General features: G+C 60.8%; 38 protein-coding genes and 1 tRNA gene (1 of these 39 only partly in view). 16 read left to right on the forward strand and 23 right to left on the reverse strand.

The window, feature by feature from the left end:
• On the reverse strand, window positions 1-401 hold the 5' portion of the coding sequence (locus tag J2045_RS20225; RefSeq protein ID WP_307376383.1) for a DMT family transporter. 520 nt of this gene lie to the left of the window's left edge; only the first 401 of its 921 coding nucleotides appear in the window; it begins with the start codon at window positions 399-401; its stop codon lies off the left edge, out of view.
• A gap of 452 nt (window positions 402-853) precedes the next feature.
• Here J2045_RS20225 and J2045_RS20230 point away from each other — a divergent pair, with 452 nt between their 5' ends.
• Together J2045_RS20230 and J2045_RS20235 are read left to right on the forward strand one after the other, a co-directional pair.
• Entirely contained in the window at window positions 854-1,711 is an 858-nt protein-coding gene (locus tag J2045_RS20230; protein ID WP_307376386.1) for a hypothetical protein, read from the forward strand.
• A gap of 279 nt (window positions 1,712-1,990) precedes the next feature.
• A complete protein-coding gene (locus J2045_RS20235; RefSeq protein ID WP_307376389.1) occupies window positions 1,991-3,016 on the forward strand; it encodes a TAXI family TRAP transporter solute-binding subunit in 1,026 nt (341 codons plus the stop codon).
• A 146-nt stretch (window positions 3,017-3,162) separates the two neighbouring features.
• Here J2045_RS20235 and glnA read toward each other — a convergent pair whose 3' ends face one another.
• Both glnA and J2045_RS20245 read right to left on the reverse strand, forming a co-directional pair.
• Window positions 3,163-4,572: a type I glutamate--ammonia ligase gene (glnA, locus tag J2045_RS20240; RefSeq protein WP_166599258.1), complete on the reverse strand. Its 1,410-nt coding sequence runs from the start codon at window positions 4,570-4,572 to the stop codon at window positions 3,163-3,165.
• 63 nt (window positions 4,573-4,635) lie between these two features.
• The gene (locus J2045_RS20245) at window positions 4,636-4,974 is read right to left on the reverse strand and encodes a P-II family nitrogen regulator (protein WP_006727717.1); all 339 of its coding nucleotides are present in this window, start codon (window positions 4,972-4,974) and stop codon (window positions 4,636-4,638) included.
• Window positions 4,975-5,325: 351 nt separating this feature from the next.
• Between J2045_RS20245 and J2045_RS20250 the strand changes: the two genes are divergently transcribed.
• On the forward strand, window positions 5,326-6,837 hold the full coding sequence (locus tag J2045_RS20250) for an NAD(P)H-hydrate dehydratase (RefSeq protein ID WP_307376392.1): 1,512 nt from the start codon (window positions 5,326-5,328) through the stop codon (window positions 6,835-6,837).
• A 14-nt stretch (window positions 6,838-6,851) separates the two neighbouring features.
• On the opposite strand, the gene J2045_RS20255 is transcribed toward J2045_RS20250, so the two are convergent.
• Both J2045_RS20255 and J2045_RS20260 read right to left on the reverse strand, forming a co-directional pair.
• Entirely contained in the window at window positions 6,852-8,513 is a 1,662-nt protein-coding gene (locus J2045_RS20255) for a Na/Pi cotransporter family protein (RefSeq protein ID WP_307376394.1), read from the reverse strand.
• Between the two features lie 152 nt (window positions 8,514-8,665).
• Complete coding sequence (locus tag J2045_RS20260; protein ID WP_307376398.1) at window positions 8,666-9,469, reverse strand: DUF72 domain-containing protein; 804 nt, start codon at window positions 9,467-9,469, stop codon at window positions 8,666-8,668.
• Between the two features lie 66 nt (window positions 9,470-9,535).
• Here J2045_RS20260 and J2045_RS20265 point away from each other — a divergent pair, with 66 nt between their 5' ends.
• Both J2045_RS20265 and J2045_RS20270 read left to right on the forward strand, forming a co-directional pair.
• Window positions 9,536-9,814 (forward strand): type II toxin-antitoxin system Phd/YefM family antitoxin, encoded by a 279-nt coding sequence (locus tag J2045_RS20265; protein WP_307376401.1) that lies wholly within the window; start codon window positions 9,536-9,538, stop codon window positions 9,812-9,814.
• Window positions 9,811-10,197 carry a type II toxin-antitoxin system VapC family toxin gene (locus tag J2045_RS20270; protein ID WP_307376404.1) on the forward strand — a complete coding sequence of 129 codons (387 nt, stop codon included), beginning with the start codon at window positions 9,811-9,813 and terminating at the stop codon, window positions 10,195-10,197. The genes J2045_RS20265 and J2045_RS20270 overlap by 4 nt, the downstream gene beginning before the upstream one ends.
• An 11-nt stretch (window positions 10,198-10,208) precedes the next feature.
• On the opposite strand, the gene uvrA is transcribed toward J2045_RS20270, so the two are convergent.
• Window positions 10,209-13,130 (reverse strand): excinuclease ABC subunit UvrA, encoded by a 2,922-nt coding sequence (uvrA, locus tag J2045_RS20275; protein ID WP_307376406.1) that lies wholly within the window; start codon window positions 13,128-13,130, stop codon window positions 10,209-10,211.
• A 269-nt stretch (window positions 13,131-13,399) separates the two neighbouring features.
• Here uvrA and J2045_RS20280 point away from each other — a divergent pair, with 269 nt between their 5' ends.
• Complete coding sequence (locus J2045_RS20280; RefSeq protein ID WP_166599265.1) at window positions 13,400-13,945, forward strand: single-stranded DNA-binding protein; 546 nt, start codon at window positions 13,400-13,402, stop codon at window positions 13,943-13,945.
• A gap of 128 nt (window positions 13,946-14,073) precedes the next feature.
• On the opposite strand, the gene J2045_RS20285 is transcribed toward J2045_RS20280, so the two are convergent.
• Window positions 14,074-14,703 (reverse strand): MarC family protein, encoded by a 630-nt coding sequence (locus J2045_RS20285; protein ID WP_307376410.1) that lies wholly within the window; start codon window positions 14,701-14,703, stop codon window positions 14,074-14,076.
• Between the two features lie 195 nt (window positions 14,704-14,898).
• On the opposite strand from J2045_RS20285, the gene gyrA reads away from it, so the two are divergent.
• Entirely contained in the window at window positions 14,899-17,691 is a 2,793-nt protein-coding gene (gene gyrA / locus J2045_RS20290) for a DNA gyrase subunit A (protein WP_307376413.1), read from the forward strand.
• A 169-nt stretch (window positions 17,692-17,860) separates the two neighbouring features.
• On the opposite strand, the gene J2045_RS20295 is transcribed toward gyrA, so the two are convergent.
• The 3 genes from J2045_RS20295 to J2045_RS20305 form a co-directional block, all read right to left on the reverse strand.
• Entirely contained in the window at window positions 17,861-17,995 is a 135-nt protein-coding gene (locus J2045_RS20295; protein WP_307376416.1) for a hypothetical protein, read from the reverse strand.
• A 63-nt stretch (window positions 17,996-18,058) separates the two neighbouring features.
• Window positions 18,059-18,211, reverse strand: a complete 153-nt coding sequence (locus J2045_RS20300) for a hypothetical protein (protein ID WP_166599268.1) — start codon at window positions 18,209-18,211, stop codon at window positions 18,059-18,061.
• Between the two features lie 83 nt (window positions 18,212-18,294).
• A complete protein-coding gene (locus tag J2045_RS20305; RefSeq protein WP_307376419.1) occupies window positions 18,295-18,453 on the reverse strand; it encodes a hypothetical protein in 159 nt (52 codons plus the stop codon).
• A 210-nt stretch (window positions 18,454-18,663) separates the two neighbouring features.
• On the opposite strand from J2045_RS20305, the gene coaD reads away from it, so the two are divergent.
• The 5 genes from coaD to tgt all read left to right on the forward strand — a co-directional run bounded on the left by coaD (window position 18,664) and on the right by tgt (window position 22,624).
• Entirely contained in the window at window positions 18,664-19,158 is a 495-nt protein-coding gene (coaD, locus tag J2045_RS20310; RefSeq protein ID WP_307376422.1) for a pantetheine-phosphate adenylyltransferase, read from the forward strand.
• 26 nt (window positions 19,159-19,184) lie between these two features.
• Window positions 19,185-19,754, forward strand: coding sequence for a peptidylprolyl isomerase (locus J2045_RS20315; RefSeq protein WP_307376425.1), 570 nt, complete (start codon window positions 19,185-19,187; stop codon window positions 19,752-19,754).
• 40 nt (window positions 19,755-19,794) lie between these two features.
• Window positions 19,795-20,304 carry a peptidylprolyl isomerase gene (locus J2045_RS20320; protein ID WP_166599272.1) on the forward strand — a complete coding sequence of 170 codons (510 nt, stop codon included), beginning with the start codon at window positions 19,795-19,797 and terminating at the stop codon, window positions 20,302-20,304.
• A gap of 91 nt (window positions 20,305-20,395) precedes the next feature.
• Window positions 20,396-21,490, forward strand: coding sequence for a tRNA preQ1(34) S-adenosylmethionine ribosyltransferase-isomerase QueA (queA, locus tag J2045_RS20325; protein ID WP_307376427.1), 1,095 nt, complete (start codon window positions 20,396-20,398; stop codon window positions 21,488-21,490).
• 3 nt (window positions 21,491-21,493) lie between these two features.
• Window positions 21,494-22,624, forward strand: coding sequence for a tRNA guanosine(34) transglycosylase Tgt (gene tgt / locus J2045_RS20330; RefSeq protein WP_307376430.1), 1,131 nt, complete (start codon window positions 21,494-21,496; stop codon window positions 22,622-22,624).
• A gap of 46 nt (window positions 22,625-22,670) precedes the next feature.
• Here tgt and J2045_RS20335 read toward each other — a convergent pair whose 3' ends face one another.
• The 4 genes from J2045_RS20335 to J2045_RS20350 form a co-directional block, all read right to left on the reverse strand.
• Entirely contained in the window at window positions 22,671-23,099 is a 429-nt protein-coding gene (locus J2045_RS20335) for a DUF4864 domain-containing protein (protein WP_307376433.1), read from the reverse strand.
• A 109-nt stretch (window positions 23,100-23,208) separates the two neighbouring features.
• Complete coding sequence (locus J2045_RS20340) at window positions 23,209-24,483, reverse strand: TRAP transporter large permease (protein WP_307376435.1); 1,275 nt, start codon at window positions 24,481-24,483, stop codon at window positions 23,209-23,211.
• 9 nt (window positions 24,484-24,492) lie between these two features.
• Window positions 24,493-25,050, reverse strand: coding sequence for a TRAP transporter small permease (locus J2045_RS20345; RefSeq protein ID WP_166599276.1), 558 nt, complete (start codon window positions 25,048-25,050; stop codon window positions 24,493-24,495).
• Between the two features lie 77 nt (window positions 25,051-25,127).
• Window positions 25,128-26,108: a sialic acid TRAP transporter substrate-binding protein SiaP gene (locus J2045_RS20350; protein ID WP_370873182.1), complete on the reverse strand. Its 981-nt coding sequence runs from the start codon at window positions 26,106-26,108 to the stop codon at window positions 25,128-25,130.
• A 365-nt stretch (window positions 26,109-26,473) separates the two neighbouring features.
• Here J2045_RS20350 and J2045_RS20355 point away from each other — a divergent pair, with 365 nt between their 5' ends.
• Together J2045_RS20355 and J2045_RS20360 are read left to right on the forward strand one after the other, a co-directional pair.
• The gene (locus J2045_RS20355; RefSeq protein ID WP_307376444.1) at window positions 26,474-28,960 is read left to right on the forward strand and encodes a glycoside hydrolase family 3 C-terminal domain-containing protein; all 2,487 of its coding nucleotides are present in this window, start codon (window positions 26,474-26,476) and stop codon (window positions 28,958-28,960) included.
• 103 nt (window positions 28,961-29,063) lie between these two features.
• Window positions 29,064-29,819, forward strand: coding sequence for a metallophosphoesterase (locus J2045_RS20360; RefSeq protein ID WP_307376446.1), 756 nt, complete (start codon window positions 29,064-29,066; stop codon window positions 29,817-29,819).
• A 49-nt stretch (window positions 29,820-29,868) separates the two neighbouring features.
• Here J2045_RS20360 and J2045_RS20365 read toward each other — a convergent pair whose 3' ends face one another.
• From J2045_RS20365 to metG, 5 genes are all read right to left on the reverse strand, one after another.
• Window positions 29,869-31,260, reverse strand: a complete 1,392-nt coding sequence (locus J2045_RS20365; protein ID WP_307376449.1) for a phosphatidylserine decarboxylase family protein — start codon at window positions 31,258-31,260, stop codon at window positions 29,869-29,871.
• Window positions 31,261-31,587: 327 nt separating this feature from the next.
• Window positions 31,588-32,430 (reverse strand): NYN domain-containing protein, encoded by an 843-nt coding sequence (locus J2045_RS20370; protein WP_307376451.1) that lies wholly within the window; start codon window positions 32,428-32,430, stop codon window positions 31,588-31,590.
• Between the two features lie 172 nt (window positions 32,431-32,602).
• The gene (locus J2045_RS20375) at window positions 32,603-33,421 is read right to left on the reverse strand and encodes an MBL fold metallo-hydrolase (RefSeq protein WP_307376453.1); all 819 of its coding nucleotides are present in this window, start codon (window positions 33,419-33,421) and stop codon (window positions 32,603-32,605) included.
• 10 nt (window positions 33,422-33,431) lie between these two features.
• Window positions 33,432-34,217 carry a TatD family hydrolase gene (locus J2045_RS20380; RefSeq protein WP_307376456.1) on the reverse strand — a complete coding sequence of 262 codons (786 nt, stop codon included), beginning with the start codon at window positions 34,215-34,217 and terminating at the stop codon, window positions 33,432-33,434.
• 3 nt (window positions 34,218-34,220) lie between these two features.
• Window positions 34,221-35,774 (reverse strand): methionine--tRNA ligase, encoded by a 1,554-nt coding sequence (gene metG / locus J2045_RS20385; protein ID WP_307376458.1) that lies wholly within the window; start codon window positions 35,772-35,774, stop codon window positions 34,221-34,223.
• Window positions 35,775-36,062: 288 nt separating this feature from the next.
• Between metG and J2045_RS20390 the strand changes: the two genes are divergently transcribed.
• Window positions 36,063-36,695, forward strand: coding sequence for a LysE family translocator (locus J2045_RS20390; RefSeq protein ID WP_307376461.1), 633 nt, complete (start codon window positions 36,063-36,065; stop codon window positions 36,693-36,695).
• 28 nt (window positions 36,696-36,723) lie between these two features.
• Here the strand turns inward: J2045_RS20390 and J2045_RS20395 are convergent, their stop codons facing one another.
• From J2045_RS20395 to J2045_RS20410, 4 genes are all read right to left on the reverse strand, one after another.
• Window positions 36,724-37,749, reverse strand: a complete 1,026-nt coding sequence (locus J2045_RS20395) for a DNA polymerase III subunit delta' (RefSeq protein WP_307376463.1) — start codon at window positions 37,747-37,749, stop codon at window positions 36,724-36,726.
• Entirely contained in the window at window positions 37,746-38,444 is a 699-nt protein-coding gene (tmk, locus tag J2045_RS20400; RefSeq protein WP_307376474.1) for a dTMP kinase, read from the reverse strand. Before tmk ends, J2045_RS20395 begins: the two co-directional genes overlap by 4 nt.
• A gap of 119 nt (window positions 38,445-38,563) precedes the next feature.
• Entirely contained in the window at window positions 38,564-39,736 is a 1,173-nt protein-coding gene (locus tag J2045_RS20405) for a D-alanyl-D-alanine carboxypeptidase family protein (RefSeq protein ID WP_307376466.1), read from the reverse strand.
• A gap of 67 nt (window positions 39,737-39,803) precedes the next feature.
• Entirely contained in the window at window positions 39,804-40,877 is a 1,074-nt protein-coding gene (locus tag J2045_RS20410) for a septal ring lytic transglycosylase RlpA family protein (protein WP_307376468.1), read from the reverse strand.
• A gap of 306 nt (window positions 40,878-41,183) precedes the next feature.
• Between J2045_RS20410 and J2045_RS20415 the strand changes: the two genes are divergently transcribed.
• A tRNA-Ser gene (locus J2045_RS20415) sits at window positions 41,184-41,273 on the forward strand.
• Window positions 41,274-42,418 lie beyond the last annotated feature (1,145 nt).

A 42,418-nucleotide genomic window follows, 5' to 3' on the forward strand; every position in this document is an offset into this window, starting at 1 on the left:
GCGAGTTCGAGGCGCGTGATGGCCCGCTTCTGGAAAAGCCACTGGAACAGGATGATGAAGAGCGACGATGTGGTGTAGATCAGCGTCGCATTGGATGCGGTCGTCAGCGTCAGCGCCCAATAGACCACACCGCCGCAGATGCCCATCCCGAGGATGCCGAGGGTCAGCCAGAGTGCGGTGTGATTGCGGACGAAATTCAGGCAGGCCTGCCGCTCCTGCCAGATGAACGGCGACATGAGAATGGCAGCACCGACCCAACGCAGAAGCGCGGTGGTGAACGGCCCAACCTCGCCTGTAATGCCCCGGCCAAAAATCAGGTTGGACGAAAAAAACAGTGGCGCCAAGAGAAACAGCAGCCAGTCATAGAGTCGGGGGCCGGATGTCGGGTGAGAAGCTGGCATGGGCATCGCTGATGGCGGAGTGAACGCTAGCACCAGTGCTAGCGTGCCACCGCGCCGCTTGAAAGCACCATTTCCGCCAAACGGGACACCTGGGAACGAAAAAAACGCCGGCGGATCTCTCCGCCAGCGTGTGATGGCCAAGAGACTGGATGATCGGGGCGGCAAAGATGAAAATAAGAACGTTATAATAAATCGAAACACACTTCGGATCTAGCAAGTGTCCAGCTTAGTCCATGTGCCATTCGTCACAGCCTGAGGCAGTGAACATATGTTTTATAGTAGAACTTTAACGATTCATACACCAACACGATCATAAAAATGGCAAAATTCAAATTTGCAATCCAGAACAGTATTTCGTTGATTTGAACTAAATTAGAGTATCCTTTTGGTTTGGCGCCTGCAGGTCGGTGGTGCGCAGAGTACTTCGCTAAGGACACTGCAAACAACAAGGGGTGAAGCAGTTGCGTACTCGTTGGGAAGAAGACCCTGAGACGGCCCAGAGCCATCACCGCAAGTTTAGCATCCTGCCCCTGGCGCTCGGGCTGGCGGTGCCTGTTGCATTCATTGCTGGCGCTGCCATCACCAGTTTCATGAACATGCCTCAAAGCAGCGCGGAAGAGGCCCTTGCGCAGTCTGGCGGCGGGCTTGACGGCCAGTTGTGGACGGTCGATGAGCAGAAGCGCTGTGCCGCCACGGTCGAGACGGCGCGTGCGGATATTGTCAGCTTACGCCAGCAACTCGAAACGTTGCAGTCCCAGGTCATCTCCGTAACACGCGAGAAGGTGGAGGCGGAGCAGAAAATGGCTTCGGCTCTGGCGGAGAAGGCTGCGACCGAGGCCGGTGCTGCGCGCGTGATGACCGTCAGCGCCTCCGCCGCGACTGATGCGCCGGTAGATGCGGTCAGTCCTCTGGTGCCGGTGTTGCAGCCAGATCCCTCTTCGGCGCCGTCGGGCAATGGATCCGGATCAGCGCCGCCCCCAGGAAGTGTTCAGCCAATCTCGGATGTCAGTGTCCCGGATGCGTCTAAGCCAGCCCCTTCGGCGGAGGTGATGGCTGCGGTCACGGATCAAGCGCCGGATCTTTCAGCCAGCACCAGCGGTGCGTTGTCACCGCGCTCGTCGCTCGCGGTCTCCGACGCCATGTCCAGTGCGGCGGGCCTTGATGTGTTGTCTGCGCCTCAGCGACGAGACCTGGAGGCGAGCCTTGTGCGGGGCGAGTGCGTCTCTGACAGCTTGTTCGAAGCCTTCAATAGCCGTGTTCCGGTCGTCCCGTTGCGCGACCTTATTCGCAAGCTTGATAGTGAATGCTGATCCAAAGCAGGTGACTGTCTGGCGGCACATGGCCGCTGAGACGGCTTCTGTCAGTACAGTCTGGATCAGCTGCAATTTTATCTGAACACATGCGTGTTGAACCGGGGCCGGCCGGGTTCCTGTGTTTATCTCTGTCGCGTTTTCCAGGGTGTGTTTGCGTTCAGCATACCCTGCGGTGACGCGAGAATGCACCGTGAGACCAGCAGAACAGCAAACAGTAACTTGATCTATTGAAGCAGCATCTGAAGCCATAATCGTCGTGACTGGGAGGATTGCCCTGTGAAATTATCGAGCCTTTCCGTGCTAACCATGACCATGTGTGCCGGCCTCCTGCCGAGCTCCGTTGAGGCGCAACAAGCAGAACGCAACATCATGGCGAGCAGGCCTGGCGGGACCCATTGGCCCTTCGCGCAGGACATTGCCACCCTGGGCAAGAAATGCGGCCTCGATTTGAACCTGGTGGAATCCGGTGGCTCTCTGGAAAACTTCTTCGGCGTCCGCAACCGCCCCAACACGCAGTTCGGCATCGTGGCCGCCGACGTCTTGAATTACATGAACTCCTACAAGAGCCAAGATGCGGACGTTCGCTCGGCGGTCCAGGGCATGCGCATCATGTTGCCGCTCTACGACGCCGAAGTGCAGGTCGTGGCCCGCTCAGGTATAAATTCTCTATCGGATCTCGCGGGGCTCCGTGTGGGGGTCGGGCCGGAAGACAGTGCGGCAAATCTGACCGGCCAGCTGATATTCGATATTCTCAAGGTCAAACCGAGCGAGCTGGTCAAGGGCTCGAACGACGACATGATCGAGCTCCTGCTGCAGGGCGAGATCGACGCCTTGTTTCGCGTTGCAGGCGCCCCGGTGGAGGCCTTTACCGATGGTCGCCTCGATGAACGCTTTCATATCGTGCCGATTACCGAGAGCGTTCTGAAGGCGAGCTACAAACCGACGACGCTCAGGGCAGGGCTCTACACGTTTCAGCCGACGGCGGTGGATACGATTGCCGTGAAGACTGTCATCATGACCTATGAATATGGGTCAAAGAACAGCGCCTACTACCAGAACTCGTGCAAGGTAGTGTCGGACTTCACCAAGCTGATCGTGGATAACATCGATGAGCTGCGGCGAACCGGGCATCCCAAGTGGAAGGAAATCGACCTGACGGAAATTCCCCAGGGATGGACTGTCGGCGACTGCGTCCGCAGGGGGCTTGAGCCGACCTATCAATTGCAGTGCCTTCCCCCGAAGGTCGAGGACAGCGCAAACCAGGAATATCTGGATCTTCTGCGCAAGCACATGAAAAACTAGTGTTCACGCGTCGCCCGCTCATCCGGGCATTGGCCCATGAGTGGCCAGGTTGTCTCCCAGGGCAGCCTTTCATCACGCTTCGTGTCCAAACAAAACAAGCAGCGCCAAAGCGCTGCTTGTTCTGATCTCAGTGTAATGTCTCTAGCTCAGGCCGAGTAGTACATGTCGAATTCGACCGGATGCGGGGTCATTTCGAAGCGCATGACTTCCTGCATCTTCAGTTCGATGAACGAATCGATCTGGTCGTCATCGAAGACGCCGCCGGCGGTCAGATACTTGCGATCCTTGTCCAGGTTTTCGAGCGCTTCGCGCAAGCTGCCGCAGACCGTCGGGATCTTCTTCAGTTCCTTCGGCGGCAGATCGTAGAGATCCTTGTCCATGGCCTTGCCAGGATGGATCTTGTTCTTGATGCCGTCGAGACCGGCCATCAGCATGGCAGCGAAAGCGAGGTAGGGGTTCGCGGTAGGATCCGGGAAGCGGACTTCGACGCGCTTGGCCTTCGGGTTGGAGCCGAAAGGAATGCGGCACGACGCCGAACGGTTGCGGGCCGAGTAGGCGAGCAGAACCGGTGCTTCATAACCCGGGACCAGACGCTTGTAGGAGTTGGTCGACGGGTTGGAGAAGGCGTTGATCGACTTGGCATGCTTGATGATGCCGCCGATGAAGAACAGGCAGCTTTCCGAGAGACCTGCATATTCGTCGCCAGCGAAGGTCGGCTTGCCGTCCTTCCAGATCGACATATGCACATGCATGCCCGAGCCGTTGTCGCCGAAGATCGGCTTCGGCATGAAGGTCGCGGTCTTCCCATAGGCATTGGCGACCTGATGCACGACATACTTGTAGATCTGCATCTTGTCGGCATTGCGCACCAGCGCGTCGAACTTGATGCCAAGCTCGTGCTGGGCCGCTGCCACTTCGTGGTGGTGCTTTTCAACGACCACGCCCATTTCGCCGAGAACCGTCAGCATTTCGGAGCGCATGTCCTGCAGGCTATCGATCGGCGGAACCGGGAAGTAACCGCCCTTGACGCGCGGACGGTGGCCGAGGTTGCCGGTCTCGTAGTCGGTGTCGTCGTTCGACGGCAGTTCGGTCGAATCCAGCTTGAAGCCCGTGTTGTAGGGGTCGGCCTTGTACTTCACGTCGTCGAAGACGAAGAATTCGGCTTCCGGACCAACGAAAATGGTGTCGCCGATGCCCGATGCCTTGAGATAGGCTTCGGCCTTCTTGGCAGTGCCGCGCGGATCGCGGTTATAGGCTTCGCCCGAAACCGGATCGAGAATGTCGCAAAGGATGACCATCGTCGACTGGGCGAAGAAAGGGTCCATGTGGACGGTTGCCGGATCCGGCATCAGCACCATGTCGGACTCGTTGATGGCCTTCCAGCCGGCAATCGAGGAGCCGTCGAACATGACGCCATCGGCGAACATGTCTTCGTCAACACAGGCAATGTCCATCGTCACATGCTGCAGCTTACCCTTGGGATCGGTGAAGCGCAGGTCGACGAACTTGATGTCGTTGTCCTTGATCTGTTTCAGGATATCGTTTGCGGTCGTCATATTGTTATGTTCCTCGCGTGAGCTGACGATGTAAACCCGACCTCCCTAGGTGTCGGGCTCCGATTAGATAGCGTCGATACCGGTTTCGCCGGTTCGGATTCGGACGACTTCTTCGACGTTCGAAACGAAGATTTTTCCGTCCCCGATACGGCCCGTCTGGGCAGCGTTGCGGATGGCGTCGATCACGGCCTCCACGTTCTCGTCTGCCAGTACAACTTCGACCTTCACCTTCGGCAGGAAGTCCACGACATATTCGGCGCCACGATAGAGCTCTGTATGGCCCTTCTGGCGACCGAAGCCCTTGGCTTCCGTCACGGTGATACCTTGCAGGCCGACTTCCTGAAGGGCTTCCTTCACTTCGTCGAGCTTGAAAGGCTTGATGATCGCTTCGATCTTTTTCATGAGAAAATTTCTCTCCGCTTCCTCAGTAAAGCAGGATGAGCCCCGCCCGCCGGGCTGGATGCAGGGAATGTGCCAGTTTTTCGCGAAAATTGCGCGAAATCTGCCTCCTCCTCCGTCCGACAAGGCAAATCTCCAGCAAAATGCCCGGAAAAGCCAGCCCGTTTCGATCAAAATATCGATTTTCGCCAATCTTTTTTCAGGAGCCGCCGGCATGCTAAACCGCTGTCCTCCTTGCGCAATTTCGAATGTAAAAGATCTAAAAAGAGGCAAATGCACGAAAAGTTGGCACAGTGACGTGCCTAAAATAGTGCAGCGTTGCGCAATGGGTGGAATGTGCTCTAACCTCGGCCCATGACCAGCCATAGCCGCAGCCCCAGCCTCAGTCCAACTCCTACGCCCGAGATCCTTTTGACACCTGATTCCATGGCGCGTGTCGACGTGGCCGCCGCCCGTTCGGGTTTGGACAGCTTTGGGTTGATGTTGCGGGCAGGGGAGGCGGTGGCCGCCGCTGCGCTGCGCCGCTTCCCGGGGGCGCTGCGTTTCCTCGTCCTTTGCGGACCGGGCAACAATGGCGGCGATGGCTACGTGACCGCCTCTGCCTTGTCTCGCGCCGGCGCGACCGTTCTTCTTCATGGTCTGGCCGAGAGCTCGGCGCTCAAGGGTGATGCTGCCCGGGCGCAATCTCTGTGTGGTCTTCCGGTTCTGTCGCTTGATCGCTTCGCGCCACTCAAAGGCGATGTGGTTATTGATGCGCTTTTCGGTGCGGGTCTGACGCGTGACCTGCCGGAAGCGGCCAGGGTCTTGATCCGCACAGTTCGCGACGCAGGCTTGCCGGTGATCGCCGTTGATCTCCCCAGCGGCATCGACGGGGCAACGGGCGAGATCCGAGGGGATGCCTTCGAGGCGGTCAGCACTGTGACTTTCATGACCCGCAAGCCCGGGCACATCCTCCTCCCCGGGCGCTTGCATTGCGGCGCGCTCGAGGTCTTCGACATCGGCATTCCCCGCCGGATCGTCGAGGCAGAGGCGCGAGCGCTCTGGATCAATGGTCCCGGCATCTGGAACGGCCACGCCCGCGCCTTATCAGCACAAGATCACAAATACCGCCGCGGGCACGTGACCGTGTTTTCGGGTCCGTACGCTGCAACCGGGGCAGCCCGCCTGTCGGCTGACGCCGCGCTCAAGGCCGGCGCCGGGATTGTGACGCTCGCCTCGCCGGCAGACGCACTCGCCATCAACGCCGCCCATGTCACGGCCGTCATGCTGGCCCGCATCGATACGGCGAGCGACCTCTCTGCATGGCTGTCGGATGCTCGCCGTAGCACTTTCGTGCTCGGCCCCGGTTTCGGGGATCTCGATCGGGCGCGCCGTTTTGCCGTGATGGTCGCAGAGGTGGGCCGCAGGCTGGTTCTGGATGCTGACGGGATCTCGGCCTTCAAGGCGAGTGCCGACCAGTTGAGAGGGCTTTTCGAGGCTCATGCCCCCCGTCTGGTTGTGACGCCGCACGAAGGGGAATTCCTCCGCCTTTTTCCTGATATCGCCGCCGATCAAGGTTTGGGCAAGGTCGGAAAGGCTCTGTCCGCCGCGAAAGCCCTGGGCGGCATCGTCGTCTACAAGGGGGGCGACACAGTGATCGCGTCTCCGGACGGACGAGCCGCCATCGAGGAAAACGCCCCCGCGACCCTCGCCACGGCCGGATCCGGCGATGTGCTGGCCGGCATTATCGGCGCAAGGCTCGCAAACGGCATGCCGGCCTTCGAGGCGGCCTGTGCGGGTGTTTACCAGCACGGTCAGGCCGCGATCAGCGCCGGACATGGCCTGACGGCAGAGGATCTCGCAGCCCATATCCTTGTGGATGGATGACGTCTCGGGGTGGGTTAGAGCTCTGCCGGCTGGACGAGGCGGCTGCGACGCAAAAGTCCTTCCCCCTCAAGCAGCGGATAGGCGATCGAGACGAACAGCGAATTGATCTCCTTCAGATCCCGCATGGTGTCGATATGCAGCGAACTGGACTCGAAGCTTGCCGCATTGCCCTGGCGCAGGCGCTGCAGATGGCTCTCCTCGCTTATCTTCACCAGGTTGCGGATCGATTCCTTGCGGGCGACGAGTTGGCGGGCATGTTCGATGTCCCGCGTGACCAGCAGGTTGAAGGCGAGATGGGCATTCTGCACCACCTCGTTATGCATAGCGCAGAGTTCCGCCCAGCCTTCGGCGGAGAAGGCGGCATTGCGTTCCTTCTTCTTGCGGGCGCGGGTCAGCATGTTCTGCGAAATGATATCGGCGGCCTGCTCGATCTTGATTGTTGCACCGAGCAGGTTCTGGCACTGCGCCGCCGAGGTCTGGTCGAGAGCCGTCTCTGAAATGCGGGCAAGATAGAACTTGATGTCGCGATGGATCGTGTCGATCTGGTCGTCGAGCGTTGCGATGCGCTCCATTTTCTTCGGATCCCAGTGCTCGAAGAGATCGAAGATGCCGTTCAGCATGACTTCCGTCTTGTCACAGACCGCCAGCACTTCGCGCGTGGCGTTCGAGATCGCCTGCTGCGGATTGCCGAGATCAAGGACATTCAAGGCGGAGAGCCGGTCGTCATTGGCGGCGCGCTCATCGCTGCGGGCGAGAAGGCGCGCCAGCAGGTTCGCGACGATCCCGGCAAAGGGCAGGCCGAGCACCAGCACGGCACCGTTCATCGCCAAATGCACCATGACCACGGCATCGCCCGGATGGCTCGAAAAGACCGTCGGGCTGACCGTGAATAAGAACTGTGCGGCCAAAGCCACCAGCGTCATCAGTCCCCGGATCACCACATTGCCGAGCGGCACGATCCTGGCATTGGGCTCGGCATTCTTGGTGAGAAGGGCCGCGATGATCGCCGCGCCGAAATTGATGCCCAGCACCAGCGGGATGATCAATGCATCGGGAAGCAGATGTTTGTCGGCGAGCGATGCCACCAGCAGCACGGCGGCGACACTGGAATGGAACGCCCAGGCGAGCAGGGCAGCCAGCACAAAGGCGCTGATCCAGTCGCTTGCGAGATAGTTGAACAGGATCGGCAGGATGCGGCTCTCGCGCAGCGGTTCCGAGGCCTCACCGATCAGCCGGAGCGACAGGAGGAGCAGGCCGAGGCCGAAGAGAATGCGCCCGATCTGCCGCCAGCCGCGCGCTTCCGACGTCCGGAACGCAATCGTGCCGGCCAGCAGCAGCACGGGCACAAGCAGGGACAGATCATAGCGCAGGATGCGGACGACAAACGCCGAGCCGAAATCCGCACCGAGCAGGGTCGCAACACCGATCGCGGGCAGGACATAGCCGGCGGCCGAAAACGACGCGACGATCAGCGCGACCGCCGTCGCACTCTGAAGCGCCACGGCGAACAGGAAGCCGGCAAAGGCGGCCGAGAATCGGTTGCCGACGGCATGCCGGAGCTTGTCCTTCAGCACGCCACCATAGGCGCGCTCGATGCCGGTGCGCACCATGCGGGTCGCCCATAAAAGCAGCGCGACGGCGCCGGCGAGATGAATGAAGACGGCGATGCCCGACATAAAACTGCCCCGAACTTTCAAACTCTGGACGCGCACGTCCGAAGGGGGAAGCATGCGGGTTCAGCGCGCGGACATGGCCGCGACTCTGCGACCGAGCCTAGTCCAGATTCGCCATTGTCACAAATTGATGACTGTCAGGCGCCGCCCCGCTGTCATGCGACCCGCTTTTGTAGCTCCATCGCCCCGCGCGGTGCATTCACCTTTCCACCTGTAATGAAGAAAGCGAAGACATCCCTGGGCTTTGTCTCGGCCGGACTGTCCTTGGCGATCAGTGGCAGATCGTCGGGAACGCCGCCGCTGGCATAGGTTTTCAGCCGTTCGGACCAGCCGCCGATTTCGGCGGGCGGATAGCAGGTCGGCGTCTCGTCCGTGCCCCTCTGCAGCCGGGCATAGACGAAGTCCGCCGTCGGATCGGCAAACATCGGATAATCGTGATGGTCAGCGCAAACGGCTGCCACCCCATGACGGCGCAGCATCTCGATGAATTCCGGCACCTGGAAGGAGGCATGGCGAGGCTCGACCACATGGGTGAGCGGCCGACCATCCAGTGACTTCGGCAACTGTCCGAGAAAGGCCTCGAAATCCTCGGGCTCGAACTTCTTCGTCGCCATGAATTGCCAGAGGATCGGCCCGAGATGTTCCGCGAGTTCTGCGATCCCCTGGTTGACGAACTTTTCGATCGAGGGTCCCGCCTCGGCCAGGACCTTCCTGTTGGTGCAGAACCGGCTGGCTTTGAGCGAAAAGACGAACCCGTCCGGCACGTCCGCCGCCCACTTGGCAAAGGTCGCCGGCTTCTGGCTGGAGTAATAGGTGCCGTTGACCTCGATCGCGGTCAGCTGCCGGCTGGCATACTCAAGCTGGCGCTTCTTGGGCAGATCGGACGGATAGAAACTGTCGTCCCAGGGATCGAAGGTCCATCCTCCGATGCCGGTGCGGATAATGCCGGATTTGGTCATGAGATGCCTCCTATTGAAGTTAGCTAGGCAATTAGCTAATATAAAAATGCAGCCAGGAGCGAAGCGATGACGGTCGTCACCATCCACAAGGCCAAGACGGAGCTCTCCAAGCTCCTCGCCCGCGTCGAAGCCGGTGAGGAAATCGTCATTGCACGCGGCGACGAGCCGATTGCGAAACTGGTTGCCTTAACCTCAGCCGAAAAAAAGAACCCGCCACGCAAGCCCGGTGCCTTGGCGCATTTGCGGGGCAAGCTGCCCTCCCATCTCTTCCTGGAGCCGATGTCTGAGGACGAATTGGAGGCATGGGAGGGCAAGTATTCTTTCCCTGGTGACAACGGCCAGTGAGATATCTTCTCGATACTCACACGCTGGTGTGGTGGTTGACGGATGATGGCCATCTCAGTCATCCAGCACGGGCTGCCCTTGGAGATGGCGACAACGAGGTCATTGTCAGCGCCGTCTCCGCGTTCGAATTGACGACGAAACATCGCCTCGGAAAGTGGCCCGAAGCAGGCCTCATCAGCACTGATTTCGTCAAATACGTCATGGCTGAGCGTTTCACCCTGCTTGCAATTGAAACATCACACGCACTCTACGCCGGACAGTTGGTCGCCGAACACAAAGATCCGTTCGACCGTCTACTGGCCGCCCAGGCCATTCTCGAAGACCTCATCATCGTCAGCACAGACACGGCCTTCGACACCTTCGGCGTTCAACGCCTCTGGTAGGCTACGGCGGATCACTCCGCCGCTTGCACTTTCTTCACCGGACGACGCCCCAAAAGCTCCTTTAGAAACTGCCCTGTATAGGAGGCCTCGACCTTCACCACCTCTTCCGGCGTGCCCTGGGCGACGATCTGCCCGCCGCCATCGCCGCCTTCCGGACCGAAGTCGAGAATGTAATCGGCGGTCTTGATGACCTCGAGATTGTGCTCGATGACCACCACGCTGTTGCCCTGATTGACCAGTTCCTGCAGCATTTCCAGAAGCTTGGCGACATCGTGGAAATGCAGGCCGGTGGTCGGCTCGTCGAGGATGTAGAGCGTGCGGCCGGTCGAGCGCTTCGACAGTTCCTTGGCGAGCTTGACGCGCTGCGCCTCGCCGCCCGACAGCGTGTTCGCCTGCTGACCGACCTTGATATAGCCAAGGCCGACATCGAACAGCGCCTGCAGTTTGTCGCGCACCGCCGGCACCGCCTGGAAGAACTCGACGCCTTCCTCGACCGTCATGTCGAGCACGTCGGCAATCGACTTGCCCTTGAAGGTGACGTCGAGCGTTTCGCGGTTGTAACGCTTACCGTGGCAGACGTCGCAGGTGACATAGACATCCGGCAGGAAGTGCATCTCGATCTTGATCACACCGTCGCCCTGGCAGGCCTCGCAGCGGCCACCCTTGACGTTGAACGAGAAGCGGCCGGCCTGATAACCGCGTGCCTTGGCCTCAGGTAGGCCGGTGAACCAGTCGCGGATCGGCGTGAATGCGCCGGTATAGGTCGCCGGGTTCGAGCGCGGCGTGCGCCCGATCGGCGACTGGTCGATGTCGATGACCTTGTCGATGAATTCGAAACCGTCGATCCGCTCATGCTCGGCCGGGTTTTCGCGGGCGCCCATGACGCGTCGGGCGGCCGCCTTGTAGAGCGTCTCGATCAGGAAGGTTGACTTGCCACCGCCGGACACACCGGTGACTGCCGTGAACACGCCAAGCGGGATCGAGGCCGTGACGTTTTTCAGGTTATTCCCCTTGGCGCCGACCACCTTGATCTGCTGGCCCTTCTTCGGCTTGCGCCGTTGGGCGGGCACACTGACCCCCATCTCGCCCGTCAGGTACTTGCCCGTCAGCGATTTCGGATTGGCCATAATGTCTTGCGGAGAGCCCTGAGCGATCACCTGGCCGCCATGGATGCCGGCCGCCGGGCCGATGTCGACGACATAATCGGCACTCAGGATCGCATCCTCGTCATGCTCGACAACGATCACCGTATTGCCGATGTCGCGCAGATGTTTCAGCGTATCGAGAAGCCGGGCATTGTCGCGCTGATGCAGGCCGATCGACGGCTCATCCAGAACGTAAAGCACGCCCGTCAGCCCCGACCCGATCTGCGACGCCAGACGAATGCGCTGGCTCTCGCCGCCCGACAGCGTGCCGGAATTGCGCGACATCGAGAGATAGTCGAGCCCGACATCGTTGAGGAAGCGCAGGCGCTCGCGAATTTCCTTGAGCACACGGACCGCGATCTCGTTCTGCTTGTCGGTCAGCTTGGCCGGTAGATCCTCGAACCAGGAGCCCGCATTGCGGATCGCCATGTCGGTCACCTGGCCGATATGCAGCCCGTTGATCTTGACGGCTAGCGCCTCAGGCTTCAGGCGGAAGCCTTTGCAGGCAGGGCAGGGGGCGGCGGACATGAAGCGCTCGATCTCCTCGCGCGCCCAGGCGCTGTCGGTCTCCTTCCAGCGCCGTTCAAGGTTCGGCACGATGCCTTCGAAGGTCTTGGTCGTGGTGTAGGAGCGCGCACCATCGGCATAATGGAAGTCGATCTTCTCTTCCGTGCCGTGCAGAATCGCCTTCTGCGCGGCCTCCGAAAGATCCGACCATTTCGATGTCAGCTTGAACCCGAAGGCCTTGCCGAGCGCTTCAAGCGTCTGGTTGTAATAGGGCGAGCTGGACTTGGCCCAGGGCGCGATGGCCCCGTCATTCAGCTTGCGATGCACTTCCGGCACGATCAACGCTTCGTCGATCTTCTGCTGACTGCCGAGACCGTCGCAAGTCGGGCAGGCGCCGAAGGGGTTGTTGAAGGAGAAGAGGCGAGGCTCGATCTCCGGAATGGTGAAGCCAGAGACCGGGCAGGCGAATTTCTCCGAGAACAGCACGCGCTCATGCGTCTCGTTCAGCGACTTGTTGGCCGAACCGCCGGCCGAGGTCTCTTCCGGCGGCAACGGACGGTCCGCATATTCGGCGACCGCCAGGCCGTCAGCGAGCCTCAGGCAGGTCTCCAGACTGTCGGCCAGACGGCTTGCGATGTCCGGCCTGACCACCACGCGGTCAACGACCACATCGATGTCATGCTTGTACTTCTTGTCGAGCGTCGGGGCCTCGGCGATTTCGTAGAACTGACCGTCGATCTTGACGCGCTGAAACCCCTTCTTCATCAGCTCGGCGAGTTCCTTTTTATACTCGCCCTTGCGACCCCGGATCATTGGCGCAAGGATATAGAGGCGCGTGCCTTCCTCCAGCGCCAGGATCCGGTCGACCATCTGGCTCACCGTCTGGCTCTCGATCGGCAGGCCCGTCGCCGGCGAATAGGGCACGCCGACACGCGCAAACAAGAGACGCATATAGTCGTAGATCTCGGTGACCGTGCCAACCGTCGAACGCGGATTGCGCGATGTCGTCTTCTGCTCGATCGAGATCGCCGGCGACAGACCCTCGATCTGGTCGACGTCGGGCTTCTGCATCATTTCCAGGAACTGCCGCGCATAGGCCGACAGGCTCTCGACGTATCGCCGCTGGCCTTCGGCATAGATCGTATCGAAGGCAAGCGACGACTTTCCGGAGCCGGACAGCCCCGTCATGACGATCAGGCTGTTGCGCGGCAAATCGAGGTCGATGCCCTTCAGATTGTGCTCGCGCGCGCCACGGATGGAAATGGTCTTGAGTTCGCTCATGTCAGGCTCTGATCGGCAAAGGGAAGGGGGACTGTCCTTGGGAGAACTGTCCTTATGTAGTCAACGATGCCCCCGAGTCGAGGCACAAGGCACAACCGCTGTGGAATTTCGATTCTGTTGACAGGATCATAGAGAAATACTAGAACAAATAAAGAACATTTTCGCTGTGGATTTAAACCCACCACTGCCCAATCGCTGCCGCGGATGGGATAAGGTGGCATTTGATTGGATTTTGAACGCCGCGGCGGCGCGGCAGTAAGGTGAGTGTCATGGCTGGTAGCGTCAACAAGGTCATTCTGATCGGCAATCTCGGGGCCGATCCCGAAATCCGCCGCACACAGGACGGTCGTCCGATCGCAAACCTGCGCATCGCGACGTCGGAAAGCTGGCGCGACAAGAACAGCGGCGAGCGCAAGGAAAAGACCGAATGGCATTCGGTCGTCATCTTCAACGAGGGCCTCTGCAAGGTCGCGGAACAGTATCTGAAGAAGGGTTCGACCGTTTACGTCGAAGGCCAGTTGCAGACCCGCAAATGGCAGGACCAGACCGGCGCCGACCGTTACTCGACGGAAGTCGTTCTGCAGGGCTTCAACGGCAACCTGACCATGCTCGGCGGTCGTGGTGATGGCGCTGGAGGCGCGCGCGGCGGCAACGACTTCGGCGGCGCCGACTACGGTGGCGGTGGCGGCGGTTACGACGGCGGCTATGGAGCTCCGGCTCCCTCGCGCGGCGGCTCCTCCGGTGGCGCAAGCCGTGGCGGCAGCGCACCCTCGGGCGGCTTCTCGCGCGATCTCGACGACGACATTCCGTTCTGAGAGCCGTCTCGGCAAGATGTGTTCATGGGGGCCTCGGCCCCCATTTTCGTTTGGCGGTTCGGGCGCGCGAAGCCGCCGCTTCCGAAATTAGCTGATTGCCAAAATGCCTTCCCGCGCGGCACGCGTCCTCAACCGGCAAAGGCCGACTTGACACCATCCACCACGAACTGCACCGAAAGCGCCGCGAGGAGGACGCCGAGCAGACGGGTCAGAAGGGCGCGGCCCGTGACCCCGAGGAAACGGTTCAGGCGTTCGGCGAGATAGAGCGAGACGAAGACCAGGCCCAAGACCACGGCGATGACGCCAATCAGTTGCAGCTTGCCCACCCAGCCTTCCATCGTGCCCGAGATCAGCACGGTCGCCGAGATCGCGCCGGGGCCTGATATCAGGGGGATGGCGAGCGGGAAGACCGCGAGGTTGTGGATGTGATCCTTGGTGATCGCGTCGCCCGTCGTCTTTTCCTTACGCTCGTTGCGCTTCTCGAAGATCATCTCGAAGGCGATGGCAAACAGCATCAGGCCACCGGCGATCCGGAACGCGCCCATGGAGATGCCGAGCGCGCCGAGGATGCTTGCCCCGAACAGGGCGAACACAGTCAGGATGGCGAAGCCCATGACAGAGCCGCGAATGGCGACCTGCTGGCGCTGCGCCCGCGTCATGCCCTGGGTGAGCCCCAGGAAAAGCGGCGCCAGACCTGGCGGGTCGACAGTGACCAGCAGGGTCGTCAAAGCGCTGATCATCGTTTCGGTCATGGCCATGGGGTCTCTCTCTCCTGTGCAAGCGCCCATAAAGCCGAACCCATGGTGGCCTTGCAAGGCTGGGGCCCAAGATATTGAGGATAATGCCTTTCCTGCGCCGTAAAAGCCTGTTTATAACCAGCCTCGAAATTGGCGCTTCCGCGCCTGTTCCGCTATAAATTCCGCAGTGATTCCGAACAGAGATCGTGACCTGATTTGACTGAGCAAAGCACTCCCGGCGGCGGCAAGTTCCCGTCCGACATCGAGCCGATTTCCATCATCGAGGAAATGCAGCGGTCGTATCTCGATTACGCGATGAGCGTCATCGTCAGCCGTGCGCTGCCCGACGTGCGCGACGGCCTGAAGCCTGTCCATCGCCGCATCCTCTACGGCATGAACGAGCTGGGTCTCGACTGGAACAAGAAATACGTCAAGAGCGCCCGCGTTACCGGTGACGTGATGGGTAAGTACCATCCGCATGGTGATGCCGCGATCTATGATGCGCTGGCCCGCATGGCGCAGGATTGGTCGCTGCGCATGCCGCTGATCGACGGCCAGGGCAATTTCGGCTCCGTCGACGGCGACCCACCGGCGGCCCAGCGCTACACGGAATGCCGCCTGGAGAAGGTTGCCCACGCGCTGCTCGACGATCTCGACAAGGAGACCGTCGACTTCCGCGACAACTATGACGGCACCATGTCCGAGCCGGTCGTGGTCCCGGCCAAGTTTCCCAACCTGCTGGTCAACGGCGCCGGCGGCATCGCCGTCGGTATGGCGACCAACATCCCGCCGCACAACCTGACCGAAGTGCTCGACGGCTGTACGGCGCTCATCGACAATCCGTCGATCGAACTGCCGGAACTGATGCAGATCATTCCCGGTCCCGACTTCCCGACCGGTGCCATGATCCTCGGCCGCTCCGGCATCAGGTCGGCCTATGAGACGGGCCGCGGCTCCGTCGTCATGCGCGGCGTTGCCCGGGTCGAACCGATGCGCGGCGATCGCGAACAGATCATCATCACCGAGATTCCCTACCAGGTGAACAAATCGACGATGATCGAGAAGATGGCCGAGCTGGTGCGCGAGAAGCGCATCGAGGGCATTTCCGACCTGCGTGACGAGTCCGACCGCGAAGGCTACCGCGTTGTCATCGAGCTGAAGCGCGATGCAGTCGCCGATGTCGTGCTCAACCAGCTTTATCGCTATACCCCGCTGCAAACCTCCTTCGGCTGCAACATGGTGGCGCTGAACGGCGGCAAGCCGGAACAGCTGACGCTGCTCGACATGTTGCGCGCCTTCGTCGCCTTCCGCGAGGATGTCGTCAGCCGCCGCACCAAATATCTGCTGCGCAAGGCGCGCGATCGCGCCCATGTCCTCGTTGGCCTCGCAATCGCGGTCGCCAATATCGACGAAGTGATCGCGCTGATCCGCAAGGCTCCCGATCCGGCGACCGCACGCGAACAGCTGATGACCCGCCGCTGGCCGGCCCATGACGTCGAGTCGTTGATCCGCCTGATCGACGATCCGCGCCACCGGATCAACGAAGACCTGACCTACAACCTGTCGGAAGAGCAGGCCCGCGCGATTCTCGAGCTGCGTCTTGCCCGCCTGACGGCTCTCGGTCGCGACGAAATTGACGAGGAACTGAACAAGATCGGCACTGAAATTGCCGATTATCTCGACATCCTGTCGTCGCGCGTCCGCATCCAGCAGATCGTCAAGGACGAATTCACCGCGATCCGCGATGAATTCGGCACGCCGCGTCGCACCCAGATCGTCGAGGGCGGCCCCGACATGGACGACGAGGACCTGATCGCCCGCGAAGACATGGTCGTGACCGTATCGCATGCCGGCTATATCAAGCGCGTGCCGCTGACGACCTACCGTGCCCAGCGACGTGGCGGCAAGGGCCGCTCCGGCATGGCGATGAAGGACGAGGATTTCGCAACCCGGCTCTTCGTTGCAAACACCCATACGCCGGTGCTGTTCTTCTCCTCGCGCGGGATCGTGTACAAGGAGAAGGTCTGGCGCCTGCCGATCGGCACGCCGACTTCGCGCGGCAAGGCCATGATCAACATGTTCCCGCTGGAACCCGGCGAGCGCATCACCTCGATCATGCCGCTTCCCGAGGACGAGACGAGCTGGCAGAACCTCGACGTCATGTTCTCGACGACGCGCGGCACGGTTCGCCGCAACAAGCTCTCGGATTTCATTCAGGTCAACCGCAACGGCAAGATCGCGATGAAGCTGGAGGAAGAGGGTGACGAAATCCTCGGCGTCGAAACCTGCACCGAGCATGACGACGTGCTGCTGACGACGGCACTTGGCCAGGCGATCCGTTTCCCCGTTGACGAAGTGCGCGTCTTTGCCGGCCGCAACTCGATCGGCGTGCGCGGCCTGACACTGGCCGACAGCGACCGCCTGATTTCGATGACCATCCTTGCCCATGTCGATGCCGAACCGTGGGAGCGTGCGGCCTATCTCAAGCGCTCGGCTGCTGAGCGTCGCGCCATGGGTGTCGATGAGGACGATATCGCTCTGGTCGGCGAGGAGGTCGGCACTGAGGGTGAGATGTCCGAGGAGCGTTATCAGGAGCTCAAGGCCCGTGAGCAGTTCGTGCTCACCGTCTCTGAAAAGGGTTACGGCAAGCGTTCCTCGTCCTACGACTTCCGCACCTCCGGCCGCGGCGGCAAGGGCATCCGTGCCACCGACACGTCGAAGACCACGGAAATTGGCGAACTTGTCGCTGCCTTCCCGGTCGAGGTCACGGACCAGCTGATGCTGGTGTCCGATGGTGGTCAGCTGATCCGCGTGCCGGTCAACGGCATCCGTATCGCAAGCCGTGCGACGAAGGGCGTGACCATCTTCTCCACCGCCAAGGATGAAAAGGTCGTCTCGGTTGAGCGCATCACAGAGCCGGAAGGCGAGGATGAGGTGACGGAGGCCGGAGAAGGCGAGGCGACTGCGGCCGCAGCGTCGGAGGCCGGTGGCGAAGCACCGACGGAATAAGTGAGAGCCGGCCCGCAGGGGCCGGTTTTCAGATAGATGGATGAACAAACGAAAAGCCCGCCGGACTTGTGATCCGAGCGGGCTTCTTGCTGGAGGTCTGCATCAAGCTTGATGCGGTCTTGTTGGGCCGGCGTGTGGATCCGCCGACTGTGACCGCTTGGGATCGGTCTCAGAAGGCCTTGCGGCGCTCCATCATGGCCCGGAAATCATCGTTTTCGCGCTTGAGCGCCGTGATCGTGGAAGCGACCGAGGCGACAAACATGCCGCTGATCAGAGTGGCCAGAACCGTCAGTGTAAGAAACATGGTCTATCCTTTCTCTTGTTCAGCGTGATGTTGCGTTTTTAGCGGAGAAGATTTGAAATCCGATTAATGACCGAAGCTGTGATAGCGGGCCGTCATCGGAGGGCCGTAGAAAGCAGCGTCACCACTGCCCTTGACGTAGAAGGTTGCGGAGGTGGCAACCATGGCAGTCATCATCATCATCCATACGAGGTTGATCAGGGTAACCTTGTCATGCATTGCTTTAGTCCTTTGAATGCTGGCATTCGCTGCCGTAAAATGCTTGCGTGCGAAAATAGTTCCCGCACAGTGTAGGAAGATGTTTACCAAGCCCCGCCTGAAGTCCTCTTGAACGCGCCGTTCATCTGGCGTTCATCTTCGCAATCGAATTGAGACGCCTCGATCTGGTCCCGCACGACCATCAGCCCGAGTTCGACGAGCAGCGAGGCAGCGATGGCAGCGGCGATGAGGAGAACCAGCATGGGAACGACTTTCCGGTGGGACAGGTTGGGTTGACGATGCCGTTTTATGAAACCGCGCCTGAAGCGCCCTTGAATGGGCCGTTCATCTGTTGTTCAGCGCTTGAAATTGGCGGGGAGCGAGCTGAAACGTGACTTGCGCCAACGCCCTGGACGCTTGCGATATCCGGCCTTCCGTGACAAAAGGCGGGCGAAACCAAAGAACGGGCTCTCATGGCGACCGCTTTTTATCCTGGCTCCTTCGATCCGATGACCAACGGTCATCTCGACGTGCTCGTGCAGGCGATGAATCTGGTCGACCGGTTGGTCGTGGCGATCGGCACGCATCCCGGCAAGACGCCATTGTTCACCTACGACGAACGGGCGGATCTCATCCGCGCATCACTCGTTTCGGTTCTGCCGGGACGGGTTGAGGATCTTGAGGTCGTTTCCTTCGCCGATCTCGCTGTCGATGCCGCGCGCCGGCATGGGGCCCGCATCATGGTGCGTGGCCTGCGTGACGGCACCGACTTCGACTATGAAATGCAGATGGCCGGCATGAATGCCCGCATGGCGCCGGATCTGCAGACCGTCTTCCTGCCGGCTGCGACCGCCTCGCGGCCCATAACGGCCACATTGGTCCGCCAGATCGCTGCCATGGGCGGCGACGTGAGCGCCTTCGTGCCGGCCCCGGTGCTGGCCGCCCTGAATTCCAAATACGGCCGCTGAGCCGCAATATCCAAACGGGAGTGACCATGAAGCTCGTCCAATTCGCAACCGCATTCCTCCTGGCCCTGGCCAGCTTCGGTTCTGCGCAGGCCCAGTCCAACGAGGATTTCCTGACCATCCAGCTGAAGGATGGCCCGGTCGTCATCCAGTTGATGCCTGAGGTCGCGCCCAAGCACGTCGCCCAGATCAAGGAACTCGCTTCCAAGGGTGAATACGACAACGTCGCCTTCCACCGTGTCATCGAAGGCTTCATGGCGCAGACCGGCGACGTCCAGTTCGGCGACATGGAGAACGGCTTCGAGCCGGGTCGTGCCGGTACCGGCGGTTCCAGCCTCCCGGATATCCCGGCCGAATTCTCGAACGTGCCCTGCGAGCGCGGCACCGTCGGCATGGCCCGCAGCCAGGATCCGAACTCCGCCAATTCGCAGTTTTTCATCATGTTCGCCGAAGGCGGCTTCCTGAACGGCCAGTATACGGTCGTCGGCAAGGTCGTGGCCGGCATGGAATATGTCGACAAGATCAAGCGTGGCGAAGGCGGCAACGGCGAAGTCACCGATCCCGACCGCATGGTCAAGGTCACGGTCGGTCGCAACTGATACACCAAGGGCCCAACGCCCCAATTCAAGGAGAAAACCCATGGCCGAGATCAAGGATCCGGAAAACACCATCCTGATGGAAACCACCAAGGGCAAGGTCGTCATTGCGCTCTTCCCGGATCTGGCCCCTGGCCATGTCGCCCGCATCAAGGAACTGTCGCGCGAAGGCGCCTATGACGGCGTTGTCTTCCACCGCGTCATCCCCGACTTCATGGCCCAGACCGGTGACGTGAAGTTCGGCAAGAAGGGCGGCGACAGCTTCAACCCGGGTCGCGCTGGCATGGGCGGCTCGGAAAAGCCGGATCTGAAGGCTGAATTCTCGGCCACCCCGCATGTTCGCGGCACCTGCTCGATGGCCCGCTCGCAGAGCCCGAACTCGGCCAATTCGCAGTTTTTCATCTGCTTCACCGATGCCCCGTGGCTCAACAAGCAGTATTCCGTCTGGGGCCAGGTCATCGAAGGCATGGACATCATCGACCAGATCAAGAAGGGCGAGCCTGTCAGCGACCCCGATTCGATCCTGTCGATGAAGGTTGCAGCCGACGCCTGATCGGCTTCATCCTGAGAAGCCCGCCTCGGTGCGCTGCACCCGGGCGGGTTTTCGCGTTTAATCCCCATTGCCCGAAACAGATCTGATTGCGATGCGTGTAGACCTCTTCGACTTCGACCTGCCGGACGAAAACATTGCGCTAAGGCCTGCGAGCCCGCGCGATCACGCCCGCTTCCTGGTTGTCCGCCCGGACCAGACGCCAGTGCTCGAGGACCACCATGTCTACGATCTCCCGTCGTTCCTGCGACCCGGCGACGCGCTGGTCTTCAACGACACCAAGGTGATCCCGGCCCAGCTTGAAGGGATCCGCCATCGGGAAGGCGCCGAAGAGATCGCGGTCTCCTGCACGCTGCACATGCGCGTCGCAGCCAACCGCTGGAAGGCCTTTGCCAAGCCCGGCAAACGCATCAAGCCGGGCGACCGGATCGATTTTGGTATGGGGCAGGGCGATAACGCCGCCTGCCTCATGGGTTCGCTTATTGCGACCGTTGCGGAAAAAGGCGAGGCTGGCGAAATCGATCTTGCTTTCGATCTGACCGGCCCTGATCTGGATCAGGCGATCGCCACCGTTGGCCACATCCCGCTTCCGCCCTATATCGCAGCCAAGCGACCGGAAGACGAAAAGGATCGCGCCGACTACCAGACGATCTACGCCCGGGAGGAGGGCGCCGTTGCGGCACCGACCGCCGGCCTGCATTTCACGCCCGATCTCTTCGCAAAACTCGATGCCGCCGGTGTCGAGCGCCATTTCGTCACCCTGCATGTCGGCGCCGGCACCTTCCTGCCGGTCAAGGCGGATGATACCGCCGAGCACAAGATGCACGAGGAGATCGGCTACATCTCACCCGCGACGGCCACCGCTCTCAACGCGGTGCGTGCCCGGGGCAACCGGATCATCGCCGTCGGCACCACCTCGCTGCGCCTGCTCGAAAGTGCAGCAGAGGACAATGGCCACATTCCCGCCTGGTCGGGAGCGACCGGCATCTTCATCACGCCCGGCTATCGCTTCAAGGCGGTCGACATGCTGATGACCAATTTCCACCTGCCCAAATCCACGCTCTTCATGCTGGTATCCGCCTTTTCCGGTCTCGATACGATGCGTGCGGCCTATGCCCATGCCATCGAGACCGGTTACCGCTTCTATTCCTACGGCGATTCCAGCCTGCTCTTCCGGAAAGACGACTAACCGATGACCGAGAATTTTACGTTCAATCTGAAGGCCACCAGCGGCAAGGCTCGCCTTGGCGAGATCACCATGCCGCGCGGTACGATCCGCACCCCGGCCTTCATGCCCGTCGGCACCGTCGGCACGGTCAAGGCCATGTATCTCGACCAAGTCCAGGACGGTGGCGCCGACATCATCCTCGGCAATACCTACCACCTGATGCTGCGCCCCGGCCCGGAACGCGTTGCACGCCTCGGCGGTCTGCATGAGCTCATCCGCTGGCCAGGTCCGATCCTCACCGATAGCGGCGGCTTCCAGGTCATGTCGCTCTCCGGTCTGCGCAAGCTCGACGAGCAGGGCGTGACCTTCAAGAGCCATGTCGATGGCTCTCTGCACCACATGTCGCCGGAACGCTCGATCGAGATCCAGGGTCTGCTCGACAGTGACATCCAGATGCAGCTTGACGAATGCGTGGCGCTGCCGAATGAGCCGCGCGAAATCGAACGCGCCATGGAACTGTCGCTGCGCTGGGCCGAACGTTGCCGCGTCGCCTTCGGCAACCAACCGGGCAAGGCCATGTTCGGCATCGTCCAGGGTGGCGACCAGCCGGCGCTGCGTATCCGCTCGGCAGAGGGCCTGAAGCAACTCGACCTCAAGGGTTATTCCATCGGCGGTCTTGCAGTCGGCGAACCCCAGGCCGTCATGCTCGACATGCTGCGCATCACGCTGCCGGTGCTGCCCACCGAAAAGCCGCGTTACCTGATGGGTGTGGGCACGCCTGACGATATGCTGAAATCGGTCGCAGAAGGCATCGACATGTTCGACTGCGTCATGCCGACCCGTTCCGGCCGCCACGGCCTCGCCTTCACCCGCCGCGGCAAGGTCAACATCCGCAATGCCCGCCATGCCGAAGACATGCGCCCGCTGGACGAGCAGTCGTCCTGCCCGGCGACCCGCGATTACTCGCGCGCCTATCTGCACCACCTCGTGCGCTCCAACGAAGCGCTCGGCGGCATGCTCTTGTCGTGGAACAATCTCAGCTACTATCAGGAGCTGATGCAGGGTATCCGCCAGGCGATCGCCGAGGACCGCTTCGAGGACTTCAAGGCCGCGACCATCGAGATGTGGGCGCGCGGCGACATCGATCCGGTCTGATGAGAACAGCAGCGGGCAGGGCGTGAGACACGTCCTGCCCTCGAGATCAGATGCCCTGGCTGTTGGTCTCGCGCATCATGCGCACGCCATTGATGGCAAACTGCCCGTCCCGCTGCCGCTTCAGCTCGTAATAGACCGCCCAATCCTTGCCGTCAGGCGCCGAGATCAGCACTTCCTGATAGGCGACGGTCCCGTCGGGTGAGACCTGATTGCGGCCAAAGGCATAATTTCCGGGCCTGTAGACCGGAGCATAGCTCTTCTTCACCATCTCGAAGAAGCGTTCGGCATTGGGAAAGACCGACTTGATCTCCGGCGAGGCGAAAGAATAGGCGGTCATCGCATCATTGTTGAGGAAGGCGGTGATCTGTTGCTCGATCACTTGCCGGGCATGCATCGCCGGGTCCCGCTCCTCGGCATGGGCAGACGCGGAAAACACAGTAGAAATCGCCAGGGCGACCGCGAACAGCAAGCGCATCATCATTCCCCTCGTTTTTCAGCATTTCGTAAAACGAGGATAGGGCGATTCGTGACGATGAAAAGACCGTTCAAGCTTATGTGAGCGGAGCGCGCTCACATAAGGGGGGTCAGCGATACCAGAGTGTCGGCAGGTAGAGCGTCAACCCGGGAATAGCCGAGATCAGGACAAGCACGAAAAGCAGCGGCACCAGGAAGGGGAAAGCTGCCTTGACGGTGCGCTCAATCGACAGGTTCGCCACCCGTGACAGGACGAACAGAACCATGCCGACCGGCGGCGTGATCAGGCCGATCATCAGGTTGAGCACCATCACCACCCCGAACTGCACCGGGTCGATGCCGACCGCCAGAACCGATGGCATGAAGATCGGCACCAGGATCGAAATCGCCGCAATCGTCTCCATGAAACATCCGACGATCAGGATGATAATGTTGATGATCAGCAGCAGCATGAGCGGATCGTCGGTAATGGTCAGGAGCAGGGCCGTAAACTGCGCCGTCACCTGTGTGACCGTCAGCACCCAGCCGAACAGCGATGCTGCTGCCACGATGACGAGAACGGATGCCGTCGTCTCGATCGTGTTCAGCGATATCTGGTAGAAGCGTCGGAGCGACAGGGTGCGGTAGACCACGAAGCCGAGAAACAGCGCCCAGGCGCAGGCCGCAATCGCGCCCTCTGTTGGCGTAAAGGCGCCCGTGCCCATGCCGCCGATGATGATGACAGGCGTCATCAGCGCCGGGACCGCGCGCACGAAGGAACGGCCGAGCACGCCCCAGCGAAAGCGGGCATCGCGGCCAATGGAATGGCGATGGGCATACCAGGTGACGTAGATCATCATGCACAGCGCCATCATCAGCCCGGGTATGAAACCGGCGGCGAAAAGCTGGCCGATCGAGACATTCGCCATGACGCCGAAGATGACCATGGGCAGGGACGGCGGGATGATCGGTCCGATGGTCGAGGAGGCAGCCGTGATCCCCACCGCAAATTCCACCGGATAGCCGTGGTCACGCATCGCCTTGATCTCGATCGTGCCGAGGCCGCCCGCATCGGCGACCGCCGTTCCCGACATGCCGGCGAAGATCACGGAGCCGGCGACATTGACATGGCCGAGGCCGCCTCTGAGCCAGCCCACAGCTGCGGTCGCGAAATCGTAGATCCGGTTGGTAATCCCCGCCGAATTCATCAGATTGCCCGCAAGGATAAAGAAGGGAACGGCGATCAGCGGAAAGCTGTCGACGCCCCCCACCATCCGATGCAGCACGACGAAATCCGGAAGATTGCCGATGAAATGTGTATAGGCCAGGGACGCGCCGCCGAGCGCGACAAAGACCGGCACGCTGATCAACAAAAGCACGAAGAAGACGGTGAGAAGCAGGGCCATCGGCAGACCTCAATCGAACATCTGCGACGGGTCCGACACCGGATCCCAGCCGCGCTTGGCATTGGCGATGAAGGCCTGGAGCGCCCGCCAGAGCATCAGCAGGCAACCGACGAGCACGCCGCCATAGACGACGCTCATCGAAACGTCGATCACGGTCATCCGCTGGATCATCATCCTTTGTGTGAGGTTCCAGGCGAACCAGACCAGAAGAACCACAAAGCCGAGCGTGATCAGGTCGGCCACGAACCGCAAAAGCTTGGCCTGCGTCCTTGGCAGCATGTCAACGATCAGCTCGACGGCAATGTTGGTCCGCCGCCGGAAGACGATCGCCGCGCCGAAGAAGGTCACCCAGATCAACAGATAGCGGCCGATCTCCTCGGTCCAGGCAATCGAATCATTCAGCACATAGCGGCTGAAGAACTGGAGGAAGGTGACGCCGCCCAATAGCCAGAAGAGGCAGAATGCCAGTACATCATCGACGCGAAAGACGATTGGCGGGTCTGGTTCGTCCTCGACATGCAGCATGGTGGCTGTGTTGAGAGGCTCGTCTTGCTGCTCGTGTGTCATGCGCCTCACCCTGCGTTGGCTGGCCATCGGTCAGGCTGCGGCGCTAAGCGCCACAGCCACAATCAGGAAAGGCAGCGTCAGAGCGCCTGAAGGGCGTCGTACTGTTCCTTGGACCAGCCGGCGCCGGACTCGGGATCGTTGTGCAGGGGAACCGCCGCATCGATAAACGGCTTGCGGTCGATCTCGACAACCGTCTTGCCCAGGCCGCGGAATTCATCTGCCAGTCGGCCCTCCGAGGCGCGGATCTCTCCGGTGGCGCGCGCGGCCGCTTCCTTCAGCACCTCGTCGATGATGGCCTTCTGCTCGTCTGACAACTGCGCCATCACATGGCCGCCGACAATCGTCAGCAGCGATTCCGTGATGTGGCCGGTCAGCATGATATGGCTCTGCACCTCGTAGAACTTCTTGGCCATGATCGTCGGCAGGGGGTTCTCCTGGCCGTCGACCGTGCCCTGCTGCAGGGCGAGATAGACTTCGGCAAAGGCAATCGGCGTGGCATTGGCGCCAACCGATTTGGTGAACATCAGGAACAGCGGTGCCGGCGGCACGCGCAGCTTCATGCCCTTCATGTCCTCCGGCTTGGTCACCTCGCGATTGGCGGTCAGATGCCGCTGGCCGTAATAGGTCAGCGCATGCACCTTGTGCCCGGTGGCGCCATCATAACCGGCGGCGATATCCTTGAAGAGGGGGCTGTCGCGATAGGCTTGCCAGTGGTCGAAATCCCTGAGAATGAAGGGGGCATTGGAGATCGCGATGGGCTTGTGAATGGCGCCGGCAAAGGCCACGCCGGTATAGATGATGTCGACGGTCCCGAGCCCCAGCCCTTCGTTGATCTGGTTCTCATTGCCAAGCTGCGAGGCAGGGAAGACCGAAATCGAGATCTCGCCATTGGTGCGCTTCTTGATTTCTTCGGCCGCCCAGACGGCCTGGTTATGATAAGGCTCGCTGGTCTCGTAGACATGCGCCCATTTGAGTTCCATGGCCGACTGCGCCGGCGCTGCGAAAAAGCCGGCCAAAGACAATGTGGCGAGCGCCAGCGTGGCGCCCCTGCGGGTCAGTTTCATGATCAGTCCTCCCAATGCCGGCGGTCCCGGCCGTTCCTCCGAATGATCGTCCAGTCGCGCAAGCCGGCGATGATCCGTCTGGCGCCGACGCCCCGCATGCCTCCACATGCGCCGTCTCCCTGTCCGAGGCTGAAGCGCGACCTCCATCACGCAAACCTGTCATACAAGTAAATCGAGAAATTATGATGGTCAACAGACAACTTGGGACTTGCTGAAATTGATTGGCGGAACGCAACCGGACAGCCATGGCGTGCATAATCTGCTTGTCTTTTCGTCATCTTTGTCGTTCGTTCCGGCCATAAGAAACATCCCGGGGATCACCTCATGACCATCGGGACGCGACATCAGGAGGACGCCACATGCTCGACCAATTGCTCGACCGGATGACACTCGAAGAGCAGGTGGCCCTGCTATCGGGCGCCGACTTCTGGACCACCGTCGCCGTCGAGCGTCTCGGCATCCTCAAGATCAAGGTGACCGACGGCCCGAACGGCGCACGCGGCGGCGGCTCGCTGGTCGGTGGCGTCAAATCCGCCTGCTTCCCGGCGGCCATCGGCATCGGGGCTGCCTGGAACCCAGGGCTTGTGCGCGAGATGGGCGTGGCGCTGGCCGAAGAGACCAAGACGAAGAGCGCCCGCGTCCTGCTCGCACCCACCGTCAACATCCACCGCTCCGGCCTCAACGGCCGCAATTTTGAATGCTATTCCGAAGACCCTGTTCTGACCTCGGCTCTTGCTGTCGCCTATATCGAGGGCGTCCAGTCGCAGGGGATCGCCGCCACCATCAAGCATTTCATCGGCAACGAATCCGAAATCGAGCGTCAGACCATGTCGTCGGATCTCGACGAACGCACGCTCCGCGAGATTTACCTGCCGCCCTTCGAGGCTGCGGTGAAACAGGCGGGCGTCTGGGCGATCATGTCGTCCTACAACCGCCTGAACGGCGTCTGGACCAGCGAGAACCGCTGGCTTCTGACCGAACTCCTGCGCGAGGAATGGGGCTATGACGGCATCGTCATGTCCGACTGGTTCGGCTCGCACACCACGGAAGCCTCTGTCATCGGCGGCCTCGATCTTGAAATGCCGGGTCCGACCCGCGACCGTGGCGATAAACTCATAACCGCCGTGCGTGAGGGCAGGGTGCCCGAAGAGACGGTCAAGGCCGCCGCACGGCGCATCCTTCTGCTGCTTGAGCGCGTCGGCGCCTTCGCCGACGCGTCCATGCACGAGGAGAAGGCCATCGATCGCCCCGAACACCGCGCACTCATCCGCAAGCTTGGCGCAGACGGCATGGTCCTGCTGAAGAATGACGGCATCCTGCCGCTCGACAAATCGGCCCTCGACCGGATCGCCGTCCTCGGTCCCAATGCCGCAGAACCGCGCGTCATGGGCGGCGGCAGCGCCCAGATCAACGCCCATTACAAGGTGAGCCCGCTCGAGGGGATCCGCAACGCCCTGTCAGGCACCAACCGCGTCAGCCACATCATGGGCTGCCGCAACAACCGCCTGACCCGCATGGTCGAAGGCGAGATCAGCCTTGATTTCTTCCAGGGCACCCGCTGCGAAGGCACCGTGGTCCATAGCGATCAGGCCCAGATCTCGAACTTCTTCTGGCTCGACATGCCCAAGGCCTCGCTCGATCCGCTCGATTTTTCCGTCCGCCTGAAGACGACCTATCGCCCGGAAGAAAGCGGCAACCACCTGTTTGGCCTTGCCAATGCCGGGCTTGCCCGCCTCTATGTCGATGACGTGCTTGTGGTCGACAGCTATGGGGGCTGGAAGCGCGGCGACAATTTCTTCGGCAATGGCAACACCGAGATCCGCGTCGAGCATTTCCTGGAAGCGGGGAGAAGCTACGAGATCCGTGTGGATTACCGCTCTCCGGCAGAGGTCGAGTCCGGGATCAGAATTCGCGCACTCCGCTTTGGTGTCGAGCTGCCGACATCCGACAAGGACATCCAGCTTGCGGTCGAACAGGCCAGGGCCTCTGATATCGCCGTGCTGTTCGTCGGCCGGGAAGGGGAGTGGGACACCGAAGGCCTCGACCTGCCCGATATGCGCCTGCCAGGTCGCCAGGAGGAACTGATCGAGAAGGTCGCAGCCGTCAATCCGCGCAGCATCGTGGTGCTGCAGACCGGCGGCCCTATCGAAATGCCGTGGCTCGACAAGGTCTCGGCCGTCATTCAGGCCTGGTATCCGGGCCAGGAAGCCGGCAATGCCATCGCCGACGTGCTCTTCGGTGCGGCGGAGCCCGGTGGCCGTCTGCCGCAGACTTTCCCGCAGCGTCTTACCGACAATTCCGCGATGACTGGCGACCCGAAGACCTATCCCGGCGAAAGCGGCCATGTCGTCTACACGGAGGGCCTTGCCGTCGGTTACCGCCATCACGATGCCAATGGCGCCAAGCCTCTCTTCCCCTTCGGTTACGGCCTCTCCTACACCCGGTTCGACTGGTCAGCGCCGCGCGCCTCCAGTCGTGACATGGGGTCTGCGGGCGTTGCCATCGAGGTCGATGTGACGAACATCGGCGACCGGGCAGGGGGCGAACTGGTCCAGCTCTATGTCAAGCCGAAGAGCTCGCGCCTGCCGCGTCCGGTCAAGGAACTCAAGGCCTTCGCCAAGCTGCATGTCGCCGCCGGCGAGACCGCAACAGCAAAGCTCTCGATCGCCGTCCGCGACCTTGCCTACTTTGATCCGCAGGCCCGCGCCTGGATCGCCGAGGCCGGGGACTATGACCTTGTGATTGCCGCCAATGCCGAGCATATCCGCGCCACGCTGCCGCTGACCTTGGCCAGCGAATGGCGGGAAGGGGTCTCGGCACCGCCTTTGCCCGATGTCGTCGATTGAAGCGCTGCGGCGGAGGCTTCCCGGCCTCCGCCGTCTCTTGCCGTGCCGTGAAATTCGATTAGAAGTCTAGCATGTCTTCTAAACCTTTGCGGATCCCCTGAGCATGCGCCTCTTCCTCGGATCCGATTTTCACGTCGATTACCGACAGAATCTCGACTGGCTGCGAGCGCTGTCCCGCGCCGATTTCACCGATGACATCCTGATCGTTGCCGGCGATCTCTCGGACGAACTCGACCTCGTCAAAGCCTGCTTCGACGAACTCGTGCCGCGCTATCGCAAACTGCTCTTCCTGCCCGGCAATCACGACCTGTGGACGGCGAGAAGCGGGAAGGGGTCATCCTTCGAGAAATTCGAGACGCTGAACGCGCTCTGCCACGGCTACTGCATCGAAACCCGACCGGTGGCCTTCGGCAAGACCCTGATCGTGCCACTGCTCGCCTGGTATGATTATTCCTTCGGCGAGCCAGGCCCGACCATCCGTCGCGGCTGGATGGATTTCTACAAATGCAACTGGGACGCCCTCACACCCGCCGAGGTGGCGGCCCGTTTCGACGCCATGAATGTGATCCCGGACACATCGGGCTTCGACGCCGTCTACAGCGTCTCGCATTTCGTGCCACGCATCGACCTGATGCCGGCGCGCTATCCGGAAAAGCACAAGGCGCTGTTTCCGGTGCTTGGCACAGACCGTCTGGAGCGCCGCATCCGCTCGCTCGGTTCGACCAAACATTTCTACGGTCACAGCCATCTCAACCGCAACAAGGCGATCGATGGCGTCACCTACATCAACAATGCCTTCGGTTACCCAAAGGAAACCGAAATCTCGGCCAAGACCATCCTGCATGTCGCGGATCTCTGAATTCGGCAGAAATCCGCGACAGCCAGTGAGGTTTTGACCTGGGCAGGGCTCAGGACACCGTCGCCAGTTTTGTATTCACCCGCATGTTCGTCGCGTTGATATTGGGCGTCTGGCCATAGAAGTCGAACGTCAGATTCACCCCCGGCCGGAAAACCAGGCAATGGGTCGAGCCGCCGAAATGGAACATGCCGATCTGGTCGCCTTTCTTGATCCGTTGCCCCGGCAGCACCGTGACTTCGCAGCTCGACACTTCCGCCATGCCGATCGCCACAACGCACATCAATCCGATCTTCGGATTGTCCGATTGCAGGAACATCACAGCCCGCGTTGCTACGGAAGACAGGAAGGGCTGTGACTGGTTCGGCGCACTGGAATCGGGATTGCTGCCAGCAAAGCCCTGATAGTAGTTTTCCAGATAGTAGCTGCCGGGCACGACGAAAGCCTTCACGACGGTTCCATCGACCGGGCTGTGCCAGCGATGGTAGCTCAGCGCGCTCAAAAACGCCTGATAAACCGTGCCGCCGGTAAACTGTGCAGCCAAAGGATCATTCGCCATCATGTCGGTGAGCGAATAGGGCTGGCCCTTGAGCCAGAACTCGTCCGTTGCTGCAACATCAGGCACCACCTGCAGCGGACCGGATTCGCAGGCATTGACGATGACATTGCCATCGCCGGGTGCGGATACCGGGCGCACGCCGGGCCGGAAGGTGCGGGTGAAGAAGCCGTCCCAGGACTTAAAACCGTAAGAGGGCTGGTTTGGGTCGCAGGTGAAGATATCGCTGAAGGATGCGGGCGTTGGATTGGGACCGTCACCCAAGGCCGATTGTGCAACTTTCACCATCTCGGACTGGGCGTCAGGGCCGAGCCAGGGCAGGGCGACCGTGATCGGACTGATCTGGCGGGGCGCTTCGGTCAGCACATAGGTCGAGGCGGGTGATACAAGGAACTGTGACCAGTAGACGAGGATCGCCCGGAAGCTGCTGTTCACCAGCATGTTGGAGAAGAAGTCGTAACCGGCATCCGTCGCCATTGGCCAGTTCAGCAGTGCGTTGATCGGAAAGCCGATGAGACCGGCAGCCTCATATTCCGGAGGCGGATGGTCACTCTTGTTCTGATAGGCCTCCGGTGCCGTTTGCATGATGACGTTGAGCAAGACGAGAAACTCGTCGAAATCGACCACGGAAGGCTGACCGAGCGGCGTCTCCGGTGCCTTCTCCAGCGCCTCTGCAAACATCGCATTGGCGAGCGAAAGCAGGGACGGCGTGGTCTGAACCAGCGTCCGAAGTGCGGTGATCGGCGGCGCTTCCGCCAGATTGCGCGCCTTGGCCTCCTGGCGCAGCCAGCCGATATAGCCGGCCACGATCGCCGGATCGTTCGGATGCCAGCCGCCGCCAGAACCCTGATTGAAACGAGAATGCGAATGCGACGCGAGCTGTGTCATGATGCTCTCCCTTGGCGTGACGACCGGATTCTGCGGAGATCCAGGGTTGCGCAAAGGCTAGTTCAGGCAAAGCGCAATTACATCCCTGTAAGGCTAGGGGCGCTTCATTCGCTATGAGACAGGCAGGGCGCGAAAACATGGTTGCTGCGAGTGAGCCGAACACCTGCGCCAGATCGTCCAGATGCCGTCGGGGCATTGCCCGCAGAGACATCGTGCATAACAGACACAAAGATCGCATAAGATAGATTATGGAACTAAAGCACATGCTCCGGATGCGTGTATTAGAACATAGCTCAGAATTTTCCAAACACCTGATCGAGGATGCGATTAGGCAAGCTGGACTGTCACCCACTGTTCTCCATCGTCAGCGACGTTCCATCCATGGATGGCCTGGAATGCGGACAACGCATTCTTCAACGTCGAACCCGGAGCCATTAAGCTAGACATCTTGGCCGTTTGACCGGCGCGCGCGAGTTTGAAGATAATCAACGTCTTTCCATCCCAGGCTCCTGAGAATTTTTGACCCGAAGCTTTTATGAAATGTGAGGCGCTGTGGTTCGATAGGTCCAGTTCACGGCCTGCAGCCTCGGCACTCAGAAATGCTGGACCTGAATCATCGAGCGTGAAGCAGTGGCAGTCAGTAATGAAGCTGAACGGCCTGTTACTGTCCGCCGCTCGCATCAGCTCTTTGCTCGCCTTTGGGGGGTGCCACAGCGTTACATGCAGCCCCTCATTCACCAGCGCACCTACCAAAGGAACGAAATCCGCGTCGGAGGCTAAGAGAGTTGCGCGGCTTATTGTACCGCGAAATGCGTGAGCCATCATGTCAACGGCGAGCCGCACATCCACGCCCTTCTGACGCCGGTCCTCTCCATCTCCCACGACTTTACCCAGAGCAACGTGCACCCTGTCAAGCGCCTGGATACGTTCGAACCTCTCGTGTTCAGGTTGGACACGCGTCGCGTAATCCTCCTGAGTCTCGCGATATTTCCGACCGGACACCGCATCATAATAGAAAACTTTATCGAAGGAGCCGACAAGGCCTCTTACGTATGGCTGGTAGGCGTTCTCATCGCCGAACAACTCTCGGCAGTCTGCCTTGACGATCGCTCTCAGACACCCACCATCTACAAAAAGATATTCTCGTTCCATAGATTTCGCGACAGCCATACACTGCTCCTATTACACCCCAATCCAACCAACCGGTCGTGGTTCGATTCCGCCTTTAAGCGCATGACAGATAAAAGACTTCTCGCCTTTTCGCGTTATCTTTCCGAATTCAAACGCCCGCATTATAGAAAAAACAACATCCTACTCCGCCGCATTCAGAACATGAACTAAATCAAATATCAAATTGAAATTCCATCATAAATTGATCGTAACCTGGTTCGACATGCGGCGGCGTCTCGCCCATGACGGTTTCATAGTCCAGCGGCGTATGCATATGGGTCAGAACCGCATGTTTCGGCGCCAGCCGCTCGATCCAGCCTAGTGCCTGTTCGAGCGACAGATGGCTCGGATGCGGCCGGTACTGCAAAGCGTCGATGTAAAGCAGATCGAGCCCGGAGAGCTTGGCGACGGTTTCCTCGGGAAAGTCGGAAACATCACAGCAATAGGCCACGTCACCAATGCGCAAGCCCAGCGAGATGATGTCGCCATGCTGCTGCACGAGCGGCAGAAGTTCAATCGGTCCGCCGGCACCATCAATGACGATCGGTCTGTCCATGTCCTCGACGATGACAGGTGCAACGATCGGCGGATAGCTGCTACCGACAGGCGTCTTCAGGCAGTAGCCGAAACCTTCCTCGATCCGGGCCATGGTGAACGGCTCCGCATAGATCGGAATGCGGTTTCGCTGCGTGATGAAATAGCCTCTGATATCGTCGATGCCATGCAGATGGTCGGCATGCGCATGGCTGTAGACGACGGCATCGAGATGCTCGACTTTGGCGCGGATCATCTGCTCGCGAAAATCCGGGCCGGTATCGACAACCACGGTGGTCTTGCCGCCATCGAGGCCGATCTGCTCGATCAGGAAGGATGCGCGGGTCCGCCGGTTGCGCGGATTGTTGGGGTCGCAATTGCCCCAGTCGCCGTTGATCCGGGGCACGCCGGGAGACGAGGAACAACCGAGCAGCGTGAACCGGCGCGTGACCTTCATCAAAGCTCCCTTAAGCCACCCGCGGCATTTTCGAGAAGCAGCGGAAGGCATTCTCGGTGGTGATCTCGGCCATTTCCGCGTAGCTCACGCCTTTGACCTCTGCCAGCACTTCCGCCGTGTTCACGACATAGGAAGGCTCGTTGCGTTTTCCACGCCAGCGTTTGGGCGCGAGATATGGCGCATCCGTCTCGACCAGCAAGCGGTCCATCGGCACGCTTTTCGCGATCTCGCGCAGCTCTTCCGATTTCGGGAAGGTGACGATGCCGGAGAAAGAGACGTAGCCGCCGAGCGCCACGCCGGTATCGGCAAGCGCCTGACCCGATGAGAAGCAGTGCAGGATAAAGGGGAAGGCACCCTTCCCTGTTTCCTCGGTCAAAATCGCCGCCATGTCCTCGTCGGCGCTGCGGCTGTGAATGACGAGCGGTAGACCCGTGCGCCGTGCCGCCTCGATATGGCGGATCAGCCCCGTCTTCTGGTCCTCGGGCGTCTGCGTGTCGTAGAAATAGTCGAGCCCGGCCTCGCCGATCGCCACGATCTTCTCATGGCTTTCCGCAAGTTGCACAAGCTCGTCCGCCGTGACGTCCAGCTCGTCGCCGGCATTGTTCGGATGCGTACCAACAGAGCAGAAAACGCTCGCATACCGCTCGGTGAGCGCCAGCAGCGTCGGAAGCTTGCGCACCCGCGTCGAGATCGTCACCATCTGTTTGACGCCGGCCTGATGGGCGCGCGTGACCAGTTCGTCGCGCTCGCTGTCGAAGTCGGCGAAGTCCAGATGGCAATGGGTATCGATCAGCATCGGTCAGGCCTTGCCCGCGTCCGGGGCGACGTAGCGCGGATATACCGGCGACGGCGCCGGCAGCTCCGTACCGGGCTGCAGACGACCGGCAGCGCCGAGCTTCGAGAACACCCTGTCTTCTTCGGCCACCGCGACGAGATCGAGGATCTTCGCCGACGACGCCGGCATGATCGGCTGGAACAGGATGGCAATCTGGCGCACGACCTCAGCCGTCACATAGAGCACGGTGCCCATGCGCGCCTCGTCGGTCTTCTTCAAGACCCACGGTGCCTGCGCCGCGAAATAGCGGTCAGCCTCGTTGACGATGTTGATGATGGCAGCCACCGCCTTGTGGATCTGCTGGCGCCCCATCTCCTCGCGGCATATCGCAATGGCGTCGTCTGCCACCTTGAGGATCGCCTCGTCTTCCGGCGTCAGCGGGCCGGGTGCCGGCACCCTGCCCTCGCAGTTCTTGTTGATCATCGACAGCGAGCGCGAGGCAAGATTGCCGATGCCATTGGCGAGATCGGCATTGATGCGGGTCGCGATCCCCTCTTCCGAATAGCTGCCGTCCTGGCCGAAGGAGACTTCGCGCAGGAAGAAGTAGCGCACCTGGTCGAGACCGAAATGCCCAACGAGATCAACGGGATCGACGACATTTCCGACCGACTTCGACATCTTCTCGCCCTTGTTGAGCAGGAAGCCATGGGCATAGACGCGCTTCGGCAGCGGCAGGCCTGCCGACATCAGGAAGGCCGGCCAGTAGACGGCGTGGAAGCGGATGATGTCCTTACCGATGACATGAACGTCTGCTGGCCAATACTTGGCGCGCGGACCGTTCTCATCTTCGACATAACCCGTCGCGGTGATGTAGTTGGTGAGCGCATCGACCCAGACATACATCACATGCTTGTCGTCGCCGGGCACCTTGATGCCCCAGTCGAAGGTCGTGCGCGAGATCGACAGATCCTTCAGCCCCGACTTGACGAAGGAGATCACCTCGTTGCGGCGCTCGTTCGGACCGATGAAATCCGGCTGGTCTTCGTAGAGCTTGAGCAGCTTGTCTTCATAGGCCGAGAGCTTGAAGAAGTAGCTCTCTTCTTCCACCCATTCGACAGGCGTGCCCTGGGGACCGTAACGCACGCCATCGGAGCGCAGCTCGGTCTCTTCTTCCTGGTAATAGGCCTCGTCGCGCACGGAATACCAGCCGGCGTAGCCACCCTTGTAGATGTCGCCGTTCTTCTCCATCCGGCGCCAGACTTCCTGCACCGTTTCATGATGGCGCTGTTCGGTCGTGCGGATGAAGTCGTCGTTGGACGCGTTGAGCAGCTTGCCCATCTCGCGGAATGCATTGGAGTTGCGCTCGGCCAGCGCCTCAGGCGTGATCCCTTCGGCACGCGCCGTCTGCTGCATCTTCTGCCCGTGTTCGTCCGTACCCGTCAGGAAGAACACGTCTCGACCGTCGAGCCGCTGGAACCGCGCCATGGCGTCGGTCGCGATCAGCTCATAGGCATGGCCGATATGCGGCTTGCCGTTCGGATAGGAGATGGCAGTGGTGATGTAGAAGGGATCGCTCATGGCTTCTTGTTGTCTTTTCGTCGGTTGCGATGTCACGGGCCAAACGATGGCGGCGCTGAAATGCCGGCCATGAACGGCGAAAACAAATGGGGTCGAACGCTCTTAAAGCATTCCTCGGCCTTTAGGAACATCCGTTTTGCTGCAGCGCCACGAAGATGGCTGCAGCATCATCCGGTGGGCCTCGGCTCCTGCGGGGCCGCCGCAACGAAGGACATGCCAACATTTCCCGCTTGCGATGGCTGGCGATCCTGATAGACGGGAATTCCGGCTCACTCGAAGGAAACCGATATGCCGGACATCTCCACCATCATGCTCTTTTCTGCCGCCGCCCTCGTGCTCACCGCAACGCCGGGTCCCGACATGCTGCTGATTGCCTCACGCAGCATCAGCCAGGGGCGCGCTGCGGGCTTTCTCACCTATGCGGGCATCGCGGCCGGCACCTATTGTCATGCCCTTGCCGCAGCGCTGGGCCTGTCGCAGCTGTTTCTAGCCGTACCCACCGCCTACGAAGTCGTCCGCTGGGCTGGCTGCGCATATCTGCTCTACCTCGCCTGGAAGACGCTGCGGTCTGAAGCAACACAATTTGCCCCGAGCGCTGGCCTGAAGCGCTATTCCATGCAGCGAATTCTCGGCGAAGGCCTGGCGACGAACCTTCTCAATCCGAAGATGGCGCTGTTCGTCCTCGCCCTCTTCCCGCAATTTCTCAATCCAGCTCAGGGCTCCCTCATCCTGCAGATCCTGGTTCTGGCAACGGTGCTGAACCTCATCGGCTTTGTGGTCAACGGCGCGGTGATCTTGCTGAGTGGCCATATCCGAACCCGGATCACAGGTCTGGGCCGCTTCAGAAAACTCCCCCAATACCTGCTGGCGACCGTCTTTGCCGGTCTTGCCTGCCGCCTCGCCCTTGGAACAAGAAACTGACGGCGCACGTCATCCGAAAAACTCTTGGTCAGCGCGTCACAGCCGCAAGCACGTCGAGGATTGTCTGCTTGCGGTCGAGATTATAAGCCGCCGCCACGCCGAGCTGCTGGTTGATGACCGAGGAAAGCCGCGCAAAATGCTCGGCTCCGCCGAGATCGCCCGTCATCGCCAGCCGCCGCGCCGTCTCGGAGAGATGATCGCCCAGATGTTCAACAAAGAAGCCGAAGGCCACCTCGCTGTCTTTGCCCGAGAGCGCGTCAGCAATCTTGTACATCATCTTCCGCTGGGTGGGACCTGAGGCTGCGAGCATCTGCTCGAAGGCTTCGAGGATCTCTGCGCCGCCGTAATTCACCAGTTTCAGCGCCCGCGCCACGCTGCCCTTGGCGAGCGCAAGCACCGCCTCGCGTTTGTCCGCAGGGATCGAGAGCCCCAATTGCCCGAGTGCCTGATCCATGGCCTCGGGTGCGAGTTCGTGCAGGCGAAGCGGCAGGCAGCGCGAGCGGATGGTCGGCAACAGCTTGCCAGGTGCATGAGACAGCACCAGGAACATCGCCCGCTTCGGCGGCTCCTCGAGGATCTTCAGGATCGCATTCGCCGCATTGCGGTTCAGGTCGTCCGCCGGGTCGATGATCACGATCCGCCAGTTGCCGGTCCCCGATGTCTGGCTGAAGAAGTGTCCCGCCTTGCGCACCTCGTCCACGGTGATCGCGGTCCTGACGCGGCCCGTCTTCTCGTCCACCGGTCGCGACAGATGCAGGAGATTGTGGCTGGCGCCGGAGGCAAGCTGTCGGCTGACAGGATGATCGGGGTCCGGATCGGCGATCGTTTCCGGCGCAGTCTCAGGCTCAGGATACCGCAAGACGTGATTGGCGAAACGGAACGCGAGCGTCGCCTTGCCGATGCCTTCCGGGCCCTCAATCAGGATCGCATGGTGGCCCTTACCCGAGCGATAGCTGCGCGCCAGAAACGCCTCCGCCGCTGCATGGCCGAACAGCCTGATATTACTGACCGGCGCGATTGCCCCGTCAAGAAGCCCTGCCCGTTCCACGCTCATCGCCGGGCCGCCTGATCGCCGTCCCGTACAGCACCGGCTTGTCGCGCAATCACCAGCATCACTTCGGAGAAGATGTCCCGTGCAATCCGCTCGACATCATGTGAGGCATCCACGACCCGGCATCGCTCCGGCTCACGAGCGGCAATGTCGAGAAACCCCTGCCGCCGCTTTTCATGCACGTCGAGTTTTTCCTTCTCGAACCTGTCGGGAACGGCGACTGCTGCCACGCCCCCTGCCCGCCGGCGCGCGCGCTGCAGACCGACGTCTGCGGGGAGATCCAGCATCAAGGTCAGATCCGGCATTGTCGCGCCGATCGACACACGTTCGAGGGCGGCCATCAGTACCGGCTCAAGATTGCCGGTCACGCCCTGGTAGACCCGGGACGAATCAACGAAGCGATCACACAAAACGATTTCGCCGCGCTGGAGCGCCGGACGGATCACGCAATCGAGATGGTCGGCTCGGGCCGCCGCAAACAGCAGCGCCTCCATGCGCACGCCGAAAGGCTCGGCAGCGCCCGACAGCAGCACATGGCGCAAGGCCTCGGCCCCCGACGATCCGCCAGGTTCGCGTGTCGTCACCACCGCATGCCCGCCCATACGCAAGCTCTCGGCCAGCAGGCGGATCTGGGTCGACTTGCCAGCCCCCTCGCCTCCCTCGAAAGTCACGAACAATCCGCGTCCGGTGGTCGTCAATGCCTTGCCTACTTCCCGCCAGCGGCGTTCCAGAATGTGCCCCACGGGCCTGCCTACGGCTCTAACCCAAGATGGCCCGCAGTGAAACCGCGAAGCACTGGAGCATCGCAGATTTTCCGTCAGATCCAGAAGAACAGAAGCTCGATCAGCGCGTCCCAGGCCCGTTGCCGCAGCGTCCCCACCTCGACCGCCTCGTCACTCATCAAAGGAACGCTCATCAGTGGCCGTTCACCGGCAAGAATGTTAAGCGTCGCGATCTCACGGTCCGCTGCAACCGGGGGATCGAGCGGCCAGCGGTAGACGATGCGCGCCTGCAAACGTTCGGGATTGTTGATCGGCACATAGACCTCGACCGGTCGTTCGGCCACCAACGGCACCTTGGATTGCGCGCCACCATAGACGCTCGCCTCGCCGATCACTTCACCTGCGGCAAACAGCCGACGCATTTCAAATCCGTCGAAACCCCAATTGAGCAAACGTACCGCCTCCTCGGTCCGCTCCTTATCGGTCGCAACCCCGCTCAGCCCCAGAAAGAGCCGCCGCCCGCCCCGCTCCATCGAAGCGAGAATGGCAAAGCCGCTGCCTTCCGCAAAACCGGTACCCAGCCCATCCGCCCCGAATGACAAAAGAGGATTGCGGTTGCGCTGGAGGATCTTGTTCCATTCGAACTCCGGCAGGCCGAAGGTCCGGTAGAGCTCGGGATAGGTATCGACAATGTGCTGCGAGAGCTTCACCAGATCATAAAGCGTCGACCTGTTGTCCGGATGTGGCAGGCCGGTGGCATTGCCGAAGCGACTGGCGGCAAGACCGAGTTCGGCGGCGCGGGCATTCATCCGCTCAACGAAGTCAGCTTCGGACCCTGCCATGCCCTCGGCAATGACGAGGCAGCCGTCATTCGCCGTCTGGACCGCGATACCCTTGATCAGGTCCGCCACCGGCACCTGCGACTTGACGGCTGCGAACATGGTGGATGTGCGGGAGGGCGCCCCGCCCGTGCGCCAGGCATATTCGGAGACCGGATAGACCGTATCCGATCGGATCTCGCCCTTCTTGAGCGCATCGAAGACGACTTCCAGTGTCATGAGCTTGGCGAGCGAGGCGGGGGCGAAACTCTGCCTCTCGTTCTTGGCGAGCAATACCGTGCCCGTCGAGGCCTCGATCAGATAGGCCTGGGCCGCCTTGGTGTCGATGGGTTGCGGCGGCGGAACAGCCTGCGCATGGACCACCGCGCTAGGGTGGACTGAAGGCAGCAGGACAGCCAGAAGCACGAGAAGGGCAAGGAGACGACGCATGTTCACACTTCGGCTGGGAACGCTCTTCGACACGGCGACCGGCTGTCCGGTCCGGCCGCTAGCCGGATCAGAGCCCGCTTGAGAGCCTGATGCCGCCGCTTGCGACCGAGGAGAGAATCGAGCGCTCGGTGAGACCGTCATTGCGCACGAGAATCGCCTCGAAGGCAAGCGCGCCGGTTTCAGACGGCTCTTGCGTGAAGGCCGCCGCATAGCCAGAACCATCATAGCCGTCGATGTGGTGCGGTCGGGGCATCGGGAATGGGCCGAATTCCGGAAGCGCGGCAAAGCTCTCGCTCTGGAGAACAGCGGTGCCAGTGGTGGCCTTTTCGCCTGAGCCCTGCATCAAAAGCTGCGCATCGAGTGTCTGCTGTGCGGCGCTGCCATTCGGCGTCGGGCCGGCAAGCGCGGTCTGGTAACCGGGCTCGACCATAGGCCGCATCGGCGGCACGGCCACATCGTTCGACGCCACCATCACGCCAGAGGCGATCTGCCCACCGGGATCGATGACCGGCCCGCGTTCACCCTTCCGGATGTAGGAGGCCATCAGATAGGGCATGTCGTGCCCGTCCATCCGCGCAGGACCGATATACTGGACCCGCACTTCGCCAGTACCGCTGTGCTTCATGTCGAGCATGTCGGCCGTCTTGCGCGACAGGTCGATGATGCGACCCTTGTGGAAGGGTCCGCGATCGTTGATCCGCACGATGACCGAGCTGCCGGTGTTGAGATTGGTGACGCGCGCATAACTCGGCAGCGGCAACGTCGGATGGGCGGCCGACAGGTGTTCCTTGTCGTAGAGTTCGCCATTCGCCGTCATGCGGCCATGGAAAGCATCGCCATACCACGATGCCACGCCAACCTTGTCATATTCGGGGTTTTCCTTCGGGACAAAGGTCTTGCCCTTGACCATATAGGGCTTGCCGACCATGTAGCGCCCGCCGCCTTTCGGCACGGGACCACTCGCCACCACCCGGGGGCTCGCCTTCACGCCGTAGATCGATTCGGCGAAGTACTCTTTTGACCGCTTCGGCTTGTCGGCCGTCTGCTTGGTAGTCGAACAGGAAGCCGTGAAGGCGCAGAGGAGCGCAAGGCTCAGCCACTTCACGGAATTGGCCACGAGGCCGCGCGTCGAAACCTGCATATGTCCCACTTCAGATCACGGACGCACATCATCTGCGTCCTATCTGCGAGGCCCCCATGCCCCGCATCACTTGCGCGCAATAAAGCCTGTGCAAAAATGGCCAAAATGGGAAAAGTCACAATTTGCACGATCTCGAACGAGGGATACCTGCAATCATGGTTAATCAACGGTAAGCACCAATTCCTCGCTGTGGCCAGGCGGACCCGCTGCCCAAGGTGGCAGCAGAAGCACAGCACGCACCGTGTCAGCCCCCTCCAATAATCACCCTTGCCAAGTCTCACGGCTTTGCGCATAAGGCGATCGTCCGGATGGGTGTCCGAGTGGTTTAAGGAACCGGTCTTGAAAACCGGCGTGCGGGAGACCGTACCGTGGGTTCGAATCCCACCCCATCCGCCATTATTCTTGCCAATATACTGAATCCATTGGCTTTTCCTTGAAGTCTATAGTTCTGACCCGCCATGCAGCCCGCCACGTACAACTGACGCCAAACCGACGCCGAAACCTGTGGATAACGGGGCAGACTCAGCATTGCCAAATGCGATGACATTCGATTACACCGGACTGGTATAGAAATAGAACCTTTGCGCAAGACGTGCTCGGTCCTGGAAAGGGTCCCTCATGTCTGAATTGAAGCAAACTGATCTATTCTCTCCCGCGCTCCGCTCTTCCACCGATCTTCTCGCATCTTGTTCACCTTGCGAGGAAGTGCGGACTGAGATGACGGCATCTTCGGCTGAGCCACTAGTTGGAACGCACGAAGCAAGATCTTTAACAAAACCTGCCCGCGCATTGAAGCCCGACATAAAGGGCGGAGCTGAAGACGAGCGATTCCTGTCGGTTCAGGACGTTGCGTCCCGATATGCGGTAAGTGTCGCCACCATTTGGCGCCACACCAAGGAAAACCCGGCATTCCCGAAGCCGCTGAAGATCCTCAACGGATCAACGCGATGGCGACTGAGCGAAATCTCGGCCTACGAAGCCGCTAGAGAGGGGGCGGCCCGATGACAAGATCCCGCCCTTCCACCGGAAAGCCACGCAACGCACGGCGCACGAGAAGCGCAAGGCAAAACTGGCTCTACACTGCCGATGATTTAATTCGGCATTACGGTATTTGCCGAAATACCGTCGGAAACTGGATCGCTGCCGGCCTTCGCTACATCGCAAGCGAACCGCGGCTGTTTCTTGGCGAGGATCTCAACGCGTTCCATGCCGAATGCCGTCAACGGAGACTGCGACCGCTGGGTCCCTTCGAGGTGTATTGCGTGTCGTGCAAGCTTACCCACTCTTTCCTGGAGGAACAGGTCGAAGTCGGCCCAGTTAGGCCAACGGGGAACTACAGGGTGACCCTTGTCTGCCCCACCGGTGGTAAACGAGCAAATCGGTATCTTTCATCAGCCGAACTGAGCCACTTTCAGGACGTTCGGAAACACAATCCAAGACCGGAGATGTTGATTTCCACTGAGAGCTGACCCGGCGCAGCCAGATATTTCCATTGAGAATTGACCCATGTTTCAACCGTCCCTCGCATGTTTTCAGCGGGG

This window comes from Peteryoungia aggregata LMG 23059, assembly GCF_030814435.1.
GTDB lineage: Bacteria > Pseudomonadota > Alphaproteobacteria > Rhizobiales > Rhizobiaceae > Allorhizobium > Allorhizobium aggregatum.

Bases quoted from the DNA above. Each gene is read 5' to 3' on its own strand.
- glnA (WP_166599258.1), bottom strand. From the start codon at position 4,572: ATGACGACCGCAAACGATATCCTGAAACAGATCAAGGACAACGACATC.
- J2045_RS20245 (WP_006727717.1), bottom strand. From the start codon at position 4,974: ATGAAAAAGATCGAAGCGATCATCAAGCCTTTCAAGCTCGACGAAGTG.
- J2045_RS20250 (WP_307376392.1), top strand. From the start codon at position 5,326: ATGACCAGCCATAGCCGCAGCCCCAGCCTCAGTCCAACTCCTACGCCC.
- J2045_RS20255 (WP_307376394.1), bottom strand. From the start codon at position 8,513: ATGTCGGGCATCGCCGTCTTCATTCATCTCGCCGGCGCCGTCGCGCTG.
- J2045_RS20260 (WP_307376398.1), bottom strand. From the start codon at position 9,469: ATGACCAAATCCGGCATTATCCGCACCGGCATCGGAGGATGGACCTTC.
- J2045_RS20265 (WP_307376401.1), top strand. From the start codon at position 9,536: ATGACGGTCGTCACCATCCACAAGGCCAAGACGGAGCTCTCCAAGCTC.
- uvrA (WP_307376406.1), bottom strand. From the start codon at position 13,130: ATGAGCGAACTCAAGACCATTTCCATCCGTGGCGCGCGCGAGCACAAT.
- J2045_RS20280 (WP_166599265.1), top strand. From the start codon at position 13,400: ATGGCTGGTAGCGTCAACAAGGTCATTCTGATCGGCAATCTCGGGGCC.
- J2045_RS20285 (WP_307376410.1), bottom strand. From the start codon at position 14,703: ATGGCCATGACCGAAACGATGATCAGCGCTTTGACGACCCTGCTGGTC.
- J2045_RS20295 (WP_307376416.1), bottom strand. From the start codon at position 17,995: ATGTTTCTTACACTGACGGTTCTGGCCACTCTGATCAGCGGCATGTTT.
- J2045_RS20300 (WP_166599268.1), bottom strand. From the start codon at position 18,211: ATGCATGACAAGGTTACCCTGATCAACCTCGTATGGATGATGATGATG.
- J2045_RS20305 (WP_307376419.1), bottom strand. From the start codon at position 18,453: ATGCTGGTTCTCCTCATCGCCGCTGCCATCGCTGCCTCGCTGCTCGTC.
- coaD (WP_307376422.1), top strand. From the start codon at position 18,664: ATGGCGACCGCTTTTTATCCTGGCTCCTTCGATCCGATGACCAACGGT.
- J2045_RS20315 (WP_307376425.1), top strand. From the start codon at position 19,185: ATGAAGCTCGTCCAATTCGCAACCGCATTCCTCCTGGCCCTGGCCAGC.
- J2045_RS20320 (WP_166599272.1), top strand. From the start codon at position 19,795: ATGGCCGAGATCAAGGATCCGGAAAACACCATCCTGATGGAAACCACC.
- queA (WP_307376427.1), top strand. From the start codon at position 20,396: ATGCGTGTAGACCTCTTCGACTTCGACCTGCCGGACGAAAACATTGCG.
- tgt (WP_307376430.1), top strand. From the start codon at position 21,494: ATGACCGAGAATTTTACGTTCAATCTGAAGGCCACCAGCGGCAAGGCT.
- J2045_RS20335 (WP_307376433.1), bottom strand. From the start codon at position 23,099: ATGCGCTTGCTGTTCGCGGTCGCCCTGGCGATTTCTACTGTGTTTTCC.
- J2045_RS20340 (WP_307376435.1), bottom strand. From the start codon at position 24,483: ATGGCCCTGCTTCTCACCGTCTTCTTCGTGCTTTTGTTGATCAGCGTG.
- J2045_RS20345 (WP_166599276.1), bottom strand. From the start codon at position 25,050: ATGACACACGAGCAGCAAGACGAGCCTCTCAACACAGCCACCATGCTG.
- J2045_RS20355 (WP_307376444.1), top strand. From the start codon at position 26,474: ATGCTCGACCAATTGCTCGACCGGATGACACTCGAAGAGCAGGTGGCC.
- J2045_RS20360 (WP_307376446.1), top strand. From the start codon at position 29,064: ATGCGCCTCTTCCTCGGATCCGATTTTCACGTCGATTACCGACAGAAT.
- J2045_RS20365 (WP_307376449.1), bottom strand. From the start codon at position 31,260: ATGACACAGCTCGCGTCGCATTCGCATTCTCGTTTCAATCAGGGTTCT.
- J2045_RS20370 (WP_307376451.1), bottom strand. From the start codon at position 32,430: ATGGCTGTCGCGAAATCTATGGAACGAGAATATCTTTTTGTAGATGGT.
- J2045_RS20375 (WP_307376453.1), bottom strand. From the start codon at position 33,421: ATGAAGGTCACGCGCCGGTTCACGCTGCTCGGTTGTTCCTCGTCTCCC.
- J2045_RS20380 (WP_307376456.1), bottom strand. From the start codon at position 34,217: ATGCTGATCGATACCCATTGCCATCTGGACTTCGCCGACTTCGACAGC.
- metG (WP_307376458.1), bottom strand. From the start codon at position 35,774: ATGAGCGATCCCTTCTACATCACCACTGCCATCTCCTATCCGAACGGC.
- J2045_RS20390 (WP_307376461.1), top strand. From the start codon at position 36,063: ATGCCGGACATCTCCACCATCATGCTCTTTTCTGCCGCCGCCCTCGTG.
- J2045_RS20395 (WP_307376463.1), bottom strand. From the start codon at position 37,749: ATGAGCGTGGAACGGGCAGGGCTTCTTGACGGGGCAATCGCGCCGGTC.
- J2045_RS20405 (WP_307376466.1), bottom strand. From the start codon at position 39,736: ATGCGTCGTCTCCTTGCCCTTCTCGTGCTTCTGGCTGTCCTGCTGCCT.
- J2045_RS20410 (WP_307376468.1), bottom strand. From the start codon at position 40,877: ATGCAGGTTTCGACGCGCGGCCTCGTGGCCAATTCCGTGAAGTGGCTG.